This window comes from Edaphovirga cremea (assembly GCF_003332275.1).
Lineage (GTDB): Bacteria > Pseudomonadota > Gammaproteobacteria > Enterobacterales > Enterobacteriaceae > Edaphovirga > Edaphovirga cremea.
Genome location: NZ_QOVA01000010.1, coordinates 57,672 through 115,342 on the forward strand (window position 1 = coordinate 57,672; position 57,671 = coordinate 115,342).

A 57,671-nucleotide genomic window follows, 5' to 3' on the forward strand; every position below is an offset into this window, starting at 1 on the left:
TCGGTGGCATTGATGATGTCGTCACCCGCCACCGTATGGATGGTCACGGTCGGTATCGTGATATCGACCAGAACGTCACGTACAGCCTGGCTGGTATTGCCCGCATTATCACTGACGCTGGCGCTGACGGTAACGTTGTCATCCGTCAGGCTCGCCAGATCGGCGGCCGGTACCGTGGTGCTCCAGTTGCCGTCGGCACCGACGGTAGCTGTGTATTGCTGACCATTAAAGGTCACCGTCACCGTCTGGCCTGCTTCCGCCGTGCTGGTGCCGCTCAGTTGCAGATCGCTGCCCACCTCTGCCGCATTCAGCACGTTGTCGCTGGTGACGCTGTCGATAGTCAGCGCCGGGGCGCTTAGATCCACATGCACGCCCTGTGCCGCGCTGGCACCGTTACCGGCCGCGTTCACCACGCTGATCTGTACCTGCACGTCGCCGTCGGTCAGGGTACGCAAGTCCGCAGACGGTACCGTGACGCTCCAACTGCCATTGGCCTGCACCGTGGCAATGTAGCTCTGGCCGGCAAACAGCACGTTCACCGTCTGGCCCGCCTCCACGTTCTGACTGCTGCCGCTCAACAGCAGGTCGCTGCCTTTCTCCAGCGCATTGATCACGTTGTCGCCGGTCACCGCAGCGATGGATACCGCCACTGCATTCAGGTCAACCGTCACGTTGTGCTGGATCCCCACCGGGTTGCCTGCCGTACTGGTGCCGCTGGCGGTGATACTCACCACCCCGGAGTTCAGTACCGCCACGTCCGCGGCCGGTACTGCTGCACGCCAGCTGCCGTTGGCAGTGATGGTTGCCACGTAGCTTTGACCATTCAGGGTGACCTGAATACTGCTGCCCGTTTCCAGGTCGCTGCTGGTACCGCTGATGATCAGGTTCTGACCGTGTTCGATGGCGTTGATGATGTCATCGCCCGCCACCGTATCGATACGCAGCCCTGGCAGGTTGGCATCCATCTGGATATCACGGCTGCCATGCCCGGTGTTGCCGTGGCCGTTGGTCACGGAAGCGCTGACGGTCAAGCCGCCATTGCCCAATGCCGTCAGGTCTGCCCTCGCAATGTTCACACTCCAGCTCAGATCGGCATTCACCTGGGTGGTATAGGCTACGCCGCCCAGCATTACAGTGACAGTATCGCCCGCCGCTGCACCCGTCACACGACCGCTCAGTGTCTGCCCACTGTCGATTTCTGCCGCGTTCAGCACGTCGTCGCTGGTCACCGGGTTAATCAGCACGACCGGAAGGGCCGTATCCACTTGCAGCGCCGCGGTATTGCTCGCGCTGTTGCCGATGCCGTTGGTGGCACTCGCCGTCAGGATATAGGTCGCCTCACCCAGCAACGCCACGTCCGCAGCCGGAACCTGCAGGCTCCACACCCCTGCGCTGATCTGCGCAGTGTACGAGGTGCCGTTCAGGGTGATCGTGACGATGGTCCCGTCACTCAGATTGCTGCCGCTGCCACTGACGGTCAGGGCTACGCCCTTCTCTATCGCATTCAGCACATTGTCTACCGCCAGGGTATTGAAGCCCAGCGTCGGGGCGGCGGTGTCGACCACCACATCATGCTGGCCGCTGCCGGTGTTGCCCGCTGCATCGGTGATACTGACGTCGATACGGTAGTTCGCATCGGTAAGCCCACTTACCACGCTGGCTGGCACGCCCACGCTCCAGTTGCCGGACGCATCCAGCACCGTGGTATAGGTATGCCCATCGATCACCAGCATGACCTTGTCGCCCACCGCCGCACCGCTGCTGCCGCCGCTGATGATCAGCGCCACGCCGTGCTCGGTGGCATTGATGATGTTATCGCCCGCCACAGTGTAGATGGTCACGGTAGGCACGGTGATATCGACCAGTACGTCGCGCGCAGCCTGGCTGGTATTGCCCGCTTTATCACTGACCGTAGCACTGACGGTGACGTTGTGGTCTGTCAGGCTCGCCAGATCGGCGGTCGGTACCGTGGTGCTCCAACTGCCATCTGCACCGACGGTAGCCGTGTATTGCTGACCGTTAAAGGTCACGGTCACTGTCTGGCCCACTTGCGCCGTACTGGTACCGCTCAGCAGCAGATCGCTGCCCACCTCCGCCGCATTCAGCACGTTGTCGCTGGTGACAGGATCGATAGTCACCAGAGGTGCAGTGACGTCCACATATACGTTCTGCGCCGCGCTGGCAGAATTACCCGCTGCGTTGGTGACACTCACCTGCACGCTGGTCTCGCCGTCGGTCATGGTCCTCATGTCGGCGGCCGGTACCGTCACCGCCCACTTGCCATCGTTACCCACGATGGCGTTGTAGCTGTGGCCAGCGAATACCACGCTCACCACCTTGCCCGCTTCCACGTTTTGGGTGCTGCCGCTTAAGGTCAGCGCCTGGTTGTGTTCCGCGGCGTTGAGCACGTTATCGCTCGCTACCGGGTTAATGGATACCGCCACTTCACTCAGATCGACCGTCACCACGCGGGTGCTGGAGACCGGGTTGCCGATGGCACTGCTGCCCGCGACGGTGACATTCACCTGGCCGACTGGCCAGGTGCTGACGTCAGCCGCAGACACATTGGTCAGCCAGCTACCGTCTGCCAGCACGCTGGCGTTGTAGGTTTTGCCGTTGACGGTCACTACCAGGGCTGCGCCCGGCGTCATGCCGCTGCTGGTTCCGCTGATGTTCAGGCTCTGGCCGTGTTCGATGGCGTTGACGATGTCATCCCCGGCCACGGTGCTTACACGCAGACCTGGCAGGTTGGCGTCGATCGCAAATTCGCGATTGCCGGTGCCGGTGTTGCCGTGCGTGTTGGTCACGCTGGCGCTGACCGTAATCGCACCGTTACCCAGCGCAGTCAGATCGGTTGAAGTCACTGGAATGGCCCAGGTCAGGTCGCCCTGTACGCTGGTGGTGTAGATCTGGCCGCCCAGAACAACAGTGACGGTATCGCCAGCCGCTGCGCCGATCACCGTACCGCTCAGGGTCTGGCCAGCATTGACTTCGACGATGTTCAGCACGTCGTCGCTGGTCAGTGGATCGATGTTCACCGACGGCAGTTTGGTGTCCACCAGCAGGTCAGCGGTGTTGCTGACGCTATTGCCCACCGCACTGGTGCCGCTCACCGTCACGGTGTAGTTGGCGTCCGCCAGTTTGGACAGATCCACCACCGGTACGCTGACGCTCCAATTGCCGCTGGCATCCACGGTGGTGATGTAGTTCTTGCCGTTCAGATTGACGGTCAGGGTGCTGCCGTCAGCCAGGTCGCTGCTGGTGCCGCTAATCGCCAGCGACTGCCCTTTCTCGACAGCGTTGAGAACGTTATCCACCGAGATGGCATTGAAGCCAAGGCTCGGCAGGCCGGTATCCACTATCACATCCCTGGTGCCGGTACCCACGTTACCTGCGCGGTCGGTGACGGTGACCGTTACGGTCGCCGTGCCGTCATCCAGGCCGCTGATGACGCTGGCTGGAACACCCACGCTCCAGTTACCGCTCGCATCCAGAACGGTCAGATAGCTGCTGCCGTCAAGGGTGACAGTCACGTTGTCGCCTGTCGCCCCACCGGTGCTACTGCCGCTGATGATCTGCGTCTGACCATGTTCGCCCAGGTTGATGACATCATCACCGGCTACCCGGTTGATGGTCACCGTCGGTGCGACCAGATCAACCAGCACGCTGTGGTCAACCCTGGTCGGGTTACCCGCCTTGTCGCTCACGCTAACGCTGACGTTCTGGACACCATGGGTCAAACCGCTCAGGTCGACAACCGGAACTGTTACGCTCCAGCTGCCATCCGTCCCCACGGTGGTACTGTAATTGGTGCCGTTCAGGTTCAAGGTCAGGGTCTGGCCCGCTTGTGCGTTGCTGTGGCCGGTAATGACCAGATCTGCACCCGTTTCTGCCTGGTTGATGACGTTATCGCTGGCGATCGCGTCAACGGTTATGGTCGGCGCGGTGACATCCACCTGGACATTCTGGCTCGCGCTGGCGCTGTTGCCGGTCCTATTGATCACGCTTACCTGCACGCTGGTCTCGCCGTCGGTCATGGCCCTCATGTCGGCCGCCGGTACCGTCACCGCCCACTTGCCATCGTTACCCACGATGGCGTTGTAGTTGTGGCCAGCGAAAGCAATATTGACCATCTGACCTGGTTCAACGTTCAGGGTAGTGCCACTCAGGGTGAGCGCCTGATTGTGCTCTGCCGCATTGAGGACGTTATCGCTGGCAACCGGATTAATGGCGATCGCCACGCTGTTCAGGTCAACGTTCACCACGCGGGTGCTGGAGACCGGGTTGCCGATGGCACTGCTGCCCGCGACGGTGACATTCACCTGGCCGGCTGGCCAGGTGCTGACGTCAGCCGCAGACACATTGGTCAGCCAGCTACCGTCTGCCAGCACGCTGGCGTTGTAGGTTTTGCCGTTGACGGTCACTACCAGGGCTGCGCCCGGCGTCATGCCGCTGCTGGTTCCACTGATGATGACACTTTCGCTGTGCTCAATGGCATTGACGATGTCATCACCCGCCACGATACCCACACGCAGGCCCGGCAGGCTGGCGTCGATCGCAAAGTCGCGATTGCCGGTGCCGGTGTTGCCGTGCGTGTTGGTCACGCTGGCGCTGACCGTAATCGCACCGTTACCCAGCGCAGTCAGATCGGTTGAAGTCACTGGAATGGCCCAGGTCAGGTCGCCCTGTACGCTGGTGGTGTAGATCTGGCCGCCCAGAACAACAGTGACGGTATCGCCAGCCGCTGCGCCAGTCACCGTACCGCTCAGGGTCTGGCCAGCATTGACTTCGGCGATGTTCAACACGTCGTCGCTGGTCAGCGGATCGATGTTCACCGACGGCAGTTTGGTGTCCACCAACAGGTTGGCGGTGTTGCTGACGCTATTGCCCACCGCACTGGTGCCGCTGGCGGTGATGCTGTAGTTGGCTTCGCCCAGTTTCGCCAGATCGACCACCGGAACGTTGACGCTCCAGTGACCACTCGCATCCACACTGGTGATGTAACTGACGCCATTCAGAGCCACAGTCAGGGTGCTGCCGTTAGCCAACTGGCTGCTGCCCCCGCTGAGGATCAGCGGCTGGCCCTTCTCGATGGCGTTGAGGACGTTGTCCACCGCAATCGGATTGAAACTCACGCCTGGCAGGCCGGTATCGACCGTGATGGTTTTACTGCCGCTGCCGACGTTACCCGCCGCATCGGTAATGGTGACGTTGATAGCCACCGTGCCATCGATCAGGGTGCCAATGACGTTAGCCGGTACGCCGACGCTCCAGTTACCGCTGGCGTCAAGCACCGTGGTGTAGCTATTGCCACCGAGGGAGACGGTGACCTTATCGCCCACCGCCGCACCGGTACTGCCGCCGCTAACGATCTGCGCCTGACCATGCTCAAGCAGGTTGATGATGTTATCACCGGCGATGGTATTGATGCTGACCGTTGGTACAGTCAGATCTACCGCAACAGCTTTGGTGGTGCTGGTCGGGTTGCCCGCTTTATCGCTGACGCTGGCGGTGACATTGATAGTGCCGTCGGTCAGGCCGTTTGGCGTAACCTCCACGCTCCACTTGCCGTCGGTGCCGACGGTGGTGGTGTAATTGTCGCCGTTAACGTTGACGTTGACGCTCTGACCCGCTTCGGCGTTGCTGCTGCCGCTGACGGTCAGGGCCGCGCCTGCTTCGCTGGAGTTAATCACGTTGTCGCTGGTGACCGGATCTATGGTCAGACTTGGTGCCGTCAGGTCGACATGGACGTTCTGCGCCGCGCTGGCGCTGTTGCCCGCCTGATTAACCACACTGACCTGCACATCGGTGTCACCGTTGTTCACGCCGTTCATGTCGGCGGCAGGCACGGTAACGGTCCAGTTGCCGCTGGCGTCTACGATGGCGTCATAAGTGTGTCCACCGAAGGACACTTTCACCACCTGGTCCGCTTCCACGTTCTGGGTGCTGCCACTCAGAACCAGATCCTGGCCCTTCTCGGCGGCGTTCATCACGTTGTCGCCCGCCACGGTGTTGATGGATACCGCAACGGTGGTCAGATCGACGGTCACGGTGTGACCAATCTGTACCGGGTTACCGGTGGCGCTGCTGCCCGCGACGGTGATGTTCACCGCGCCAGTTGGCCAACTGGCCACGTCAACCGCAGGTACGCTGGTCAGCCAGGTGCCGTCCGCCAGCACGCTGGCGTTGTAGGTCTGGCCATTGACGGTCACTATCAGGGCTGCGCCCGGCGTCATACCGATGCTGGTACCGCTGATATTCACGCTCTGGTTATGTTCAATGGCGTTGACGATGTCATCACCCGCCACGATACCCACACGCAGACCTGGCAGGTTGGCGTCGACCGCAAAGTCGCGGCTGCCGGTGCCGGTGTTGCCGTGCGTGTTGGTCACGCTGGCGCTGACCGTAATCGCGCCGTTACCCAGCGCGGTCAGGTCATTGGAAGAGACCGGCACCGTCCAGGTCAGGTCGGCCAGCACCGTAGTGGTGTAGGCTTTACCGCCCAGCAGGACGGTAACCATATCGCCTGCCGCTGCGCCGGTCACTTTACCGCTCAGGGTCTGACCGGAAGAGATCTCAGCCAGGTTCAGCACGTTGTCGCTGGTCACCGGATCGAAGGTCACAGACGGCAGCTTGGTGTCCACCAACAGGTTGGCGGTGTTGCTGACGCTGTTGCCGATATCGCTGGTACCGCTGACGGTCACGGTGTAGTTGGCTTCGCCCAGTTTCGCCAGGTCAGCCACCGGAACATTGACGCTCCAGTGACCACTTGCATCCACGGCGGTAGTGTAATTCACGCCGTTCAAGTTGATGCTGACGATACTGCCATCGCTCAACTGGCTACTGCCCCCGCTGAGGATCAGCGGCTGGCCTTTCTCGATGGCGTTGAGGACGTTGTCCACCGCAATCGGATTGAAACTCACGCCTGGCAGGCCGGTATCGACCGTGATGGTTTTACTGCCGCTGCCGACGTTACCCGCCGCATCGGTAATGGTGACGTTGATAGCCACCGGACCATCGGTCAGAGTACCAATGACGTTAGCCGGTACGCCTACGCTCCAGTTACCGCTGGCGTCGAGCACCGTGGTGTAGCTATTGCCACCGAGGGAAACGGTGACCCTATCACCCACCGCCGCACCGGTACTGCCGCCGCTAACGATCTGCGCCTGACCGTGCTCAAGCAGGTTGATGATGTTATCACCGGCGATGGTGTTGATGCTGACCGTTGGTGCAGTCAGATCCACCGCAACAGCTTTGGTGGTGCTGGTCGGGTTGCCCGCTTTATCGCTGACGCTGGCGGTGACATTGATAGTGCCGTCGGTCAGGCCGTTTGGCGTAACCTCCACGCTCCACTTGCCGTCGGTGCCGACGGTGGTGGTGTAGTTGTCGCCGTTAACGTTGACGGTGACGCTCTGGCCCGCTTCGGCGTTGCTGCTGCCGCTGACGGTCAGGGCCGCACCTGCTTCGCTGGCGTTAATCATGTTGTCGCTGGTGACCGGATCTATGATCAGACTTGGTGCCGTCAGGTCGACATGGACGTTCTGTGCCGCGCTGGCGCTGTTGCCCGCCTGATTAACCACGCTCACCTGCACGTGGGTGTCACCGTTGTTCACGCCGTTCATGTCGGCGGAAGGCACGGTAACGCTCCAGTTGCCGCTGGCGTCAACGCTGGCGTCATAAGTGTGACCCGCGAAGGACACTTTCACCACTTGGTCCGCTTCCACGTTCTGGGTGCTGCCACTCAGAACCAGCTCCTGGCCCTTCTCGGCGGCGTTCAGCACGTTATCACCGGCCACGGTATTGATAGATACCGCAACGGTGGTCAGATCGACAGTCACGGTGTGACCAATCTGTACCGGGTTACCGGTGGTGCTGCTGCCCGCGACGGTGATGTTCACCGCGCCAGCTGGCCAGCTGGCCACGTCAACCGCAGGTACGCTGGTCAGCCAGCTACCGTCCGCCAGCACGCTGGCGTTGTAGGTCTGGCCGTTGACGCTGATAGTCAGTTGCACACCCGGTGCCATGCCGGTGCTGGTACCGGTGATGTTCAGGTTCTGGTTGTGCTCAATGACATTGATAATGTCATCGCCCGCCACGGTAGCAATACGCAGCCCCGGAGAGTTTGCATCAATGCTGATGTCGCGCACGTTGGTGCCGGTATTGCCCAAGTTATTGGTCACGCTGGCCGTTACGGCCAGAGCACCATCACCCATGGCAATCATATCCGCAGACGGAACGTTCAGGCTCCAGGTCAGATCGGACTGTACTAGGGTGGTGTAAGTGTTGCCGCCCAGCGTGACGTTCACCTCTGCGCCCGGCAGGGCGTTGGTGACATGGCCGCTGATGGTCTGGTCAACCGAAATCTCCGCCAGATTCAGGATGTCGTCGCTGGTAACCGGGTTGATAACCACGGCTGGCAACAGGGTATCGACAGTCAGAGTACGGGTTTCGCTATTGCTATTGCCGTTAGCATCCGTTGCAGACACGGTGACCTGATAGAACGCATTGGTCAGGTTTAGCAGGTCATTTACCGGAACGTTGACCGTCCAGTTGCCGCTGGCATCCACCCTAGTGCTGTAGTTGACGCCGTTTAGACTCACCACCACCAGCGTATCCGCCGCCAGGCCGGTAGAACTACCGGTGATTGGCATCATGGCCGCTTTCTCGCCGTCGTTCAGCACATCATCACCGGCAATCTGATTGATGGTCAGCGTCGGTGATACGGTGTTAACCGTAACATCACGTGTGCCGGTACCCACGTTGCCCGCTTTATCCGCGATGGTTGCAGTAATGGTGTAGGTGTTGTCCGCCAGCCCATTGATGATGGCAGACGGTACGCCCACGCTCCAGTTGCCGCTGGCGTCCACGGTGGTAGTGTACGGCTGGTCATTGATGGTGACCGTCACCAGATCGCCTGTCGCCGCACCGGTGCTGGTACCGTTGATGATCTGCGCCTGAGCGTGTTCACTGCTGTTGATGACGTCATCACCCGCCACTGGGTTGATGGTGATGACTGGCGCGCTCAGATCAACCAGCACGCTCTTGTCCGCGCTGGCTGGGTTGCCTGCTTTATCGCTGACGCTGGCAGTGACGCTGGTGACCCCATCGGTCAGGCCGCCCGCTGCAACGTCCACGCTCCACTTGCCGTCGGTGCCGACGCTGGCGGTGTACTCGACGCCGTTAACATTGACGGTGACGTTCTGGCCTGCTTCGGCGTTGCTGCTTCCGCTAACCGTCACGGCAGCGCCCGCCTCGGCGGCGTTGATGATGTTGTCCCCGGCGATCGGATCGATAATCAGCGTTGGTGCTGTCAGATCGACATGGACGTTCTGTGCCGCGCTGGCGGAATTGCCCGCCTGATTAACCACACTGACCTGCACATGGGTATCACCGTCGTTCACGCCGTTCATGTCGGCTGCAGGCACAGTAACGGCCCAGTTGCCGCTGGCGTCAACGGTGGTGTCATAAGTGTGTCCACCGAAGGAGACCTTGACGGTCTGGCCCGCTTCCACGTTCTGGCTGCTGCCGCTCAGTACCAGATCCTGGCCCTTCTCGGCGGCGTTCAGCACGTTGTCACCGGCCACGGTATTGATAGATACCGCAACGGTAGTCAGATCGACGGTCACGGTATGGCCGATTTCCACCGGGTTACCGGCAGTGCTTTGACCGGCCACGGTGATATTGACCGGACCTGCCGGCCAGTTGGTCACATCAGCCGCGGGTACGCTGGTCAGCCAGGTACCGTCCGCCAGCACGCTGGCGTTGTAGGTCTGGCCGTTGACGGTCACTAGCAGGGCTGCGCCCGGCGTCATACCGCTGCTGGTGCCGCTGATATTCACGCTCTGGTTGTGTTCGATGGCGTTGATGATGTCATCACCCGCCACGGTAGCCACACGCAGCCCCGGCAGGTCGGCATCGACCATAAAGTCACGGCTGCCAGTGCCGGTGTTGCCATGCACGTTGGTTACGCTGCCGATGATGCTCAGTGCGCCGTTGCCCAGCGCGGTCAGGTCAGTTGCAGAGACCGGAATGCTCCAGCTCAGATCCGCCTGTACCGTGGCGGAATATGACTTGCCGCCCAGGTTGAGGGTGACGGTATCGCCAGAGGCGGCACCGGTCACGCGGCCAGTCAGGATCTGGCCGGAAGAGACTTCGGCCAGGTTCAGGATGTTATCGCTGGTGATCGGGTTGAAGATCACCGACGGCAACGCGGTATCCACCAGCAGGTTGTGGGTCACGTTGATGTTGTTGCCAATACCGTTGGTGGCGCTGGCGGTCACGGTGTAGCTGGCTTCGCCCAGTGTCGCCAGATCGGCCACCGGAACCTCAACGCTCCACGCGCCGCCGCTGACGGTGGTGGTGTAGTTGATGCCGTTAAGATTCACGGTGACAACGGTGTCATTCGCCAGGTTGCTGGTGCCGCTGATTGCCAGCGGCTGGCCTTTTTCAATGGCGTTCAGGACGTTATCAACGGCGATATCGCCGATGGTCAGGCTCGGTACGGCGGTGCTAACCGTGATGTCTTTGGTCGCACTGCCTGCGTTGCCCGCCTTGTCCGTGATGGTGACAGAAACCGTGCTGGTGCCTTCGGTCAGCGAGCTAATCACGCTGGCCGGTACACCGACGCTCCAGTTGCCGCTGGCGTCCAGAGTGGTGGTGTAGCTGTGACCGTCAATGGTCAGCACCACGCTGTCACCGACCGCTCCGCTGCTGCTACCGGTCACAATCTGCGCCTGCAACAACTCGCTGCTGTTGAGGATGTCATCACCGGCAATCAGGTCGATAGTCACGGTTGGCGCGCTCAGATCGACCAGCACGCTCTTGTCCGCGCTGGCTGGGTTGCCTGCTTTATCGCTGACGCTGGCGGTGACGCTGGCGACCCCATCGGTCAGGCCGCCCGCTGCAATGTCCACGCTCCACTTGCCGTCGGTGCCGACGTTGGCGGTGTACTCGACGCCGTTAACATTGACGGTGACGTTCTGGCCCGCTTCGGCGTTGCTGCTTCCGCTAACCGTCACGGCAGCACCCGCCTCGGCGGCGTTGATGATGTTGTCCCCGGCGATCGGATCGATAATCAGCGTTGGTGCCGTCAGATCGACATGGACGTTCTGTGCCGCGCTGGCGCTGTTGCCCGCCTGATTAACCACACTGACCCGCACATGGGTGTCACCGTCGTTCACGGTGGCCATATCGGCGGCAGGCACGGTCACAGTCCAGTTGCCGCTGGCGTCAACGGTGGCGTCATAAGTGTGTCCACCGAAGGAGACCTTGACGGTCTGGCCCGCTTCCACGTTCTGGGTGCTGCCACTCAGTACCAGATCCTGGCCCTTCTCGGCGGCGTTCAGCACGTTGTCACCGGCTACAGTGTTGATAGACACCGCTACGCTGGACAGATCGACGGCCACGGTATGGCCGATTTCCACCGGGTTACCGGCAGTGCTCTGACCGGCTACGGTGATATTGACCGGACCTGCCGGCCAGTTGATCACATCAGCCGCGGGTACGCTGGTCAGCCAGGTACCGTCCGCCAGCACGCTGGCGTTATAGGTCTGGCCGTTGACGGTCACTACCAGGGCTGCGCCCGGCGTCATGCCGCTGCTGGTGCCGCTGATATTCACGCTCTGGTTGTGTTCAATGGCGTTGATGATGTCATCACCCGCCACGGTAGCCACACGCAGCCCCGGCAGGTCGGCATCGACCATAAAGTCACGGCTGCCGGTACCGGTGTTGCCATGCACGTTGGTCACGCTGGCGGTGACGCTCAGCGCGCCATTGCCCAGCGCGGTCAGGTCAGTTGCAGAGACTGGAATGCTCCAGCTCAGATCCGCCTGTACCGTGGCGGAATATGACTTGCCGCCCAGATTGAGGGTGACGGTATCGCCAGAGGCGGCACCGGTCACGCGCCCAGTCAGAGTCTGGCCGGAAGAGACTTCGGCCAGGTTCAGGATGTTATCGCTGGTGATCGGGTTGAAGATCACCGACGGCAACGCGGTATCCACCAGCAGGTTGTGGATCGCGTTGATGTTGTTGCCAATGCCGTTGGTGGCGCTGGCGGTCACGGTATAGCTGGCTTCGCCCAGTGTCGCCAGATCGGCCACCGGAACATTGACGCTCCACGCCCCGCCGCTGACGGTGGCGGTGTAGTTGATGCCGTTCAGATTCACGGTGACAACGGTGTCATCCGCCAGGTTGCTGTTGCTGGTGCCGCTGATTGCCAGCGGCTGGCCTTTCTCAATGGCGTTCAGGACATTATCAACGGCGATATCGCCGATGGTCAGCGTTGGCGCCACGGTGTTAACCGTGACGTCTTTGGTCGCACTGCCTGCGTTGCCCGCCTTATCGGTAATAGTGACAGAAACCGTGCTGGTGCCGTCGGTCAGCGCGCTAATCACGCTGGCCGGTACACCGACGCTCCAGTTGCCGCTGGCGTCCAGAGTGGTGGTGTAGCTATGACCGTCAATGGTCAGCACCACGCTGTCGCCGACCGCACCGCTGCTGGTACCGGTGACGATCTGCGCCTGCAACAACTCGCTGCTGTTGAGGATGTCATCACCGGCAATCAGGTCGATAGTCACGGTTGGGGCGGTCAGATCGACCAGCACGCTCTTGTCGGTGCTGGCTGGGTTGCCTGCTTTATCGCTGACGCTGGCACTCACAATGTGGGTACCCTCGGTCAGCGTTGACAGGTCGGCAGAGGGAACGTTGACGCTCCAGGTACCGTTGCTGCCCACCGTCGCGCTGTAGTCAGTGCCGTTGAAGTTCAAGGTAACGGTCTGACCCACTTGCGCACTACTGGTACCGCTAATGACCAGATCGTCGCCCGCTTCAGCAGCGTTGATGATGTTGTCGTGGGTGATCGCGTCGATCGTCAGGGTCGGTGCGGTGATATCCACATGGACATTCTGCGCCGCGCTGGCGGAATTGCCCGCCTGGTTGATCACGCTCACCTGCACGTTAGTGTCACCGTCGTTCACGCCGCCCATATTGGCCGCAGGCACGGTCACGGTCCAGTTGCCGCTGGCATCCACGCTGGCATTGTAGCTGTGACCTGCGAAGGACACTTTCACCACCTGGCCCGCTTCGACGTTCTGGCTGCTGCCGCTCAGTACCAGATCCTGGCCCTTCTCGGCGGCGTTCAGCACGTTGTCACCGGCTACGGTATTGATGGACACCGCTACGGTAGTCAGATCCACGGCCACGGTATGCCCGATTTCCACCGGATTACCGGCAGTGCTCTGACCGGTCACGGTGATATTGACCGGACCTGCCGGCCAGTGGGTCACATCAGCCGCTGGCACGTTGGTCAGCCAGCTACCGTCCGCCAGCACGCTGGCGTTATAGGTCTGGCCGTTGACGGTCACTACCAGGGCTGCGCCCGGCGTCATACCGCTGCTGGTACCGCCGATATTCACGCTCTGGTCGTGTTCGATGGCGTTGATGATGTCATCACCCGCCACGGTAGCCACACGCAGGCCCGGCAGGTTGGCGTCGACCATAAAGTCGCGGCTGCCGGTACCGGTGTTGCCATGAGTATTGGTCACGCTGGCGGTGACGCTCAGCGCGCCGTTACCCAGCGCTTGCAGTTCCGCAGAGGTAACAGAAATGCTCCAGGTCAGGTCAGACTGCACCGTTGTGGTGAATTCTTTGCCACCCAGATTGAGGGTGACGGTATCGCCCGCCGCCGCACCATTCACGGAGCCGGTCAGGGTCTGCCCGGAAGAGACTTCGGCCAGGTTCAGGAGGTCATCGCTGGTGATCGGGTTGATCGCCACCGTCGGCAGGGCAGTATCCACCAACAGGTTAGCGGTGCGGCTAACGCTGTTGCCAATATCGCTGGTGCCGCTGACGGTCACGGTATAATCCGCCTGCCCCAGTTTGTTCAGATCCAATACCGGTACGCTGACGCTCCAACTGCCATCAGCGTCTACCGTGCTGGTGTAGTTTTTGCCATTCAGATTAACAGTGACCGTTGAACCATTGCTCAGGTGGCTGCTGTCGCCGCTGATAACCAGCGGTTCGCCCTTCTCAACCGCGTTAAGGACGTTGTCCACCGCGATCGGCCTGAAGCTCAGGCCCGGCAGACCGGTGTCTACCGTAATATTTTTGCTGATGGAACCGGTATTGCCCGCCACGTCAGTGATGCTGACGCCCACGGTGACCGTGCCGTCAATCAAGGCAGCGATCGCATTGGCCGGTACACCGACGCTCCAGTTACCACTGGCGTCCACAGTGGTGAGGTAAGTATGACCGTCAATGGTCACCGCCACCTTGTCACCCACAGCGCCGGTGCTGGTGCCGCTAACGATCTGCGCCTGGGCGTGTTCGCTCAGGTTGATCACATTATCGCTGGCGATGGTGTTGATGGTCATGGTCGGCGCGGTCAGATCCACCAGTACGCCCTTATCGGCGCTGGTCAGGTTGCCTGCCTTATCGCTGACGCTGGCCGTGACCGTGATATCGCCGTCGGTCAGGGCTGCCATATCGGCAGCCGGAACGGTGGCGCTCCAGGTGCCATCGCTACCTACCGTTGCAGAATAGTCAGTGCCGTTCACATTGACAGTGACGGTCTGACCCGTTTCGGCATTGCTGGTGCCGGTGATCGTCAGGTCAGCGCCCGCTTCAGCGGCGTTGATCATATTGTCGCTGGCGATCAGTTCGATGCTCAGGGTCGGTGCGGTGATATCCACATGGACGTTCTGCGCCGCGCTGGCACTGTTGCCCGCCTGGTTAACCACACTGACCTGCACGTGGGTGTCGCCGTCTTTCACATTGGCCATATCGGCCGCAGGTACGGTAACGGTCCAGTTTCCGCTGGCGTCAACGGTGGCGTCGTAGCTGTGGGCCGCGAAGGACACTTTCACCACCTGGCCAGCTTCCACGTTCTGGCTGCTGCCGCTCAGTACCAGATCCTGGCCCTTCTCGGCTGCGTTCAGCACGTTGTCACTGGCTACAGTGTTGATAGACACGGCTACGCTGGACAGATCTACGGCCACGGTATGGCCGATTTCCACCGGATTACCGACGCTGCTCTGACCGGCCACGGTGATATTGACCGGACCTGCCGGCCAGTGGCTCACGTCAGCCGCGGGCACGCTGGTCAGCCAGGTGCCATCCGCCAATACGCTGGCGTTATAGGTTTGACCGTTGACGCTGATGATCAATGCAGTGCCCGGTGCCATGCCGCTACTGCTACCGCCGATCATCACGCTCTGGTTGTGTTCGATGGCGTTGATGATGTCATCACCCGCCACGGTAGCCACGCGCAGACCCGGCAGGTTGGCGTCGACCATAAAGTCACGGCTACCGCCGCCGGTATTGCCATGCACGTTGGTCACGCTGGCGGTGACGCTCAGCGCGCCGTTGCCCAGCGCGGTCAGATCCGCAGCAGAGACCGGAATGCTCCAGGTCAGGTCGCCCAGCACCGTGGTGGTATAAGCTTTACCGCCCAGCAGGACGGTAACGGTATCGCCTGCCGCCGCGCCTGCCACTTTACCGCTCAGGGTCTGGCCGGAAGAGATCTCAGCCAGGTTCAGCACGTTGTCGCTGGTCACCGGATTAATGATGGTGGATGGCAGTGCGGTATCCACCAGCAGGTTATGGGTGTCGCTGATGCTGTTGCCAATGCCGTTGGTGGCGCTGGCGGTCACGGTGTAGTTGGCTTCGCCCAGTGTCGCCAGATCGGCTACCGGGACTTCAACGCTCCACGCCCCGTCGTTGACGGTAGCGGTGTAGTTGATACCGTTCAGATTCACTGTAACCGCAGTGTCATTCGCCAGATTGGTGGTGCCGCTGATTGACAGCGGCTGGCCTTTCTCAATGGCGTTCAGTACGTTATCTACGGCGATATCGCCGATGGTCAGCGTCGGTGTCACGGTGTTAACCGTGACGTCTTTGGTCGCACTGCCCGCGTTACCCGCCTTATCGGTAAGGGTGACAGAGACCGTGCTGGTGCCGTCGTTCAGCGCACCGATCACGCTGGCCGTTACACCGACGCTCCAGTTGCCGCTGGCGTCCACCGTGGTGGTGTAAGTATGACCATCAATGGTCAGCACCACGCTGTCACCGGCTACCGCACCGCTGCTGCTACCGGTGACGATCTGCGCCTGCAACAATTCGCTGCTGTTGATGATGTCATCGCCAGCAATAGTGTTGATGGTAACGGTGGGTGCAATCAAATCGACCAGTACACCCTTGTCGGCGCTGGCCGGGTTGCCCGCTTTGTCGTTAACGCCAGCAGTGACGGTGATATTGCCATCGGTCAGGGCTGCCATATCAGCGGCCGGAACGGTGACGCTCCAGGTGCCGTCGGTACCTACCGTTGCAGAATAGTCAGTGCCGTTCACATTGACAGTGACGCTCTGGCCCGCTTCGACGTTGCTGGTCCCAGTGATGTTCAGATCCGCGCCCGCTTCGGCGGCGTTGATCACGTTGTCCCCGGCGATTGGATCGATACTCAGGGTTGGTGCGGTGATGTCCACGTGAACATTCTGCGCGGCGCTGGCGCTGTTACCCGCCTGGTTAGCCACGCTAACCTGCACGTTGGTGTCACCGTCTTTAACATTGGCCATATCGGCCGCAGGCACGGTAACAGTCCAGTTGCCGCTGGCATTCACGGTGGCATCATAGCTGTGGCCCGCGAAGGACACTTTCACTACCTGACCTGCTTCCACGTTCTGGCTGCTGCCGCTCAGTACCAGATCCTGGCCCTTCTCGGCGGCGTTCAGCACATTGTCGTCCGCCACGGTGTTGATAGATACCGCTACGCTGGACAGATCCACGGCCACGGTATGGCCGATTTCTACCGGGTTACCGGCAGTGCTTTGACCGGCCACGGTGATATTGACCGGACCTGCCGGCCAGTGGGTCACATCAGCCGCTGGCACGTTGGTCAGCCAGCTACCGTCTGGCAGCACGCTGGCGTGGTAAGTTTCACCATTGACGCTGATGGTCAGTTGCGCCCCTGGCGTCAGGCCGCTGCTGGTACCGCTGATATTCACACTCTGGTTATGTTCGATGGCGTTGACGACGTCATCACCCGCCACGGTAGCCACACGCAGCCCCGGCAGGTTGGCATCGACCATAAAGTCGCGGCTGCCGGTACCGGTGTTGCCATGCACGTTGGTCACGCTGGCGGTGACGCTCAGCGCGCCATTGCCCAGCGCGATCAGATCGGCAGAAGGAACCGATACGCTCCAGGTGAGATCAGATTGCACCGTCGTGGTGTAGGTCTTACCGCCCAGATTAAAGGTCACGGTATCGCCTTCTGCCGCCGCGATCACTTTACCGCCCAAGGTTTGACCAGCACTCAGTTCAGCCAGGTTCAGGATGTTGTCGCTGGTGATCGGGTTGATGATAATACCCGGCAGCAGGCCATCTACCAGGAAACCGTGGTTGGCGCTGACGCTATTGCCGACACTGTCGGTAGCGCTGGCGGTCACGGTGTAGCTGGCTGCGCCCAGTGTCGCCAGATCTTCGACGGATACGCTGATGCTCCACTCGCCGTCGTTGGCAGTTGTAGTGTAGTTTTTACCATTCAGGTTGACGATAACCGTGGTGTTGTCCGCCAGATTGGTGGTGCCACAGATTTCCAGCGGCGATCCTTTCTCGGTAGCGTTCAGCACGTCGTCGCCAGCGAGGGTATCAATCGTCAGGGTTGGTGCCACAGTGTTAACCGTGATGTTTTTGGTCGCATTGCCCACGTTGCCCGCGGTATCGGTAATGGTGGCAGAGACCGTGGTGGTACCGTCGTTCAGCGCGCTAATCACGCTGGCCGGCACGCCGACGCTCCAGTTGCCGCTGGCGTCCAGAGTGGTGGTGTAAGTATGGCCGTCAATGGTCACCGCCACCTTGTCACCCACGCTGCCGGTGCTGGTACCGTTGATGATTTGCGCCAGCACATGTTCGCTGCTGTTGATCACGTTATCATTGGCGATGGTGCTGATGATGACGGTCGGTGCCGTCAGATCCACGGTAACGTCTTTGCTTGCGTCGCTTGAGTTGCCAGCTTTGTCCGCGACGTTTGCCGTTACGCTGAGGGGACCGTCAGTCAGTCCAGCCAGATTCGACTGAGGTACGGTGGCGCTCCAAACACCGTTGCTGCCCACCGTTGCAGAATAGTCAGTGCCGTTCACATTGATAGTGACAGTCTGGCCCGCTTCGGCATTGCTGGTCCCGGAGATCGTCAGATCCGCGCCCGCTTCGGCGGCGTTGATCACGTTGTCCCCGGCGACCGGATCGATAATCAGCGTCGGTGCTGTCAGATCGACATGGACATTCTGCGCCGCGCTGGCACTGTTGCCCGCCTGGTTAACCACACTGACCTGCACGTTGGTGTCACCGTCGTTCACGCCGTTCATGTCGGCGGCAGGAACCGTCACGGCCCAGTTGCCGCTGGCGTCAACGGTGGCGTCATAAGTGTGTCCACCGAAGGAGACCTTGACGGTCTGGCCCGCTTCCACGTTCTGGGTGCTGCCACTCAGTACCAGATCGTGGCCCTTCTCGGCGGCGTTCAGCACGTTATCACCGGCCACGGTGTTGATGGACACCGCTACGGTAGTCAGATCCACGGCCACGGTATGGCCGATTTCCACCGGATTACCGGCGCTGCTCTGACCGGCCACGGTGATATTGACCGGACCTGCCGGCCACTGGGTCACGTCAGCCGCAGGTACGCTGGTCAGCCAGGTGCCATCTGGCAGTACGCTGGCGCTGTAGCTCTGGCCGTTGACGCTGATAGTCAGTTGCGCGCCTAGCGTCAGGCCGCTGCTGGTACCGCTGATATTCACGCTCTGGTTATGTTCGATGGCGTTGATGATGTCATCACCCGCCACGGTAGCTACGCGCAGGCCCGGCAGGTCGGCGTCGACCATAAAGTCGCGGCTGCCGGTACCGGTGTTGCCATGCACGTTGGTCACGCTGGCGGTGACGCTCAGCGCGCCGTTGCCCAGCGCGATCAGATCGGCAGAAGGAACCGATACACTCCAGCTCAGATCCGCTTGTACCGTGGCGGAATATGACTTGCCGCCCAGGTTTATGGTAACGGTATCGCCAGAGGCGGCACCGGTCACGCGGCCGGTCAGAGTGTAATCAGAGGAAATTTCCGCCATGCTTAACACATCGTCGCTGGTGATCGGGTTGAAGATCACCGATGGCAATGCGGTATCCACCAGCAGGTTATGGGTGTCGCTGATGCTGTTGCCAATGCCGTTGGTGGCGCTGGCGGTCACGGTGTAGTTGGCTTCGCCCAGCTTCGCCAGATCGGCCACCGGGACTTCAACGCTCCACGCACCGCCGCTGACGGTGGCGGTGTAGTTGATGCCATTCAGATTCACGGTGACAACGGTGTCATTCGCCAGGTTGCTGGTGCCGCTGATTTCCAGCGACTGGCCTTTCTCAACGGCGTTCAGGACGTTATCTACGGCGATATCGCCGATGGTCAGCGTCGGTGCCACGGTGTTAACCGTGACGTCTTTGGTCGCACTGCCTGCGTTGCCTGCCTTATCGGTAATAGCGACAGAAACCGTGGTGGTACCGTCGTTCAGCGCGCTAATCACGCTGGCCGGAACACCCACACTCCAGTTGCCGCTGGTGTCCACGGTGGTGGAATAGTTGTGACCATTGATGGTCAGCACCACGCTGTCGCCTGGGACCGCACCGGTGCTGCTGCCGGTCACGATCTGCGCCAGCCCGTGCTCGGTGCTGTTGATGATGTCGTCACCGGCGATGACGTTGATTGCTACGGTCGGTGCCTGGGTATCCAGCAACGCGTCACGGTTGGCGCTGGCAGGGTTACCCGCTTTATCTACCACGCTGGCGCTGATGGTGTAGTTGCCATCGGCCAATGCACCCAGATCGCTGCGCGCAATAGTGGCACTCCAGGTGCCGTCTGCACCTGCGGTGGCTTCATAGGTTTTGCCATCCAGGGTGACGATGATTCTCTGCCCGACTTCGGCATTACAGGTACCGGTCACTGTCAGATGGGTACCTGCTTCCGCAGCATTGATGATGTTATCACTGGTGATCGGATCGATGCTCAGGACTGGCGCAACGCTGTCCACATGCACGTTTTGCGCGGCGCTGGCACTGTTGCCCGCCGCGTTAACCACGCTCACCTGCACGCGGGTGTCGCCGTCAGTCACATTCATCAGGTCAGCGGACAACACGGTAACGGCCCAGTTGCCGTCCACATCGACGGTGGCATCATAAATCTGTCCGCCGAAGGAGACCTTGACGATCTGGCCCGTTTCCACGTTTTGGGTGCTGCCGCTCAGTACCAGATCCTGGCCCTTCTCGACCGCATTGATCACATTGTCAGTGGCCACGGCGTTGATGGACACCGCCACGGTGGTGAGATCTACCGTAACCGGATGAGTCATTTCCACCGGATTACCGGCAGAACTCTGCCCGGCCACGGTGATATCCACCGCACCTGCCGGCCAGTTGGTGACATCGGTAACCGGGACGAGGGTCAGCCAGGTGCCGTCTGGCAGTACGCTGGCGCTGTAGCTCTGGCCGTTGACGCTGATCGTCAGTTGTGCACCCGGCGTCAGGCCGCTGCTGGTACCGCTGACGATCAGATTTTGCTGGTGTTCAATGGCGTTGATGATGTCATCGCCCGCCACGGTATCGATACGCAGACCCGGCAGATCGGCATCGACCGTGATATCACGGCTTCCGTGCCCGGTGTTGCCGTGGCCGTTGGTCACCGACGCGCTGAAGGTCAGCCCGCCGTCGCCCAGCGCCGTCAGATCCGCTGCCGGAACGGTGACGCTCCAGCTCAGATCGGCGTTCACCTGGGTGGTATAGCTTATGCCGCCCAGATTGAGGGTGACGGTGTCGCCCGCCGCCGCCCCGGTCACACGGCCGGAGATCGACTGATTGACGCCCACTTCGGCCAGATTAAGGATGTCATCGCTGGTCACCGCCTGGATACTGACCGTCGGGATCGCACTGTCGACCAGCACCTGATGGTCGACGCTGACGCTGTTGCCCAACCCATCCGTCGCCCTGGCCGTCACGGTGTAATGGGCTTCGCCCAACTGCGCCACATCGGCTGCCGGGACCGTCAGGCTCCACAGACCACCATTGACCTCGGTGGTGTAATTCTTGCCGTTCAGGCTGACGATCACAATGGTGCCGTCGGCCAGGTTACTGCCGCCACTCAGCAGCAGATCGCAGCTCTTCTCCACCGCGTTGATCACGTCGTCCTGAGCCAGGGTATCAATACTCAGTTGCAGTGAAGTGGTGTTAACAGTGATGTCATGGGTGGCGCTGCCGGTGTTGCCCGCCTTGTCGGTCAGGCTGGCCACCAGTGTGACGCTGCCGTTCTCCAGGCCGTTGATCACGCTGGCCGGTACGCCCACGCTCCAGTTGCCTGCCGCGTTCACCGTGGTGGTGTAGGTCTGGCCCGCCACGGTCAGCGTCAGGATATCCCCCGCCGCTGCACCGCTGCTGCTGCCGCTGATCACCTGTGCCTGCATATGTTCGCTGGCGTTGAGCACATTGTCGCCCGCGACCGTATGGATAGTGATGGCCGGTACGGTGATATCCACCAGAACAGTGCGTTCGACCCAACTGGGGTTGCCCGCGGCATCACTGACCCTGGCGCTGAGGGTGTTGTTGCCTTCTGTCAGTCTCGCCACATCGGTGGCTGGTACAGTGGTACTCCAACGGCCATCTGCGTCGACGATCGACGTGTATTGCTGACCGTTGAGGGTCATGGTCACCTGCTGACCCGCCTCTGCGTCGGTTCGCCCGCTAACAACCAGTGCCTGCCCAGATTCGGCTGCATTGATCATATCGTCTGAGCTAACGGGATCAATGCTTAATACCGGCGCATGGGTATCTATGCTCAGCGTATTGGTGCCCGTTATCAGATTGCCAGTAGCATCTCTTCCCGTCACTGTGATGGTGTGTACACCGTCAGCCAACTCAGCAGCGTCCATTGCTGTGACAGTGACTTCCCAGGCACCGTTTTCGCCGACCGTTGTCGGATAATCTTTTCCATTCAAGGTTACGGTGATTTCTGTGCCGGGGTCCAGCGAAGTGGATGAACCGGACACGACAATCGATGTCCTGAGAATGTTGTCATTGGCGGGAGGCTCAACGCTCAGCGTCGCCTGGGCGCTGGTAATGTTAAGTGTGATATCGCCGGCAGAGGTGACTTTATCTCCGCTGATCTGCACCACAGAATAGGTATGCGAGCCGTCAGTCTGAGCCGGTATTTGCACCGTCCAGGTCCCCTCGTTCCCTACCTGAGCACTGGCGATAACAATGCCATTGGCATCTTTGATTTGAATGCTGCTACCTGCCAGCCCGGTTCCGCTGAAGGTTGGCTGGGTGTCGTCGGTGATTGCGTTAGCGCTCAACACCCCCCGGCTATCCCCCTGATTATCAATGACCAGAAACGTTGGGTTGGTAATTTCGACATCTCTGGTGTTATCAATGACGCGGGTCTCAGTCTCACCTTTACTGCTATGTCCCGCTGCGGCGCCCAGAGCTCCTGCACCAAGAACGCCGGCTGCAAGCAGACCCCAGGGAATGTCGCTGGAGGAACCGATCATCAGCGGTTCAAGATTGACCAGAGCAGTTTCTGTTGGATGGAGGATCACCGTTTGTACACCAAGCGTGGCGCCAGTGTCGGTAAACTCGACGTGGGTCAATGCCTGGCTGGCATCGTCTTGAAAGACCAGTTCTCCGTGACGTTTTTCACTGTCCTCAACGAAGTAATCATTGCAGCGGATCACGCTGCCATCTTTCATATAAATCAGCAGGTCATTTCCCGCACGTTCATAACGTGCAACATTTTGTGCAGAAGCATGGACCAGGATCACACTAGGTTCATGCAAGGATACCGATAACAGTTTGCTGTCACTGGCAAACGCTGTTTTTACTGCTGTTTTGCGGGAAATAACATCTACTAATTTATTCACGTCAAACTCCATTAATTATTTTTTGTAACCGGTAGACTTTCCATGTTCCTTGCTACCGTTCATTTATTTTCAACTTCTCGAGTCATTAATTACTGTTCAATTCTGGTAAACGCTGTTGATCACCAAGTGCAATCCCGGCTAATGGCATAAGATTATTTACCGCTGAGGCGTAATTGATGGCTGCAACCCACCCATCAAAATTTGCGGCAATTCTCGAATACTCAGCCTGGAATACCTCCTGTTCAACGCTTAATAAATCATTCAGGCTGCGCGTACTGAGCTTATATTCATTTTTGTAAACATCCCGGGTATTGCGCGCACTCAGATACTGTTGCAGGCTGGCCTCCTCACGGCCACGGGCACCATTCCAATTTGCAAAAGCGACTGAGGCTTTCTGCAAAACATCCAATTTGGATTGGTCGATGGCAGAGGTAGACATTTTTCTCGCCCCTTCAGCCTGCGCGATACGCGAAGAGACCGCCCCCCCTTGATATACCGGTGCCTGTACATTCAGTTGTAATTGGTTATTCCAATAATCATTGTTATTGTTTTCATAACGGGTTCGGTTGCCCTGCAAACTGATGGTGGGCCAATGCTGAGACTTCGCCTTATCCACGGCATATGAGGCAGCCTGCTGTTGAGACTCCGCCATTAATACGGTAGGGATTTGCGAATAATCGATGTGGTCAAGCGCAACGGGCTGTTGCGCCAATGAGTCTGGCAGACTCTGATAATGTGCCGCCTGCACCCCTGTCAACACCGCCAACTGAGACTTGGCCGTTTGCAGTTGAGCCTGGTAATCCTGCTGCGTTGAACGCATGCTGGCAATACGGGTTTCGGCCTGTAACACATCAGAACGGGTGCTTAAACCGGCATCCGCACGCAATTTCGCCATGTCTCGTACGCTGGTCAGTGACGCGATGTTTTCCCGCGCAGCCTTGACCAACTCCTCATAGCGTTTGACTTGAACATAGGTGGCGGCTGTCTGCTCTGCCACCTCGGTCATTGTGGCCATCAATTTATAGCGATAGCTTTCACTGGTAGCCTCTTGCTGCCTGATGTTATTGGTGGTTTTTCCGAAGTCATAAACCAGTTGCGTCAATGAAATCCCATATGAGGCCGAGTTGTTCAGGCTATTGCCGATATCGTTCTGGGTAGAACTGCCGGTATTGCCGCTGAGGCCAATTTGTGGATACCACGCACTTTGCGCTTCGCGGATCTGTGCATCACCAATTCCCATCTGTGCAGCCTGCTGTGAAATGCTGGGGCTACGCCCGAATGCGTAAGAGAGGCTTTCTTTCAGCGTTAAACTCGCTAATTCGTTGACTTTGGGCGCCTTGGCCCATTGCGGCAGTGGAGCCGAATATAAAGAGGGAATAACCAGTAACAAACACAAGAAACAAAATTTACATTTACGAAGCCATATTAATGATATTAACAACATCCTTTTTTTAACTCTCCCTTTTCATAAAAAACTACTTAAACAAATAACTTGCTATGTCATGATTCACATCAGTACATATAAAATTGATGTCCTCCCCCTAACACCTATGCATACGGAATATACTCAGGCAATTTGAAGGCAATTCCTAGACCAATATAAAATAAAAAAATCACCCTTAGCCTTGCCCCTTTTTTGATTGATTAAACTGAGAAATTGAATTTTTTTAGTTTTTAATCCTAAAAAAAAGCATGAAAAAGATAAAAATGATAAAAAATGACAAAAACAAGCCTTTAGATTTAAAATCCGAATAATTTATATATTCGATATAAAATACCAAAAATACACAAATTATTAGATTAAAAAAACAAATTGAAAATTTCGGACTAGGATTTTTCTATAAGAAAAAACCTAACCGTATGTTTTGAGCAAATTTTTATACACAATTTATCAGCCACATTGATAACAATTGCGTTTTTGCTGTTTCTGGAGTGTAAGGTGTGCAATTACTCTGAAACGCGATGCCCCTTCGCCAAGATGATCATCTGCGGACAACCAGCCCTGCAAACGCGTATTGGCACAATGTTTGTGCTCACATACGGTTAAAATTTGCCACAAACTTCTGGATCTGTTCAACACATCAAGATCACCTGTTTTGCTACCAATAACTGGGGGGAAGTTATCGGCTATGCCAAAATTAGGATTTTATTGCATAGAGAATCAGTCAAGGTAAGCCGTAAGTAATCAAGAATCACCTACCATATCAATGGAAGGAGGCTTTTTGATATGTGCAGAAACATAACGTTGTGAGCGATCCGATAACCGCAGTTTTAACGGTATCGGATACGCTTTTATGGCAGGAAAATAGGAGGAATATTTAAATTAACCGGAGATAGTCAAGTAACGGTTTAATACCGCTGTTTTGCTCGATATTTTTAATATAAGAAAGAATATCTTCGGATGCTTTCAGATCAATCGCCTTGGCAGCATCGAGAAATTTCTTTTCAAGCATATTAAAATCTACCACATCACGAGCATCAGCGGCGGAGTCCGTGTATTTCTGACCATTATTCATAGTGACGGTAATTGTGGCCTGACGCTTCGGAAACTGTGCCGTTGCCTGTGTAGATTCAGTCACAAAGATCCTCTCAGCAAATGCCCTGACCTCGGGATTATGCAGAATCTCAGGCTTGAACTGTTGCAGGGTGACATTGCCAAACATAATGGCAACAGCCAGGCAGTACGGTATAGAAAACTTGGCCTCATCTTCATTGTCTGTTTTCAGTTTTGCAGTCAGTGCTACCGCAATCCTATAGGTTTCAACCTCAACTTTTACAATCTTTTTATAGTCCAATGAATAGGCTTTGAGCATATCAAAGATAATATCCAGTGGCGAATTGGTATGTCCACAAGAAGCATATACTTTATAGAATGCCGTATCCGAAAGTAACTCTTTTTCATTAAGCCCCTGCAGAATATCAGTATTTATTTCCAGGCTCGTTGCCTTGATAAACCCTTTTTCGTCAGTAATTGCATTATCAGCGCCGGTGAATCCCTGCTGCGCCAGCGACGCAGCATAAATACCATTCTGACACGCATGGCCAATATTCAATGCCTTGGCATGCGTTCCGAATGACACTAACAGACCGCTGGCAAGTGTTGCCACAATGCCTAAAGCGTTATTCGTCTGTTCAGGTGTTAACTTCATTAATGATGCGGCTGTGGCCGTTGCAGCAAATGCGCCACAGGTTCCCGTTGTGTGCCAAAAAGTATAGTGAGAAGGATTAACCGCTCGCCCTAGTCGAATAAAAATATCATAACCAATAATCAATGCCTGCAGAAATTCCTGACTGCTCACATTAAGTTTATCTCCCAGCGCTAACGCGACCGGCAGCGTCACCGAACCGGGATGGCCTATCGCTTTACGGTGGCCGTCGTCCAGTTCAGAAACATGACCGACCATACCATTCACCATTGCTGCATTGGCGGCGGGGTATTTTCCATCCATACCAATAATAATGGCCTCTTCTTGCCCACCCATTCCGGCGAAAAACTGCCGGCCTGTTTCTATCTGAGGATAATTTGCACCGGTAATAGCACACCCCAACCAGTCAATGACCCGATATTTCATATCTGTCACCAGTTTCTGGTCAATCCGCTCATACCGACAGTGAGCAATAAAGGTTGCCAACTCTTGTTGAATCATCTGTTCCATTATTTCCTCCGTAAAAAGCCTGTCCTGCTATTTGAAATATTCAGGCCAGGCTTATCTTGTTCTTAGCTTTCTGCCACCATCACGGAAGTACAACAGTAAAGGTCAGAATAAAGTTAACGATAGCGCACAAGATCAGTTGAATTGCGTTACGTTTCACAATCTGGAATGGCGAAACACCCGCAATCCCGGCTACAGCAACAATTGCCCCCGTAACCGGCGATATCGTGCGGCCAAAGCCGGTCATCGTCTGCAAAGGTAATAACATCGCTGCCGAAGGAACGCCCAGTTTGGCTGCTATACCTGGAATCAGTGCTGCAAACGAAAAGAAGGGTGCATTACCGGATCCCATCAGGAAGGCAACAGCGCCGATAATCAAGCTCATAACGATAATCATGAAGCCAGCGCCCATTCCAGCACCCTCAACGCCGGATATCAGCGAATTTACGGCACCGATGGCAATAAGCCCTTCCCCGAAAACCTGACCGGCAATAATCAATGCCACAACAATTGTCAGTTGTTTACCTAGCCCTTCGAAGAATGATTTCATGCCGTTGAGGACTTCCAGCGCATCACGACGACGGAGGAAATCAAAGGCCATGGCGATTAAGGTGCTCAATACGATGGCTGTTGGTACATCTACGTTGATATTGATACCAAACTGCCCCAGCACCACCGGGTTAAATGACAACAGAATAATTAACGGAATAACTGGCAAAAGCGCATAGATTTTAGGTACGGCAATTTTTTCATCTACCTGCTCTTTATGAAATTGCTCCTGCAAAATAATATCTTGCGGATCCGGTCCTTCACGGCGCTCCCAATAACGTTGTACAAAATAGTGTGAAACCAACATCACAAGGAGTAGCGGGAAATAGATCTTTAACTGCCAGGTGAAGAAATACTCAGCCCATGTAATACCTGAGGTCTTTGCCGCCAACAAACAGTTGGCAGAACCTGGTCCCAAATCGAAAAACCGACTGGAGCCGATGATGGCAACCGCTGTCAAACGGGAAACTCCGGCACGGATCATAACCGGATAGAGTGTCACCATCAGCATCAGGGCCAGTCCGGAGGCACTGGGAATAGCCATACCGATAATCTGGGAGATAATAAATCCCACACAGGCCAGTATATAAGGTGATTTAATATATTTGAGCGGACCGCCAACCACGGAATAGAGCGCTTGTCCGGCGTGTAGCGTGTCCATGTATTTGGAAAACCCGCCCATCGCCATAATGGAAAGTCCTAATCCGCCCAGATTGGAAGACATAATATTCTGAACGACTTGGAAAATATCAAAAAAACCACTGCCCGTTGACTTCTTAATTACCAAACCAGGCCCCAGGTCCAACAAAACAGACATACCTAACAAGAATACACCTGCAATTAATAACACAGCTGTGGCATAACCTTTTCTCGCAATCATCCATGCAACCCAGGCGATGATGACGAGCGAAATTGTTAATCCCATTGTTCTATCCCCCGCGAAGTAGCACACACATGCTGTCAGCGACTTCGTTTATTATTATTGGCTATCAATGAGCGGGAGGAAGCATCAAAATTTGCTGCCCATCTCCCACGGTCAGAATCGTCGCCTCTTGCTTCCTTTCCTCGCGGAACTGGCAAAGCCGGAGATAAAATAGATACGTATCCAAGAATTTGAAAAATAACGGGTGATTGATTTTGCCTATCACTTATTTTTACCCGCGACATAATCAGTATCGTTCTTCTATTTAGTCACACTTGAATTTGTAACCGACTTTACCAGCAGACAACGTCCCTTTAGCTGTTTAACTCCAATGTCACTTAACGGTCTCTTTAGGTGACTCAGCAATGGATTTATCCGTCAGTTCCTGACCAATTCCAGGCAAATCAGGGATCTCATATTTACCGTCTTTCGGCAGGTAATCGTATTTACAAGTATCTCGGTTACCTTCGAGTAGGGCATAACGGTGTAATTCATGAATACCGAAGTTTGGAATTGCACACTCCAGTTGCAGAGAGGCCGCAGTCATAATCGGGCCACCACAAACATGGATCTGGCAGGTTGTGTCGTAAATATGCCCCATGTCGCAAATCTTCTTCGCTTCACTAAAGCCACCACAGGTGCCCAGATCCGGCTGGATTAAATCGATAATATGATCTTCAAAAAACGGTCGGAATCCCCAACGAGTATAGATGCGTTCACCCGCAGCAATCGGAATATTGATATTATCTTTAACTTGTTTAAGCTGTCCGGGATTGAGCGACATCACCGGTTCTTCATAGGCGGAAATACGTAAATCCTCAATCATCCGACCAAAACGGATGGCAGAGGCGGTATCGGTTAATGCATGGGCCTCAACAATAATATCGACGTCATCACCCACGGCCTCCCTGATGGCCTTTAAGCGTTTGTAACCCACCATCAACGCACGGTCAGCAAACACGCCATACAAGTCACGTTTCTTGGCAACGCCCTGTTCATCAATTTCATTAACATCAACTTTTATCGCATCATAACCGTCCGCTACTGCCTTCTCCGCGGCAGCCGCATATTGCTGCGGTGTAGTTAAAACCTCTTTTTTAGCCGCATCGCCCCAGCCGAATTGTATCTGGCTGGCATAGGTCCGGAGCGTATCGCGGCACTTGCCACCGAACAGTTGATAACAGGGTACGTTCAAGGCTTTCCCTTTAATGTCCCATAACGCGATATCTATGGCGCTCATCCCCGCAGAGACAACCGTTCCACCCCCCTGTCCCCAGAAGGTTTTTTTCTGCATTTTGTCCCAGATTTTTTCGGTTTCCATCGGATCCATACCGATAATAATGCTGGCGAGATCCTTAGCCATCCCGAAACCGGCTGAAGCCCCGATGCCATAAGCCATTCCCACTTCACCAAAACCGGATATCCCTTCATCCGTATTGATACGGACAACAATAGGACGCCACTTGGAAACCGCTGATTGCAAAGGATTTTTCACATCAATAATATCAACGCTGACAATCTTCATTTTTGCTTCCTTTTGAATAAAAAAACACCTTGGGACGGTGATAACTGGCGGGCATAGCTCGACACGCCTACCTTGCTAAATCATATATCATATATCATATATCATATATAATATATCATTGGTTGCAGCAAACCTATTTTGCATAGGAACCGAAGATCTCTGCTTAAATGTGATGAATGTCAGATCTGAGGATTTAAAGAAGAAACGGAAACAACAGGAAATGGGATCGACAGCGCAGTGGTGTTAGCGGCATAGGTTATGTGACGCCCCCTATGCGGTATTCGGCTGAGGATGGAGAATTATGGGTCCAACATGACAAAGTCTTTCAAGCCGCGAAGGCAGCGAACCGAGACGTTGCTCACGGCAGACGCGAAACTGGCAACGGCGGACTACTATTTAGTCCACTTATTTAGTAGAATTGATCGCTAAATCCGTAAGTTTTTCTTCCGTAATTTGAATTTGGTTCTTTATAACAATGATGACGAAAACAAAAGCAAAGATGATTTACGACGATTTGAAGCACAGGATTCTGTCCGGGGAGTTAAAAGCGGATACTCGTCTGGTTATTCATCAATTAGCCATTTCTTATGATAGTAGCGATATTCCCGTTCGTGAGGCGTTGAAGGAACTGGCGGCTGAAGATTTGATTGAAATGAGCCCACATAAAGGTTCTCGCGTTAAGAAACTGTCGATCAAAGAAATGCAAGACATGCTGGAAATCAGAATAAATCTTGAACCTTTGGCGGCACGTCTGGCGGCGGAGAATTCTACACCTGAGCTAATTACTGCGTTGGAAGCGGTGTTGAGAAAAAGTGAGGAAATGGCTAAACACAAGAGCTACTCCGAATATTCCAACGCTAACCGGGAGTTTCACCAGCTTATCGTTGAAGCCAGTGATAATCTTTACCTTAAAAAAATTCTTAGTGAGTTATTAGGCAATGAACGCCGCACAAAGACGATCTTTGATCTTTTCCCGGAAGTGGTGACAATCTCATTAAAAGAACACCGGCAGATGATTCGCCTGATTGAAGAGAAAAAAGGGCAAGAAATAGCAGAGTTAATGTTAATGCATAAAGCGCGTTCTTATGAAAAACTACAAAATTACTTTGCTAAATTAATTAATGAAAGTGGTGAATAACCCCCCTGCTTTTATTGGCTTCCAGCGTGAAAATACCGGCAGATCTGCCGGTATTTGTGGCGATTACTCTCAGGTATTTTTCTCTTCTATGATGTGGGTAGCTATTTCACGAGCATGTTTTTTCACTTCGTCATAGCGGCTGTTACCTTTGCAATCCATGGTGACGATAAAGGGGCCGAACCTTTGAGCCTCCAGAACCCACATCGCTTCCGGCATACCATTTTCCAACCAGTAAACGGCTTTAACCGCTTTAATCCCAGTTGCCAGCACCACGGCGCAACCGGGGGCGGCCTGGAGATAAGCCTGCCTATATTTTCTGAAGGCTTCCAGACTGCCAGTGCTCATCCCACCTTTACCAATGATCAGTTTCACTCCCAGCTTACCAACAAATTCTGCATGGGGCTCCATCCGGATCGATGTAGTCGGACCGATGACGCGTAATTGCCAGTTATCATCGGCATCTTTAACCATGACAGGGCCCGCATGAAAGATCACGCCACCTGCCATCGGTTGCGGCAGATTTTCCCCATTTTCTACCAGCTCCCTCATCTGCAAGTGAGCCATATCCCGGGCTGTGCATACGGTGCCGTTTAAATATATAGCATCACCTATTTCCAGCTGTTCCACGTCATTATCATTTAAAGGCAGGGTCAGTTCATACGTAGCCATTTTTATTCCTCCACCTGAAACAGGGATTCCCGGCGTCCATCGGGGTAGATACGAATACCGAAACGACGTGCCACCCAGCAATGGAAGTTGATGGTGACTGGACAAATGGCAGTATGGGTCGCTGCATAAGCCATTTTTACTGCCAGCGAGGTGGTTCTACCACCAATACCCGCCGGCCCTACTCCCAGCTTATTGATGTCTTCCAGCAGTTCCTGTTCCAGATCGTCTAGCAGGCTATCTGGATTATGATCAAGCCAGTTACGGGTACTGATGGCTTCACGACTGAGTTTAGCGCTGATATCCATCTGCCCCCCAAGACCGATACCAATAGCCGAAGGTGGACAGGGGAAACCACCGGCATTAATGACGGTATCCAACACTAATTGTTTGAGACCACTGTAGTTTTTTCCTAGCGTAGCCGGTGTCAATATTTTAGAGACATTACCTAACTCGGCACCACAGCCTTTGGCACTCATGATTATTTCGACGAATTTCTGATCGGGTACATACCGAAGTTCGATATTGGGTACACCCAACCCTGTACTATCCCCTGGATTAATACGTGTAAGGGGATGAACAATGCTAGGGCGGATTAAACCTTCATGAGTAGCTTGAGTTAACGCCCTGGGCAGATAACTCAATAGTGGCCCCATATCAAAAGATTCACCGAAGCGGATCCAAACCGTTGGAAAACCAGGAGATTGACAGACAGGTTTATCGAGCCGACCAGCCTGAGCAACGTTTTCGATCATCGTTTCCAGCATGACCTTTGCTTCCTGGTGAGTTTCTTGTAGAGCAGCCTTCCTTATCAGATAGAGAGCATCTGGTGAGATGGTAGTACAAGCCTGGTGGAGAAGGTCATAAACATCTTCGTAGGTTATTCCCAAATCTTTCATTTGCTGATCCTTACTATTTTTATTGCGTCCTCGCAAATCATATATAATATATAATATATGAAATTGCAAAGCAAAATTCTATCCATAGCAGGAAGAGTTAACAGCGTGAGATTCAGGGCACTGTTGCAGATAGGTTCCAGCACTGAGTTCCCTCTCAGCAGTCATTCACAGACCGAAGACCTTGATTTGCACCGTTCCCTTTGCACATACTCTGCCTGGAGGCAGGTATTACTTCGTCACGTCAAAGGAAAAGGCGCAAAGGGAAGATGTGCAGGCGTTGAAATGCTGGATTCTGGAGAGCATGGCTCTCCAGTGAATAAGATTTATGCAGTATATGAATTGCCGTTGCCCTGCCACAGATCCACACAAGCCTGTGCCAGCGCCTGCGTCGGGTCGATAGCTATCGACAGAAACGGTGAGTTAACGGCGTTGAGCGCTGGCGGTACTTCGGTGCAGGCCAGCACCAATTTCTCCGCACCGCGCTCGATCAGGGCGGCAGATAACCGCTCTAACAGCGCCCCGCCTTTTTCCAGTTCCCCGCGTTTAACCGCATAGCAGCCCGGCACAAACCAGTCATCCATTTCTGCTTCATTCGGCAACAGCGCGGTAATCCCAAGCGCAGAAAGCCGCTGTTGAAACCAGCCTGCTGCAAGGGTGCCGTGAGTGGCAATCAGACCGATCTTCGCTGGACGGGGTGACGTAGCAACCAGCGGCGCAATTGTGGCATCTGCAATATGCAATAGTCTGGCCTCGCTGGCGGCAGCCAACTGCGGGTACCAGTGATGGGCGGTATTGCAGGGAATGGCAATATGACTGACCGCCAAACAATTCAACTGCGTTATCGCATGCAGGAGCTGTGGCAACGGGGATTCCCCCGTTCCCGCCAGCGCTTTCTGCCGGTCAGGAATCTGCGGCACGTTCCATGTCACGACCGGCAAATGATCCTGATCGCGTGAAGCGGGAGTCAGGCCGATTATTTTTTGCTGCAAATCGACCGTCGCCAGCGGTCCCATTCCCCCCAAAATACCGAGCAGGAAAGTATTACTCATGTTTGGCCTGCTGCTGCAAAAGCTCACGATAGCCAAATAATCCCGCGGAACCGCCGGTATGGATGAAGACAATATTGTCATCTTTGCGAAAGTGCCCCTGACGGATCAGTCCGATGAGCCCGGCCATGCCTTTGCCGGTATAAACCGGGTCAAGTAAAATGCCTTCTAACTGAGCCAATAACGTTAACGCCTCAAGGGTACCTTCCGTTGGCAAGCCGTAACCGGCACCGACATAGCCACTGTTTGCCACCACAGTGGCGCGTGACAACTCCCCATGAATCCCGAGGAGCTCGCGGGTACGCTGGGCCAGCGCATAGACATTTTCTTCCTGCTTTTCTTTTGCGGCGCGCACGCTAATCCCCAAAACAGGAATACCGCTGTTGCTGGCGGTGAGTCCTGCAACCAGACCCGCCTGGGTGCCGGTACTGCCCGTCGCGTGCACCACGTGGTCAATGCGCAGTTGCTGCTGGGTGGACTGATAAAGGAGCTCTTCGGCACAGGCCACATATCCCAATGCGCCAATTGCGTTAGATCCGCCGCCGGGGATCACATAGGGTTTGTGCCCCTTGGCCCGCAATGTCTCGGCCAAATGTTCCATTGCCTGCTGCATATCGGTTCCGGCTGGCAAATGATCGACAATTACGCCGCCCAGCAAGTTATCAAGCAGCACATTCCCCGACCGCTGGTAATCGTCACCAAAGTCGCTGACGCGTTTTTCCAGCAGCACCTGCGTTTTCAGTCCCAATTTGGCCGCACCAGCAATAGTCTGCCGCACATGATTCGACTGGGTCGCACCTTGGGTAATCACGATATCGGCGCCCTGTTGTAGGGCATCAGCCAATAAAAACTCCAGCTTACGCGTCTTGTTGCCGCCGGTTGCCAGCCCGGTGCAATCGTCACGTTTGATATAGAGATTCGGTCCCCCAAGAAAGCGGGAAAGGTTTAACAAGGGCTCAAGCGGTGTGGGGAAATGACCAAGGGAAACGCGTGGAAACCGGGCTAAATGCATGATGATTCCTTATTTAAAATGAAAGGTTTGTTTTCTAATAATGCTTATTGGGAAAGTGCCGTTTCCCGTTAACTCACCGCTGCCGTTTGCAATTCGGATAATTGCCGCCAACTGACGTTATCAATGAAAATACCATCAGCCAGTCGCTGGCGATAATTTTTTTGTTCCCATTCTCCGGGGAGCAATAAATTATGTTCAGGATGAGAACTGCGCACCCAGTCGAGCAGTGCTGGAATTTCCTGCTAATAGTGCTGCGCCCCACCCATTCGTTCAGGATCAATCAATATTGATAACATATTATTGATAATGCGCTGTTTTCCAGGATCACCCTTGCGTTCAGTATTGCCGCCGGTTAATGCGGCACCCAACAGGGAACAGATTATCGCCAGTCCTGAGCCTTTGTGTTCGCCAAACGCCCGCAATGCGCCGAAGGGTTCTTCCATCAGAAAGCGCGGCTCTACCGTGGCATCTCCGCGATCGTCAACCGCACAACCGGGCTCCAGTTGTCGTCCTTCATTCCAGGCGATACGCGCTTTGTTCCCTGCGATCACGCTGGTAGCGAAATCAAGGACGATGGGCTCACCGTGCAATTGCGGGATACCGGCACAGAAAGGATTGGTGCCCAGCCGTGCCGATTGCCCTTGCCAGGGAATGACATTGGCGCGGTTATTCACATTGGCAAAGTGCAGTGAGACCAGCCCTGCCGCCGCGGCCTGCTCTGCCCAGGCACCGATGCGGCCAAGATGATGGGCGTTTGCCAGACTCACTACCGCAACGCCGTATTGCTGCGCTCGCTCAATACCCAACGCCATAGCCTGTTGCCCGAGTATCTGGCCGAAGCCATGCTGACCATCCAGTGAGATCAGGGCGCCAAAGTCTGCGGTGATTTTCACACCTGCCGCGGGGTCCAATCCCCCCTCGCGAATCGCTGAAATATAGCGTGGCAACATGCTGACGCCGTGGGAGTCATGCCCTTTGAGGCTGGCTTCCACCAGATTATTGGCTACCTGGGTTGCTGTTACTGAGTCTACGGATATATCGGCAAGCCGGTCGTGTAAATATTGACGTAGAAACTGATGGCTGAATATAGGCATTGTTTGACTCGAAAACAATTATGGAATAAGCAAAAATATAACGCCAATCGGCTAAATATCTATAGACATAATATTGATAACGATAGAAAGAAAATAGCTATTACATGTTGGTAGTTACGTTAATGTTAATCCATTTAAATATTACTTCCTCTCTATAATACCCGTTATAGCTTATTCCAAAAAATGATTTACCAATATTATCGTTATGCACATAGGATGCCCTGACTTGATGTTTTTTATTTAATTATCCCATCAGAGTAGTGCAATAGAGCAGTACATGATGGGCTTATTCGGTCATGCAAGCATGAGAGAGGCAGAAAAATAATGGATAATTCACTGGGAAATAAGCGTTTAAAAAAATTCGCCACGCTATTTACTGCATTTGCTACAACGACCACAGCTTGCCTTGCCCTGGGTACCGTTAGCGCTCATGCGGAAGGATCTATCAGCATTGCGCAGCAATTTGGCATTGGTTATCTGATCCTCGATGTCGTGCGCGATCAGCATCTGATAGAGAAGCATGGCAAAGAGCAAGGGCTGGATATCAACGTCGAGTGGCGCACAATTTCCGGGGCGACGGCAATGAATGAAGCGCTGCTTTCTGGTGCGCTTGATGTCGCGTCGGCGGGCGTTCCGCCAATGCTTACCGTCTGGGATCGCACCCGTGGACGTCAGAATGTGAAGGCGATTGCCTCACTGGGCTCGATGCCAAATTATCTGCTCAGCAACAATCCTGCGGTAAAAACCGTCAGCGACCTGAGTGAAAAAGATCGTATTGCCGTGCCTGCGGCAGGCGTTGGTTTTCAGTCCCGCACGCTGCAAATTGAAACTGCCAGGCTTTACGGCAACGCCGATTACAAACGCTTCGACACTATTTCTGTCAGTTTGCCCCATCCCGATGCCAGTACCGCCTTAATTGCCGGTGGCTCTGAAATCTCCGCCCATTTCTCCAGCCCACCTTTCCAATATCAGGCACTGGAGCATGCCAATGTGCATAAGATTCTCAGTTCGTATGACGTGCTGGGCGGGCCTGCAACATTCAATGTGCTCTACGCCACGCAAAAATTTCATGACGATAACCCTAAAACCTATCGCGCTTTCTATGATGCGCTGGCCGAAGCCTCGCAAATAGTTAAAGCCAATAAAGCCGCGGCGGCTGAAACCTATATTCGGGTTGAAAAATCCCGCCTGTCGCCCGAGTTGGTGAAGAAAATCGTCGAAGATCCGGAAATCGACTTCACCATCATTCCGCAGCGAACCTTCGTGTACGCCGAAAAATTACAGCAGTTAGGCGTTTTAAAAAACAAAGCAGACTCGTGGCAGGACTATTTCTTCGCTGAAGCCCATACGGATTCCGGTAGCTGATCGACCGTTATCCGATTTTGGCCTGAACCGCGATATTTTCCCCGCTATGCAGGAGAGAGCATGAACCGCATCGTTAATGAAATCTCACCACAACCGCTGTTGCAGGTTGATGGGGTGGGACTGGAGTATCGTACCCGGCAAAAACGGGTACGCGCCACGCATGATGTCAGTTTTGACGTCTATCCTGCCGATCGCTTTGTTCTGCTGGGGCCGTCTGGCTGTGGCAAGTCCAGCCTGCTTAAATCGATTGGCGGTTTTTTGTCGCCGGTTGACGGAGAAATTCGCCTTGAGGGTCAAGCTGTCGTAGAGCCGGGACCGGATCGCATGATGGTGTTTCAGGAATTTGATCAACTGCCGCCGTGGAAAACCGTCTTGGAAAATACGTTATTCCCGCTGGTGGCAAGTCGTCAGGCCACCCGCAAACAAGCGCGCGAACGGGCGCTGCACTATCTCGATAAAGTCGGGCTTGCAGGATTTGCCGATGCCTACCCGCATATGCTGTCCGGCGGAATGAAGCAGCGGGTCGCGATTGCCCGTGCGCTGGCGATGCAGCCCAAAGTGCTGCTGATGGATGAGCCCTTTGCCGCACTCGATGCGCTGACGCGCCGCAAAATGCAAGAGGAACTGCTGGAACTGTGGGAGGAGATCCGTTTTACGTTGCTGTTTGTCACCCATTCCATTGAGGAAGCGCTGGTGGTGGGCAGCCGGATATTGCTGCTGTCGCCCCATCCCGGACGGGTTTGCGCTGAAATGAACAGCCACCAGTTTTCTCTGGCCGACTATGGCAGCGAGGAGTTCCAGATTGCGGCGCAGCGTATCCATCACCAACTGTTCCCCACTGAGCAACCGCAAGCCCCTTTTTCGATTTCGTCTCAAGGTAAACAAAATGAGCATACAGCCCCCCATCCGCTGCGAATATCAGCGTGAATTGACCCCGCTGCAGGACGTGACGCTGACACAACCGCTACCAATAATGACCCGTATGTGGAATCAACAGTGGCTGCGCAAATTGACGATATTGCTGGTGTTACTGATTTTGTGGGAGTTGGCGGCACGCTGGCAAGACAATGATCTGATGCTGCCTGGGTTTTTGCAGACGCTACGGGCGTTTTGCCAGGATATGGCCAGCGGTGAACTACCCGCCAAGGTGGTCATTTCACTCGGCACGCTCCTCAAGGGTTATGCCATTGGCAGTGTGTTGGCGCTTGGGCTGAGTGCCCTGGCGGTTTCGACCCGTTTCGGGCGCGACCTGCTCAACATTCTGACCTCGATGTTTAATCCACTGCCTGCGATCGCCCTGCTGCCTCTGGCGCTGTTGTGGTTCGGGCTGGGGGAAAAGAGTCTGGTTTTCGTGCTGATCCATTCCGTGATGTGGCCGATGGCGCTGAATACCTATGCCGGGTTTTTAGGCGTCTCTGACACATTGCGCATGGCTGGCCGTAACTACGGACTGCGCGGTGGGCGCTATGTGGCCCACATTCTTATCCCGGCGGCGCTGCCGTCGATTCTCTCCGGCCTGAAAATAGGCTGGGCCTTTGCCTGGCGCACCCTGATTGCAGCAGAACTGGTGTTTGGCGCGTCCAGCGGTCAGGGCGGGCTTGGCTGGTATATCTTCCAAAACCGTAACGAGCTGTATACCGATCGGGTATTTGCAGGTCTGGCGACGGTGATCGTTATCGGTTTACTGGTCGAGGGTCTCATTTTCGCCAGTATCGAGAAATTGACCGTCAAACGCTGGGGTATGCAGCGTTGATCGGACAGGCACGTTGATTGAACTTGCACGTTGATCGCAATGGTGCGGATACTCAATAAGAGGAGTTGGTTATGCTGGCGATTAAAACCCCACAAAATTACCTGAATCAGGACGGTGTTATTGAAAAAGTCGGGGAGTTTATTGCCCCACTGGCGCAGAAGGTACTGATTGTCACCAGCCCACGCGCCTGGCAGGCAGTGGGTGAATCTGTGACCACCAGCCTGCAACAACACTCCATCGCGTTTCGCCTGAGCTTTTTACCGGGAGAATGCAGCCGCGATGCGGTCGATACACTTGCGGCACAGGCGCTGCAACAGGAGGCCGAGCTTATTCTCGGGATCGGCGGTGGCCGGGTGTTGGACAGCGCCAAAGCCGTTGGAGAAACACTCGGGCAGTTGCCGGTAATTACTGTCCCGACGATTGCCGCGACCTGTGCCGCCTGGTCACCCATCAGCGTTCTCTACGATGACACCGGAACGCACCTCGGCCCGCTACCCTTGGCTCGCCTGCCGGTCTGGGTGCTGGTCGATAGTGCAGCGATCGCCAAACGCCGTCGCGCTATCTCAATGCAGGTATCGTTGATGCGTTGGCTAAATGGTATGAATTCCTGCCCTACTTGCGTAATGGCGATGATGGATTGGCGCTGCTGTTAAAATCACAAGCTGCAAAGCTGGCACTGGATACTTTTAAGACCTATGGACAACAGGCAATCGCTGACAATCAACGTCAGCAGGTCAGCGTGGCACTGCGCAAGGTGATCGATGCCGTTATTGCTCTGGCCGGGTTGGCGAATAGCATGGCTGACGAGGTACCGCGCATCGGCATCGCCCACGCGATTCATAACAGCATGACCCGTTTGCCGGAACTTCATGACTGGTTGCACGGTGAGAAAGTCGGTTTCGGGCTGGCGGCGCAAACATTTATCGAGCATGAGCGGGCAGCCGATCGCGATGAATTGCTGTCGCTGCTGCGACAATTTAACAGCCCGCTAACGCTGCACGCTCTCGGGATCGCAGATCAACATGAACAGGTGAAAAAGATTGCAGAAGGCGTAAACATTGCGCCGCATATTGCCGCACGGCTTCCGTTTTCGCTCTCTGTGCAACGGATAGAACAGGCGTTGCGGGCTACACAGGGCTTACAGGCAGCCAATGCATAATGGTTTAATGTAAAACGGTTTAATACAAAATAAGGGGATGTTTGAGAAATGAATAACATCGTCACACAGCGATAAATATCTCAATATCAATTCTGACAACTACCCGCCCAAGCACGGGTAGTTGCCAGTTCAGAACGACTAATCAGCAGGTCTATTTGTTCGCACTACTATTTGTTGGCACTAATATATTGCAATGCATTTTCACCCGCGATACGACCTGAGTTCAGCGCAAAACCAAAAGTTCCGCCGCCCAACAGCAAATCATAGGTATCGCCATACATGCCACCGGCGTCATTACCTACAACATATAATCCGGGAACCGGATCGCCAGACTTGTTGATTGCCTGCATTTTCTCATCGATTTTCACTCCGCCGAGCGTACCCAATGCCGCAGGACGCATGCTGACCGCATAGAAAGGCCCCGTTTTCACTGCACGGATGTATTCCATGTTTTTATTGAAAACGTCATCCCGCTTCTGCGTTGCAAAATGATTGTTCTGCTCAATGGTCGCTTTGAGCGTAGCCGGATCCATGCCCATCTCTTTTGCCAATCCATCGATGGTGTCAGATTTAAAGACGAATCCACGATTCTTGGCCTGCTCTTTTTCAAACTCACCGTCGAATTTAGTCAATTTGGTTTGAGCCAGCACCCACTCGCCAATCGGCACATCAATACCCGCATTGATATAATGCTTTTTAGTGTCTTCATCAAAAATGGAGTACATCACTCCCCCTATTTTTGATAAGGCATTACCAGAGTGAGGCCAGATAATAACGTTGGATTCATCAGTAAACCGATGACCCTTATTATCCACCCACAAGTAAGGTTGACGGGCCGCGGCCAGCAGATGAGAGTTGGTGGCATAACCAGGAAGTCCCGGACGGTAAGCCTGCAATACGCCCATGCCGTCTTCACTTGCACCGGCTTTCCAGGCCATTTTTATCCCATCGCCATCTTTACCGACGTTGCCCACCATGATCGTATCCGGGAAAGAGACGTATTTTTCCAACATCTCTTTATTATTCGCATAGCCACCGGTAGCGACAATAACCGCTTTACTTTCATAGGTGATTTCTTTGCCGTCGCTGTCGATAGCCTTAACGCCAACGACCTTGCCGTCTTTCATGACCAGATCTTTACCGGCAACTTTGACATAGGTAGTCACACCCATCGTTTTAAAGTGCTCATGGAACGTTTTGATTAAATGGCGGCCATGCCCAGGTCCATCAATGACGTGCCACGTCAGCATGCCACCCGGTCCACCTGGGCCGATATATTCGAACGCGATCCCTTTTGATTTAACCCACTCAATGGTATCGGCAGACTTATCAACGAATGCGCGAACAACGAAAGGATTCGCCAACCAATGGCTGTAATCCATAATGGTTTTGAATGCCATATCAGGTGTGACAATAATTCCCTGACGTTTTTGCATGGAGCTATTGGCGGCGAAAATGCCCTCGGCAAAATTGCCCGTACCACCAACGATCGGTTGTTTCTCGAGTAAGATAACTTTTGCCCCTTTCTCGGCGGCAGCCATGGTTGCCGCTGTACCTGACGCCCCGGCACCAATAACAATGATGTCAGCGCTGGTGACTTTTTCTTCCGCGGGTGCCGTTGCCGCATGGGACAGAGGTAAATTAATGCATGTCAGACAGGCTATCGTCAGAAGACTGCTTTTAAATTTTTTCACGTATAACTCCTTGTAGTGAATATATTTTCTAAGATGATTATTATTTATTGGGCTTTGGCATCGGAATACGCCTTGTCTGCGGCTTCTAAAATAGCTTCACTGGTCATGGTTGCGCCGCTCCAACCATCCACCACTACGCTTTGTTTCTCGACGATCGTTTTGGCCAGAGCAATTGCCGCCTCACCACCCAGTTCGGGCGTTTCATCTGGAGCGTCAATTTTCGCGGCCTTGATCGCACCGTTTTCATCAATATCCAATGTGACGGTGACATCCCCTCCAAGCCCCTGCCCCACCGCTGAGTAACTTCCTGCTTTGAAGGCCTCTGCATAAGAGGCATTGAAAGAAGAAATGGCAAAAATCAAACCTGCACCTACCACATTTATAAAGCTCGACATTATTCAGTTCCTTTTAAAATCTGTTATCTGATCTATTTATTATCTGAACAAAAGGTAATAGCCACGTCGTTAACTTCCCTGAATTAAATAGCGGCCATCTTTCTGGTTGAGTCGGTTGAAAAAAAAGCAACACGAAGGCAATATCACAGCGACAACCAGGAAAAAAACACCATAATTGCTGACTCCAAGAGGTATTTCATAGGCAGAGAAAAAACGCAGTAGTAAAAAAGAAAGTGACGTACTTACTGCGATAGACATTAACTGCGCGACCGTAATTACGCTATTACCTGAATTATAGGTATCGTCGGTCAAATCGCTAAACGCCAGGATGTTTAGAGAAGAGTAAAGCGTAGAACTACACCAACCGAACATAAAGTTAAGCACGGCAAACGTGAATATTGATTTTTCCGCCATCGAAAGACATAAAAGCATGATAGATATTGCGGTTAAAACGGTAGATAACATCAAAACATAACGGAAACCTAACCCTTGCAATAGTTTTTCCAGCATCAGCTTCGAAAAAACAAACCCCATAGAAAATGATAGCATAATCATACTGACTACCATGGAATCAAAACCAAGTTTTGTCTGTAGCATGGTGGATAAAACAACGGGCGTGCTTGATATCAGTATTCTGGACAGCATACTGCCACTCAGGGCAATAGCGAATGTTTTAACCTTAAGTAACGCGTTCAAAGTCCCATCGGGATTTTTATCGAAAAACCTTACTTTATAGACAAGAATAAGCAGTGCCGCAACAAAGAAAAAACATCAGGTTATACTGCCGTTGAATATAGGGTTTACCCGCCGTCATGACACCAAACAAAAACAGCAACAATGCACCGACGATTAAAAAGTATCCCTTGTGGCTGAAGCTTTGCTTGCATTTGGTCAGGTCAGGAATAATAGTCTGTGCCATGAACAAGCAAGCAAAGGCTATGGGAACGTTGATCATGAAAATCATTCGCCATGAAAAACAAGCAATCAGGAAACCCGCCAATACCGGCCCCAGAATAACGCCCCCTATTCCCATTAATGTCACCCGATTAAGCAGCATCAGTTTCAATGAAGGTATTGTTATTCTTAGTAAAACCGTCTTGATGACGGGCAGCATCAGCGCTCCGCCTATCCCCTGGATGAATCTTGCAGTGACCAACTCAGACAATGAATTGGCGAATGCACACCATAGTGAGCCCGCAATGAATATCGCCAATGAAATTACATAAACCGTTTTCTCATTTAAACAGCCACATAACCAACCGGTTAACGGCGTAAAAATAATAAAGGCAACAATATAAGCGACGATAACGACATCCATATACAGTGCTGAATCCAGTTGCAATGCTGACAAGTGCATAGACAATGATATAGCTGGCAAAGCCATATATAGCATGGTGCTATCCAGCGATTGCATAAAAAAGGTGACTGATGCCAACCAAAACAGGAGCCATTGTCTGTTCATCGTTATGCCACTGTCATTTGCCCAGCATAGAGTATAAATATGCGTAAGGAGAAAACACTGAATAGCCCAACCGCTGCCATAAGTACCACATACTTACGGTTCTGCTTTATATTCTCACTAAAAACCCTATTGGAGAGCAGAGGCAGTATTATTCCCAACCCGACGACACAACTCCAGAAAACTCCGCCCCAAAAACCATTAAGCGTATTCATTGCCGCCACGGTCTTTTGTCCCCCGCCCAGAATCAACCCAACAAAAAATGAGCACAAGAGTAACGCTTCAAGATAAATTAATGGCCGTTCCAGTTTATGGATAAAATGCAGAGAGGCGGTATATTCAAAGCGTTTGTTTGTTAATGAACAATACAGCATGATCATGATGACCCCGGAGGTGACTCCAGAGACAAGAAACAGCAAGGGTAAAACAGGATTATTCAGCAAGGGATAGGATTTTAATGCCGAAAGAAGAAAGCCGGTATAACATCCCAATGCCACAGCCAAAATAAAAAGACTCTTTTCGACCCCGGATTGGCATCTTACTAAAAAATCAAGCACAGCGTTCAACTTAATTAATATTGTCGAATGAGTTGGACTTAAAAAAACCTTCAATCGGTTATGATAAATATTCACTATCCATACTATCAATACCAGCATATAGACCTGGAATAACAACACGCCTAACGACATAATGGAACTGACATTGTAAAACACCATCAAATACCAAAATGTCAGCGGTTTTGTGAGGTGAAAAATAAGAATGCTTAATCCCAAAATCACACTCAATGGCGAAATAATCGTTGTGGCGATGATAACACTGTCTCTGGCGGGGTCGATGTCCGCTCTTTTCCCCTTAAGAAAAATAGCCAGAATAACCATTCCTGACGAAATACCCACTAGCAATAAGTAAATGGCAATTGGCCAATCCCATACGAGCGTGTCGAAGTGAAATGCATTGGTCATTTTTGTATTTCCCCGTATTTCCCTGGAATTCTGTAAACTTTAGGCTCAGTTCCCAAATGAAGTTTTGAGCGGTAAACCGGGTTGGCTTTTATCATTTTGGCGATATCGCTGTCTGGATCATCCAGATTGCCAAAGACCAATGCTTTGGTGGGGCAAGCAGAGACGCATGCAGGTTTTTTGCCTTCGGCCAGATTGCTGTCACGGCAAAAATTGCATTTATCCGCCGTATTTGTCACCGGATTGATAAACCTCACCTGATAGGGACAGGCAGCGATACAATAACGACAACCCACACACCGCTTATCGTTGATATCAACAATGCCGGTCTGGCTATCTTTATAGGAGGCTCCCGTTGGGCAAACGCTGACGCAGGGCGGATTCTCGCAGTGTTGACAGGATTTACGAAAAAATTGCCTGATGGCTTTTACGCCTTCTGATGCCGGGACATCAACGGTACGGATTATTTCAAGGCGACTCACGCCATCTGGAACAACGTTGGTTTTCTTGCAGGCTGTCACGCACGCATTGCAGCCAATGCAACGCAGCTCGTAATGCAACATGCCATATCGGGTCGTATTGCTCTTCTGAGCGACGTGAATATCTTCAGAGCGAGCGTCACTCCCTGTGATAAAAATAGCACTTCCCATATAGGCGATAAAATGTCTGCGCGAACAATTGCCCATAATTCACCCTTACTTTTTATAATGTCCATTTTATCGTTATTATTACCAGCAAAAATTAACTTGGTAAGTGAGCACAACGTCTCAACGCTGACATTGGTAATTAACGTGATACTTTACGGAAATACAGGCTTTTTTGCTGCTGAATTTCCAGGAACGACAAGGCAACTATTTTTCTATTTCTATTAGTACGTCTCTCATTAGCTGCTTTTGATTTTTATCATATTATTCCCAGAGTTGATCATACAACTGTGAGATTGATCACGTTTAATTTTTCACATTTCAATATATAAGTTATAATAGATTGCTATAAATGGAGGAAGCATGCTCAATTTGAAAAGGATAATATATTTTTACGAGCTTAAAATTGCTGGGGGTTTTACAAAAGCCGCCAGCAGGCTTAACATATCTCAACCACATCTATCACAGGAAATAAACAAGCTAGAGATAGACTTGGGAAAACCGCTAATAAAAAGGACCACCCGGTCTTTTGCTGTCACGGAATTTGGTGAGGCTTTTTTCAAGAAAATAGAAAATCTGGTGAATGAGCATAGCGAAATCGAGAAGTTCATTACCGGCTATAAGAGCAGTAATGAGTGCTCATTGACTGTGGGTGTCATCCCCATTTTCAATCGATTTAAATATTATGAGATATTCAGCCTTTTTAAATGCCAACATCCTGAAATAAACACCTCTTTTATTGATGGTTTTAGTTCTCAACTTTTTGAAAAAATTAAAAAAATGGAGATCCACCTGGCATTCTTGACACCCATTGATGAGTATTTTCAAGATCCAGGCATTGAAATAATTGAACTCTTTGAAGAAGAGATATCTTTAATTATGTCAGATACGCATCCACTGGCCCATGCTGACTCACTGACATTACGTGGTCTTATCAGCGAACAACTTATTGTTCCACAGAGAGGCACGGGGGAATTCCAGGCAGTGACGAAAGCCTTTACTGAAATCAATACTGCCCCTACCAGTTTATTTGAGTGCAGTAATATGGAGATCATCATCGATCTGGTGAAGAGCCAATCTTGCATTGTTTTCCTGACGCGCTCAGTGGTTGAGAAATTGGATATGAACGGACTGGTAAATGTTCGTCTTGATAATAATTTAAAACGAAAGGTTGCGGTTAGCTTTTTAAAAAACCAGTCCAGGAATCCTTTTATTAAATTGTTTATCAGTTTCCTGCACCAATATAATAAGGATAACCTTCCTCTGGCGGCAACCGCGTTAAAAAATTCATAGCGGACACACTTACGTTCGCTTGGTGCATCTACTCTCAGGGCAAGGTCTTGAAACGAGTATGTTCTCCTTCACAATAAAAATGTGCGTTATCACAATGACCCCTGTGCAATAATGGTTTATATTCAGCAGCATAATACTCGTTTTATGTAATATGCAGATATCAGCTACAGTGTATTGTGATGATAATAATTCCTATTACTATTTTCCATTTATGAGAATGTCTCACACCAGGATTTACCGGGGTTTCTATGCGTAGCCTGAAGATACCGCTTAAACTAAGCACATCAGTGATTCTGATGGTTTCCGGAGTAATTATTTCGGTATTACTCGCGGTGCATTCCCTTTTCTTCAATCAAATTAGTCAATTGGCTGAAAATAGCTTTCGTGAGAAAGCTTTCGCCATCTCGCGCACCCTGGCGATTACACCAGAAATCGTGCAGGGTCTGAGCGACAAACGCAAGGCCGCCGCCATCCAACCCTTCGCAGAACGTGTAAAAGAGCAAAATGGTCTGCTATTTATTACCGTGACCGATATGCAAGGGATACGGTATTCGCATCCCAATGCCAGTTTGCTGGGCAAGCTTTTTGTCGGGGACGATATTTTCCCTGCGCTCAAGGGCAAAGAAAATCAGGCGATAAATCAAGGTACGCTGGAACGTGCGCTACGCGTATTTACCCCGGTCTATAACAGCGAACATCAACAAATTGGGGTTGTCGCGTTGGGTATCTCGCTGGTTAAGGTTCAGAGCATTGTGAATAATAATCGCCAGAACCTGCTGTGGACTGCCCTCTTCGGCTGCATTGTCGGGGGAATTGGCACGTGGCTTCTGGTGAGTGCCTTAAAACGCATCATGCTGGGTTTTGAACCCCACGAAATCGCCAACTTGTTCGAAGAACGCAATGCCATGTTGCAGTCGATGAAGGAAGGCGTAATCGCCGTGGATCAACAGGGGCAAATTACCCTGATTAATGATGAAGCGGAACGGCTGTTCAAGCAACGGGGGCCAAAAGATAATATGGCCGTAAATGCAGCCAGCGAGCAATGGCCTGAATTGTTGCATTTGCAGGAAGTGATGAACACCGGCGTGATGCAGCGCGACAGAGAAAGTCACATCAACGGCAATATCCTGCTCAGCAATACGGTTCCCGTGCGGGTCAACGGCGAAATTGTAGGGGCAATCGCTACGTTCAGAGACAAAACCGAGGTCAGCCAATTACTTGAGCGTTTGAGTGGCATGTCGACGTATGCCGACGCGTTGCGTACCCAGGCCCATGAGTTCAAAAACAAACTCCATGTCATTCTTGGGATGTTGCATCTCAAGCATTATCAGGAGTTAGAGCGTTATATTTTGAATACGGCGCAAAATTACCAGGATGCGATTGGCTCGTTGATTCGGATGATTAAATCACCGGAAATTGCCGGTTTTCTGCTGGGGAAGATGAATCGCGCGCGCGATTTGGGGATCACCTTGCAGTTAACTGAAGAGAGCTTTTTACCTTATACCGATGATGTTGAGACGACCAATGTTATCATCACTGCGTTAGGGAATGTGCTGGAAAATGCTTTTGATGCGCTCTCCGGCTACAGTGCCCGAACCATTACCGTCAGCTTTGATTTTCTTGACGGGATGTTACATTGCACCGTCAGCGATGATGGCCCAGGGATTGAGCCGGATATCATTGACAAGATTTTCCAGCGTGGATTTTCGACCAAAGGAAACGGCCGTGGCATTGGTCTCCACCTGGCAAAACTAAGCATTCAAGCGCATGGAGGAAATATTGATGTCAAGTCTGAACGCGGTATATATACTCGTTTTTATCTTACCCTGCCCTACCTTACAGACGAGGTGAATCATGATTAATGTGATGATCGTTGATGATGACGCCATGGTCGCGGAACTCAATAAATGTTATCTGAGTCAGATCAGTGGGTTTCATTGCAGTGCCATCGCCTCGACATTACAGCAGGCCAGGGAGTTGCTTGCCGATCCTGATAATCAGATCGATCTGATTCTGTTGGATATCTTTATGCAACAGGAAAACGGGTTGGATCTGCTGCCCACCGTCCGTGAACTCAGTGAACAAACTGACGTGGTCATCATCTCCTCCGCCAGCGATGTCAATACCGTTAAAAAAGCACTTAAATATGGCGTGGTGGATTACCTGATCAAGCCATTCCAATTCTCCCGTTTTGAGCAGGCGCTGACGGATTACCGTGAAGAGGTGAGTCTCACCGAAAACCGGGAGAACTTCGCACAATCGGATATCGATTACCTGCTTTATAATAAGGGCGGGCACGGTCAGGGAGCAGGGAAAGAGAGGAAAAAGCTGCCAAAGGGACTCACGGCCATCACATTGCGGACGATCTGCGAGTGGATAGCTAAAAATCAGGACGTAGAATTTTCTACCGACATGCTGGCTAATGCCATTGACGTATCACGGGTATCTTGTAGAAAATACCTCACTTATTTGTCTGATATTGGTATTCTTAATACGTCTATATTTTATGGCTCATTAGGCAGACCGGTCTTTCAATATCGGTTAATGCCGGATAAACTGGTTCTGCTTAACCAATGTTATCTATGATCTTGACGAGCGGGCAGGATATTTCCTACTATTTTGCCTGGCACACTCTTTTAGGTAAAAACCCTTTTTACTTAGCAAAGGAATAGTCACGCATTAAACTATCGGCAGGCCGGTCGCCCCTTAGTTTCCGGCCTCGGTCAGCCTATTTGCCCACTTATTAGAATAGTGACCTACCGCAATTCACAACCAGATTTAATATCTATTACTCATAATGGCAACATTATAATAACTGCAATTAAACAAACAAAGTTTAATATAATATTTAAATCTTTTATTAACTAAAAAAAACTGCAATGTGTGATCCCTCTCCCTCAATAGAAATGAAAAGAAGATAACTATTAACCTCATAAAAATTAAATGTATTTACTCGATAAGAAAGAGGTGCGCATGTTATTTACTATTCAACTCATCGTCATCCTAATCTGTCTCTTTTACGGAGCCAGAAAAGGTGGGATTGCACTGGGGTTACTGGGCGGTATTGGATTAATAATACTGGTTTTCGTTTTTCATCTGCAACCCGGCAAACCACCGGTTGACGTAATGCTGGTTATTATCGCCGTGGTGGCCGCTTCTGCGACACTTCAGGCATCAGGCGGCCTCGATGTGATGCTGCAAATTGCAGAGCGCTTGTTACGTCGCAACCCTAAATATGTCTCCATCGTCGCTCCGTTCGTTACCTGTATATTGACCATCCTTTGCGGTACAGGGCATGTGGTATATACAATTCTGCCCATTATCTATGATGTGGCAATCAAAAATAACATTCGCCCAGAAAGACCCATGGCTGCCAGCTCCATTGGGGCACAAATGGGGATTATTGCCAGCCCGGTGTCCGTTGCGGTAGTGTCACTGGTTGCGATGCTGGGTAACTTTACCTTTAATGGCAAGCATCTGGAATTCCTGGATCTGCTGGCTATCACCATTCCTTCCACCCTTTGCGGTATTTTGGCAATTGGTATCTTCAGTTGGTTCCGTGGAAAGGATTTGGATAAAGACGAAAAATTCCAGGAATTCATTGCTGATCCAGAAAACTACAAATATGTTTACGGTGACACAGCAACATTATTGGACAAAAAATTGCCTACCAGTAACTGGGTGGCAATGTGGATCTTCCTGGGTACCATCGCTATCGTTGCGCTGTTAGGTGCATTTTCCGAACTGCGTCCAGTATTCGACGGCAAACCGCTGTCCATGGTGCTGGTTATCCAGATGTTTATGTTGTGTGCGGGCGCGATCATTATTATCGCCACCAAAACCAATCCGGCCAATATCTCTAAAAACGAAGTTTTCCGTTCAGGCATGATCGCCATCGTGGCGGTTTATGGTATCGCCTGGATGGCTGAAACCATGTTTGGTGCCCACCTGAGTGAGATCAAATCCGCGCTGGGAACTCTCGTTAAAGAATATCCCTGGGCCTACGCCATCGTCTTGCTGATCGTCTCCAAGTTTGTTAACTCACAGGCTGCGGCACTTGCAGCGATTGTGCCTGTCGCGCTGGCTATCGGCGTCGATCCGGCTTATATCATCGCCTCTGCACCGGCCTGTTATGGCTATTATATTTTACCAACCTACCCAAGCGATCTGGCAGCGATTCAGTTTGACCGCTCTGGAACCACGAATATCGGACGGTTTGTTATCAACCACAGCTTTATTATGGTCGGTTTAATCGGGGTTTCCGTGTCGTGCGTGATGGGTTGGGTATTGGCCGCCGCGTACGGATTCCTATAAGCGCTGTGGGTATTACGTAATCTTCTGTTTAGACATTATCATCACGAAAAAAAATACTGCGTCAGGTCATTCCTGGCGCAGTATTTTACTTTGAAGACTCTTTAAGAACGCTATTTCGGGTAAAACGCGATCTATCTTCTGCCTAACTATTTATATTCTAAATAATCCCAATCACTGTCACTACACTGAGAATCATCGCCAATCCATAAAAAACCCATTTACCCGCCGGGATATGGATTTTCAAATCGTGCATGGCGTGATGCATGCGGTGCAGGCCACACCAGATTGGCAAGACGATCATCAGTAACAAGAAGATGCGGCCAATGAAAGTCTGACTGAATGCAGCAATGCGCTCATAACTGAGTGCATCACCGGGGTAGGCGCCCAGTGGCAATAAAATCCCCACCAACAGGATCACCGCTGGCGCTATAATCGCCGTCCACATACCACCCGCACCGAATAGCCCCCAAAAAACGGGTTCATCTGAACGTTTTGGTGTCTGCTTCATGATGTTCTCCTGTCAGTTAAAGTAATACGACGCCAAGGATGATCGCCGTGGCCACAACCATGACCGCCCAGAGTGCTTTGATGATCAACTCCGGTCCCATCTTTTCATCTTTCACAATCACGATGGAGGCTTTGGGAGCCAGCTCAAACCAGGTTTTGGTATGAAGTAACGCGGCCGCCAGTGCAATCGCGTTGATCAGTAGCACCACGGGATTCTGCAGGAAGTGGAGAAAGCTTTCCCATCCGGCGGCACCGCCTTTCAGTGAAAATACACCGTATAGCAGCACAATACTGAACCAGACCGCGGGAACTGCCGTCCCTTCCCGCAGCATGTAGAACCGATAGAAGCCCAATTTCTGCCACCAATTCGGTGCCATTCCCCGGACATAAGGTTTACGTTTTGTGATTGAATTCATTTCCCACTCCCTTATTGCGGCCTAAGCATGGCGATCATGAAGTCTTTCGAACTTTCCACTTTCCCTTGCTGGATTGCGGCAGCGGGATCGACATGTTTTGGACACACTTCTGAACAGTAACCGACAAAAGTACAGGACCAGACGCCATTCTCACCGTTGAGTTGTGGCATGCGCTCTTTCTTGCCGTGGTCACGGTTATCGAGGTTATAACGATGCGCCAGCGTGATCGCCGCAGGGCCGATAAACTCAGGATTCAATCCAAATTGCGGACATGCGGCATAACACAGACCACAGTTGATGCATCCTGAGAACTGATGGTATTTCGCCATCTGCGCCGGGGTTTGCAGGTTGGTTCCCTCTTCCGGGCGGCGGTTGTTGCCAATAATGTAAGGTTTGACCGCTTCCAGACTTTCGATGAAATGGGTCATGTCGACCACCAGATCGCGCTCGATCGGGAAGTTCCCCAATGCCTCAACCCGCATACCTTTGGTGTATTCGCGCAAGAACGTTTTACACGCCAGTTTAGGTACCTGATTGACCATCATGCCGCAGGAGCCGCAGATAGCCATTCGGCACGACCAGCGGTAACTGAGGTCGGGTGCCAGGTTATCTTTGATATAACCCAGCGCATCCAGCAATGAGGTCTGCTCATCGTAAGGCACTTCAAACATCTCAAGATGGGGAGCGCTATCGCTTTCCGGGTTATAGCGCAACACCTCCATTTTGAGGGTTTTCATCTCAGCCATTTGCTTGCTCCTTATCCTTTTTGTCCTGAGCATCGGCTTCGCCGCCATAGATCCGTTTTGCCGGTGGCAGCGTAGTGATTTTCACGTCGCCATATTCAAGACGTGGTGCGCCATCGGGAGTCTGGAAAGCCAGGGTGTGCTTGAGGAAATTGACGTCATCACGCTCTGTACAACCCTCATCCAAACGCTGGTGGGCTCCGCGTGATTCCCTGCGGTTGAAGGCCGAATGCGCCATGCACTCTGCCACATTCAAGCCATGACCCAGTTCGATGGTGTAGAGCAGATCGGTATTGAAAACGCTTGAGGTATCGGTGATTTTTACGCGTTTGAAGCGGTCTTTCAGTTCCGCCAGTTTATCTATGGTTTTTTGCATCAATTCTGGCGTGCGGTAGATACCGCAACCTTCTTCCATAGACAGCCCCATTTCGTCGCGAATGGCTCCCCAGTTTTCGTCGCCTTCCTGTTTCATCAGCGTCTGCAGGCGGTTTTCTACGTCACGCGCCTGTGCGTCCAACGCCGCCGCATTGGCCGGCTTCGCGGATTGCGCACGCAAGACTGCCTGTTCACCCGCCAGACGACCGAAGACCACCAGCTCTGCCAGAGAGTTGGAGCCCAGGCGATTCGCACCATGCAAACCGACAGATGAACACTCGCCCACGGCAAACAGTCCCGCAATTCGGGTTTCAGTCTCTGAATTGGTTTCGATGCCGCCCATGGTGTAGTGCGCCGTCGGGCGTACCGGAATCGGTTCTTTCACCGGGTCAACGCCGACATAGGCTTTCGCCAGTTCACAGATAAACGGCAGACGTTCGAGCAGTTTTTTCTCACCCAGATGACGCAAGTCGAGATACACCACATCCCCACGTGGCGTAGGGACAGTGCGACCAGCGCGCCATTCGTGCCAGAATGCCTGGGATACTTTGTCTCGCGGACCCAGCTCCATGTATTTGTTTTTCGGCTCACCCAGTGGGGTTTCTGGCCCCATGCCGTAATCCTGCAGATAACGGTAGCCATCTTTGTTGACCATGATTCCGCCTTCACCGCGGCAACCTTCGGTCATGAGTATGCCTGAACCCGGCAGACCGGTCGGGTGATACTGGACAAACTCCATATCACGCAGAGGCAAACCGTGCTGCAACGCGATGCCCATGCCGTCACCCGTCACAATACCGCCGTTGGTGTTGTAACGGTAAACACGGCCCGCACCGCCAGTGGCCATAACCACGGCATTGGCACGGATCTGGATGCGGCGGCCTTCCATCATATTTATAGCGACCACGCCACGCACTTGTCCATCATCGACCAGGATATCCAGGACGAAGTGTTCATCGAAACGCTGTATCTGGGGATATTTGAGGGACGTTTGGAATAACGTGTGCAGAATATGGAAACCCGTTTTATCGGCGGCGAACCAGGTGCGTTCAATTTTCATTCCACCAAAGCGACGGACGTTGACCCGCCCATCGGGTTTGCGGCTCCAGGGGCATCCCCACTGTTCAAGCTGGATCATCTCCTCGGGACAGTGACGCACGAAGTGGTCGACGACATCCTGTTCACATAACCAGTCGCCACCAGAAACGGTATCGTGGAAATGGGAAGAGAAGGAGTCATTATCCTGGGTTACTGCGGCGGATCCGCCCTCGGCAGCAACGGTATGACTGCGCATGGGATAGACTTTCGAGATTAGCGCGATCTTAAGCTGGGGATTGGCTTCTGCGGCGGCAATCGCCGCACGTAAACCCGCGCCTCCGGCCCCAACGATGGCGATATCGGCATTAAAAATTTGCACTGCATTTCTCCTGTGTCAAATTTATAAAATTGCTCATTGTTTATAGTTCTGAACAAACAGTGATGTACAGATGAACAATGGAGGGATTGATACCGATATCATGGACATTGCAGTTATTGTGATCACCGGCGCCCTTGCCATTGCTTCCATTTAAACAACTAAAGTAACTAAAATAATTAAAAAAACTAAAATAACAAAAAGCAGTAATTCCGCTTTACGCGTACCCGAGTAAAATAATCCTTCAGGGAATAATCAACAGTGAAGCAGATCAACTTTGATCGGCCTTTGCTGAATTAATTGTTGGTATTCCAACATGGCGCACTATAAAAATGAACGCGGATGCAATTAGGTAACAGCAGACCTATAAGTTGCCAACATTTCAAGGGAGGTAGCGGGAACGATTATCCCGCAGAACTGACAATAACCTGATGTTCTTTACGATATTTCAGCGGGGTTTTGCCCATCGTATTTTTAAATGAGCTGATAAAGTAAGTCGAAACAGAAAATCCTACTGCGCGAGCGATATCATGAATCGCCATTTCATTTTTCCGTAACAATTCACAAGCGTATCTAATGCGATAAGTCAGTAAATAATCGTGAATCATTTCTCCGGTTTCCTGGTGGAAACGACGGGATATATAACTCTTCGATAAATTCAAATGTTCTGCCAATGCATCGAGACTGAATTTTTCCGCGTAGTGCTCCTCGATCCATTGCATGACTTTACCCGAGAGCCGATCATCGGCAACCTCATGATTAGCGTTACTTTCTGGCAGGAAGGTCAGTAGGTTCAAGATCAGGCACGCTATATTCTCAAGGCTATAGAGCCCCGAGGAGAAGATCTGTCCATAATGGGTAAAAACCGGATCGATGACATGGTGTATATCACTGAGATCATAAACATAAGCTGGACTGTCACGATGACTTAACCGTTGGAGTTGGGCTTTGTGCTGGGGAAAATCACGCAGATAGGCCGCCACTGCCTTGTTGTCCAGATGGATGATGGTTCGCCGATAGATCTCACTCTGGCTATCCTCGACCATGACCTTGTGCAATTTAAAAGGCGGGAAAATGAAAAGCCGACCGGGTCTCATCGTATACTGCTGATTATCAACAATAATAACACCGTAACCGACTTCGACGTACAACATTTCCAGACACTGGTGCCAGTGATGATAACGCACTGAATTGGCAAACAGCCGACTAAAGGAGATCGCACTCTCTTGCAGGGAAACCAATTCCAAAAATTCGTTGGTAGGTGAGTTTGCCATAGGACAACAGAATTAAGTTTTTTATGATTTAATCACTAAATTAAACCACCATTTTATATTTTTGCAAACGGGGTTTCCTTAAAATAAGCGTAATGTGACGCAGTTAACATTTGAACATCTGCCCGTAAAGATAACCTTTTGCCTAGCGAGATAGTGACATTTGATTTACCGAGCCTGACGTTGAGAATTTTCCCCCATGCAGCGGTGATTAAATACTTTCTGAATCAGAGGGATGTTATGTTCCATGAAAAAATAATAAAAGAAAATCCTTTGTCCAGCCGCCAGGATATGGTCGATTGCCTGAATACCCTACTTTCAGCGCTGGATGAACAGTTTACGGAAAACCAATCCGGTATTCTGCTTGGTCAGACCTGCGCCCATTACGGCCCTGATATTGCGCGAATGGAGGGCTTATCACGCGTGCTGTGGGGAATATTTCCTCTGCTTGCCTCTGGTGATAAAACACCCTACAGCGATAAATATCTCAATGCGATTCGTCAGGGTACCAATCCGGAACATCCTGAGTTTTGGGGAAATACCGGTCCCTATGACCAGCGCCTGGTAGAGATGGCGGTTTATGGTTTGGGACTGGCGCTCATGAAGGAGTCGCTGACCGAGTATTTCACGCCCGAAGAACTGCAGAATCTCTATCTTTGGCTCAATCAGATTACTGATGCTGAAATGCCAGACAGTAACTGGAACTATTTTGCCATAATTGTACAACTGGGATTTAAACAGGCGGGTTTGCCCTGGGATCCTGAGGCCATTGAAAAAAGATTCGCCAAAATGGAAGCCTATTATCTGGATAATGGCTGGTATTCCGACGGCCCAGGTCGCCCAAAGGATTACTATATTTCCATGGCCTTCCACTATTATGGCTTAATCTACGCGACATTAATGGCCGAAGACGATCCACAGCGGTCGGGCGTATTACGCCAACGCGCAATCGAATTTGCCGACAGTTTTATCCATATGTTTTCCGCAGATGGTGCGGCAATGCCTTTCGGTCGCAGCCTCATTTATCGCTTTGCCGAAGCCGCGTTCTGGAGCGCTGTCGCCTTTTCAGGTCTGGATATATTTTCGCAAGACGATTTTCCTACACAAGGTGACTTTCCTACACGAGGAGAAATCAAGGGCATTATTTTACGGCACCTGCGTTGGTGGTTCAAACACCCTATTTTGGATCGTGATGGGATCCTGACAATTGGTTACACCTATCCCAATCTGGTTATGGCAGAGGATTACAATTCACCCGGCTCCCCCTATTGGGCGTTTAAATTATTCCTTATTCTGGCGTTGCCAGAAAGTCATCCGTTCTGGCAATCAGAGGAAAAATCACTGCCTCGCCTGCCTAAAAAAAGGGTGATTCCGCAAGCGGCACAGATATTGGTGCGGGACAGTGAATCAAAACATGTTTATATGCTCACCTCCGGCCAATTGGAATTGAATAACTACGTTAATACCGAGGCAAAATATACAAAATTTGCGTACTCCAGCCTTTTCGGTTTTACCGTTGAGCGTGGCCGATTTGGTTTGAAACATGCGGCCTGCGATTCCATGCTGTTGCTTGCCGAACAGGATAATTATTACCGCGGTCGCCGGGAATGTACTGACGTACTGACTACTGACGAGTTTATCCGTTCCCATTGGTCACCCTGGTATGACGTGCATATTGTGACCTGGCTTATTCCCTGTGGGGATTGGCACATTCGCGTTCATCACATTGATACAGCACGGGTATTGGATGCCGTAGAAGGCGGGTTTGCCGTCAAATATATCCCGGCAACCACCTTGTCTGCAATCAAACCGGCAGCAGTCACGTTCAGGCTGAAAATGGCTACTGCAAAATAGTGAACAGCGATATGGGGATCAGCCGGCAAGCGGACACGCTTATCACACCGCCCAACAGCAGTATTATGTTTGCTGAATGTGCTGCTATTCCGGTACTAACTACCCCCCTTGGGATTGGGGAGCATTGGCTATGCTGTGCGGTCTCAGCATCAGGGCCCGATCAACGAGATATTACCGATCCCCCTGAAATCACTTTGCAGGACAACATCCTGTCTCTTTTCCATCGGGAACAGATGAAAAACATTACCCTCTCCATAGATTTATTATTTTAACGCTTATAAGAATCTTTCTCGGGGCCTATATGAAAAATATCACTGCTGCAAACAAGCTTAATTATTACAAAATCAGTACCTTTATATTTCTCTACTTTTTTACCTGGTCTGCCAGTATTGGTTTACTGGCAATCTGGCTGGGGCAGAAAACGGGCCTCAGCGGTGCCGTCATTGGTACCGTATTTGCAGTAAACGGGATTTTTTCGGTAATTCTTAAACCAATTTACGGTTACATCATGGATAAAAGCGGAATGAGCAAAAACCTGCTCTATTTCGTGGTCGCGATGTCCGCATTAATGGCGCCTTTCTTTATTTATGTTTATCAACCCTTATTGCTCAGCAATACGTT

Annotated in this window: 29 protein-coding genes and 3 pseudogenes (2 of these 32 cut by a window edge); 11 read left to right on the plus strand and 21 right to left on the minus strand. The window is 52.6% G+C overall.

Annotation, left to right across the window (positions count from 1 at the left end):
- The 5 genes from DRI82_RS14815 to DRI82_RS14835 form a co-directional block, all read right to left on the minus strand.
- Positions 1-22,931: the 5' portion of an Ig-like domain-containing protein gene (locus tag DRI82_RS14815; protein ID WP_170138716.1), read on the minus strand. 11,029 nt of this gene lie to the left of the window's left edge; the window shows 22,931 of its 33,960 coding nt (coding positions 1-22,931); it begins with the start codon at positions 22,929-22,931; its stop codon lies off the left edge, out of view.
- 85 nt (positions 22,932-23,016) lie between these two features.
- The gene (locus DRI82_RS14820; RefSeq protein ID WP_114194687.1) at positions 23,017-24,375 is read right to left on the minus strand and encodes a TolC family outer membrane protein; all 1,359 of its coding nucleotides are present in this window, start codon (positions 24,373-24,375) and stop codon (positions 23,017-23,019) included.
- Positions 24,376-25,249: 874 nt separating this feature from the next.
- A complete protein-coding gene (locus DRI82_RS14825; protein ID WP_114194688.1) occupies positions 25,250-26,587 on the minus strand; it encodes an MmgE/PrpD family protein in 1,338 nt (445 codons plus the stop codon).
- Positions 26,588-26,666: 79 nt separating this feature from the next.
- Positions 26,667-28,058, minus strand: coding sequence for a C4-dicarboxylate transporter DcuC (gene dcuC / locus DRI82_RS14830; protein ID WP_114194689.1), 1,392 nt, complete (start codon positions 28,056-28,058; stop codon positions 26,667-26,669).
- Between the two features lie 331 nt (positions 28,059-28,389).
- Complete coding sequence (locus DRI82_RS14835) at positions 28,390-29,580, minus strand: mandelate racemase/muconate lactonizing enzyme family protein (RefSeq protein ID WP_114194690.1); 1,191 nt, start codon at positions 29,578-29,580, stop codon at positions 28,390-28,392.
- Positions 29,581-30,055: 475 nt separating this feature from the next.
- Between DRI82_RS14835 and DRI82_RS14840 the strand changes: the two genes are divergently transcribed.
- Positions 30,056-30,718: a GntR family transcriptional regulator gene (locus tag DRI82_RS14840; RefSeq protein WP_114194691.1), complete on the plus strand. Its 663-nt coding sequence runs from the start codon at positions 30,056-30,058 to the stop codon at positions 30,716-30,718.
- Between the two features lie 69 nt (positions 30,719-30,787).
- Here the strand turns inward: DRI82_RS14840 and DRI82_RS14845 are convergent, their stop codons facing one another.
- From DRI82_RS14845 to DRI82_RS14870, 5 genes and pseudogenes are all read right to left on the minus strand, one after another.
- Entirely contained in the window at positions 30,788-31,387 is a 600-nt protein-coding gene (locus tag DRI82_RS14845; RefSeq protein ID WP_114194692.1) for a FumA C-terminus/TtdB family hydratase beta subunit, read from the minus strand.
- Positions 31,388-31,389: 2 nt separating this feature from the next.
- Positions 31,390-32,283, minus strand: a complete 894-nt coding sequence (locus tag DRI82_RS14850; protein ID WP_114194693.1) for a fumarate hydratase — start codon at positions 32,281-32,283, stop codon at positions 31,390-31,392.
- Between the two features lie 323 nt (positions 32,284-32,606).
- Positions 32,607-33,332 (minus strand): cysteate racemase, encoded by a 726-nt coding sequence (gene cuyB / locus DRI82_RS14860; protein ID WP_114194694.1) that lies wholly within the window; start codon positions 33,330-33,332, stop codon positions 32,607-32,609.
- Complete coding sequence (cuyA, locus tag DRI82_RS14865) at positions 33,325-34,341, minus strand: D-cysteate sulfo-lyase (protein ID WP_114194695.1); 1,017 nt, start codon at positions 34,339-34,341, stop codon at positions 33,325-33,327. Before cuyA ends, cuyB begins: the two co-directional genes overlap by 8 nt.
- Before the next feature lie 68 nt (positions 34,342-34,409).
- Positions 34,410-35,435 (minus strand): annotated as a pseudogene (locus DRI82_RS14870) (malate/lactate/ureidoglycolate dehydrogenase).
- 324 nt (positions 35,436-35,759) lie between these two features.
- Between DRI82_RS14870 and DRI82_RS14875 the strand changes: the two are divergent.
- The 4 genes and pseudogenes from DRI82_RS14875 to DRI82_RS14890 all read left to right on the plus strand — a co-directional run bounded on the left by DRI82_RS14875 (position 35,760) and on the right by DRI82_RS14890 (position 39,712).
- Positions 35,760-36,800, plus strand: coding sequence for an ABC transporter substrate-binding protein (locus tag DRI82_RS14875; RefSeq protein ID WP_114194696.1), 1,041 nt, complete (start codon positions 35,760-35,762; stop codon positions 36,798-36,800).
- A 60-nt stretch (positions 36,801-36,860) separates the two neighbouring features.
- Complete coding sequence (locus DRI82_RS14880; protein WP_114194697.1) at positions 36,861-37,727, plus strand: ABC transporter ATP-binding protein; 867 nt, start codon at positions 36,861-36,863, stop codon at positions 37,725-37,727.
- Positions 37,687-38,553, plus strand: a complete 867-nt coding sequence (locus tag DRI82_RS14885; protein WP_114194698.1) for an ABC transporter permease — start codon at positions 37,687-37,689, stop codon at positions 38,551-38,553. Before DRI82_RS14880 ends, DRI82_RS14885 begins: the two co-directional genes overlap by 41 nt.
- Before the next feature lie 71 nt (positions 38,554-38,624).
- Positions 38,625-39,712, plus strand: a pseudogene (locus DRI82_RS14890) (iron-containing alcohol dehydrogenase family protein).
- 167 nt (positions 39,713-39,879) lie between these two features.
- Here the strand turns inward: DRI82_RS14890 and DRI82_RS14895 are convergent.
- The 6 genes from DRI82_RS14895 to DRI82_RS14920 all read right to left on the minus strand — a co-directional run bounded on the left by DRI82_RS14895 (position 39,880) and on the right by DRI82_RS14920 (position 44,905).
- The gene (locus DRI82_RS14895) at positions 39,880-41,358 is read right to left on the minus strand and encodes an FAD-dependent oxidoreductase (protein WP_411704108.1); all 1,479 of its coding nucleotides are present in this window, start codon (positions 41,356-41,358) and stop codon (positions 39,880-39,882) included.
- 92 nt (positions 41,359-41,450) lie between these two features.
- Positions 41,451-41,801, minus strand: a complete 351-nt coding sequence (locus DRI82_RS14900; protein ID WP_114194700.1) for an FMN-binding protein — start codon at positions 41,799-41,801, stop codon at positions 41,451-41,453.
- A gap of 69 nt (positions 41,802-41,870) precedes the next feature.
- Positions 41,871-42,497: an MFS transporter gene (locus DRI82_RS14905; RefSeq protein ID WP_157968081.1), complete on the minus strand. Its 627-nt coding sequence runs from the start codon at positions 42,495-42,497 to the stop codon at positions 41,871-41,873.
- 34 nt (positions 42,498-42,531) lie between these two features.
- Positions 42,532-43,263: an MFS transporter gene (locus DRI82_RS14910; protein ID WP_114194702.1), complete on the minus strand. Its 732-nt coding sequence runs from the start codon at positions 43,261-43,263 to the stop codon at positions 42,532-42,534.
- Positions 43,264-43,265: 2 nt separating this feature from the next.
- Positions 43,266-44,222, minus strand: coding sequence for a cytochrome c nitrite reductase subunit NrfD (gene nrfD, locus DRI82_RS14915; protein WP_114194703.1), 957 nt, complete (start codon positions 44,220-44,222; stop codon positions 43,266-43,268).
- Entirely contained in the window at positions 44,219-44,905 is a 687-nt protein-coding gene (locus tag DRI82_RS14920; RefSeq protein ID WP_114194704.1) for a 4Fe-4S dicluster domain-containing protein, read from the minus strand. Before DRI82_RS14920 ends, nrfD begins: the two co-directional genes overlap by 4 nt.
- Before the next feature lie 321 nt (positions 44,906-45,226).
- Between DRI82_RS14920 and DRI82_RS14925 the strand changes: the two genes are divergently transcribed.
- The 4 genes from DRI82_RS14925 (at position 45,227) to DRI82_RS14940 (ending at position 50,470) form a co-directional block, all read left to right on the plus strand.
- The gene (locus DRI82_RS14925) at positions 45,227-46,156 is read left to right on the plus strand and encodes a LysR family transcriptional regulator (protein ID WP_114194705.1); all 930 of its coding nucleotides are present in this window, start codon (positions 45,227-45,229) and stop codon (positions 46,154-46,156) included.
- Between the two features lie 248 nt (positions 46,157-46,404).
- Entirely contained in the window at positions 46,405-48,018 is a 1,614-nt protein-coding gene (locus DRI82_RS14930) for a sensor histidine kinase (protein ID WP_114194706.1), read from the plus strand.
- Positions 48,011-48,742, plus strand: coding sequence for a two-component system response regulator DcuR (dcuR, locus tag DRI82_RS14935; protein WP_114194707.1), 732 nt, complete (start codon positions 48,011-48,013; stop codon positions 48,740-48,742). Before DRI82_RS14930 ends, dcuR begins: the two co-directional genes overlap by 8 nt.
- Before the next feature lie 387 nt (positions 48,743-49,129).
- Complete coding sequence (locus tag DRI82_RS14940; protein ID WP_114194708.1) at positions 49,130-50,470, plus strand: anaerobic C4-dicarboxylate transporter; 1,341 nt, start codon at positions 49,130-49,132, stop codon at positions 50,468-50,470.
- A 157-nt stretch (positions 50,471-50,627) separates the two neighbouring features.
- Here DRI82_RS14940 and frdD read toward each other — a convergent pair whose 3' ends face one another.
- From frdD to DRI82_RS14965, 5 genes are all read right to left on the minus strand, one after another.
- Positions 50,628-50,978, minus strand: coding sequence for a fumarate reductase subunit FrdD (frdD, locus tag DRI82_RS14945; protein ID WP_114194709.1), 351 nt, complete (start codon positions 50,976-50,978; stop codon positions 50,628-50,630).
- Between the two features lie 16 nt (positions 50,979-50,994).
- Entirely contained in the window at positions 50,995-51,393 is a 399-nt protein-coding gene (frdC, locus tag DRI82_RS14950; RefSeq protein ID WP_114194710.1) for a fumarate reductase subunit FrdC, read from the minus strand.
- An 11-nt stretch (positions 51,394-51,404) separates the two neighbouring features.
- Positions 51,405-52,139: a succinate dehydrogenase/fumarate reductase iron-sulfur subunit gene (locus DRI82_RS14955; RefSeq protein WP_114194711.1), complete on the minus strand. Its 735-nt coding sequence runs from the start codon at positions 52,137-52,139 to the stop codon at positions 51,405-51,407.
- Positions 52,132-53,928 (minus strand): fumarate reductase (quinol) flavoprotein subunit, encoded by a 1,797-nt coding sequence (frdA, locus tag DRI82_RS14960; protein ID WP_114194712.1) that lies wholly within the window; start codon positions 53,926-53,928, stop codon positions 52,132-52,134. Before frdA ends, DRI82_RS14955 begins: the two co-directional genes overlap by 8 nt.
- A 401-nt stretch (positions 53,929-54,329) precedes the next feature.
- Positions 54,330-55,199: an AraC family transcriptional regulator gene (locus DRI82_RS14965; protein WP_114194713.1), complete on the minus strand. Its 870-nt coding sequence runs from the start codon at positions 55,197-55,199 to the stop codon at positions 54,330-54,332.
- 237 nt (positions 55,200-55,436) lie between these two features.
- Between DRI82_RS14965 and DRI82_RS14970 the strand changes: the two are divergent.
- Both DRI82_RS14970 and DRI82_RS14975 read left to right on the plus strand, forming a co-directional pair.
- Positions 55,437-57,322: pseudogene (locus tag DRI82_RS14970) on the plus strand (DUF2264 domain-containing protein).
- Positions 57,323-57,351: 29 nt separating this feature from the next.
- Positions 57,352-57,671: the beginning of an oligosaccharide MFS transporter gene (locus DRI82_RS14975; RefSeq protein WP_114194714.1), read on the plus strand. It continues 952 nt past the right edge of the window; only the first 320 of its 1,272 coding nucleotides appear in the window; it begins with the start codon at positions 57,352-57,354; its stop codon lies off the right edge, out of view.

What these genes read in the sequence shown, in the direction of transcription:
- DRI82_RS14930 (WP_114194706.1), top strand. Translation starts at nt 46,405, where the DNA reads ATGCGTAGCCTGAAGATACCGCTTAAACTAAGCACATCAGTGATTCTG.
- DRI82_RS14850 (WP_114194693.1), bottom strand. Translation starts at nt 32,283, where the DNA reads ATGAAAGATTTGGGAATAACCTACGAAGATGTTTATGACCTTCTCCAC.
- cuyB (WP_114194694.1), bottom strand. Translation starts at nt 33,332, where the DNA reads ATGAGTAATACTTTCCTGCTCGGTATTTTGGGGGGAATGGGACCGCTG.
- DRI82_RS14920 (WP_114194704.1), bottom strand. Translation starts at nt 44,905, where the DNA reads ATGGGCAATTGTTCGCGCAGACATTTTATCGCCTATATGGGAAGTGCT.
- DRI82_RS14900 (WP_114194700.1), bottom strand. Translation starts at nt 41,801, where the DNA reads ATGTCGAGCTTTATAAATGTGGTAGGTGCAGGTTTGATTTTTGCCATT.
- DRI82_RS14880 (WP_114194697.1), top strand. Translation starts at nt 36,861, where the DNA reads ATGAACCGCATCGTTAATGAAATCTCACCACAACCGCTGTTGCAGGTT.
- DRI82_RS14835 (WP_114194690.1), bottom strand. Translation starts at nt 29,580, where the DNA reads ATGAAGATTGTCAGCGTTGATATTATTGATGTGAAAAATCCTTTGCAA.
- DRI82_RS14845 (WP_114194692.1), bottom strand. Translation starts at nt 31,387, where the DNA reads ATGGCTACGTATGAACTGACCCTGCCTTTAAATGATAATGACGTGGAA.
- DRI82_RS14940 (WP_114194708.1), top strand. Translation starts at nt 49,130, where the DNA reads ATGTTATTTACTATTCAACTCATCGTCATCCTAATCTGTCTCTTTTAC.
- nrfD (WP_114194703.1), bottom strand. Translation starts at nt 44,222, where the DNA reads ATGACCAATGCATTTCACTTCGACACGCTCGTATGGGATTGGCCAATT.
- frdC (WP_114194710.1), bottom strand. Translation starts at nt 51,393, where the DNA reads ATGAATTCAATCACAAAACGTAAACCTTATGTCCGGGGAATGGCACCG.
- DRI82_RS14825 (WP_114194688.1), bottom strand. Translation starts at nt 26,587, where the DNA reads ATGGAACAGATGATTCAACAAGAGTTGGCAACCTTTATTGCTCACTGT.
- frdD (WP_114194709.1), bottom strand. Translation starts at nt 50,978, where the DNA reads ATGAAGCAGACACCAAAACGTTCAGATGAACCCGTTTTTTGGGGGCTA.
- DRI82_RS14910 (WP_114194702.1), bottom strand. Translation starts at nt 43,263, where the DNA reads ATGAACAGACAATGGCTCCTGTTTTGGTTGGCATCAGTCACCTTTTTT.
- DRI82_RS14820 (WP_114194687.1), bottom strand. Translation starts at nt 24,375, where the DNA reads ATGTTGTTAATATCATTAATATGGCTTCGTAAATGTAAATTTTGTTTC.
- DRI82_RS14965 (WP_114194713.1), bottom strand. Translation starts at nt 55,199, where the DNA reads ATGGCAAACTCACCTACCAACGAATTTTTGGAATTGGTTTCCCTGCAA.
- DRI82_RS14925 (WP_114194705.1), top strand. Translation starts at nt 45,227, where the DNA reads ATGCTCAATTTGAAAAGGATAATATATTTTTACGAGCTTAAAATTGCT.
- cuyA (WP_114194695.1), bottom strand. Translation starts at nt 34,341, where the DNA reads ATGCATTTAGCCCGGTTTCCACGCGTTTCCCTTGGTCATTTCCCCACA.
- DRI82_RS14840 (WP_114194691.1), top strand. Translation starts at nt 30,056, where the DNA reads ATGATGACGAAAACAAAAGCAAAGATGATTTACGACGATTTGAAGCAC.
- DRI82_RS14875 (WP_114194696.1), top strand. Translation starts at nt 35,760, where the DNA reads ATGGATAATTCACTGGGAAATAAGCGTTTAAAAAAATTCGCCACGCTA.
- DRI82_RS14955 (WP_114194711.1), bottom strand. Translation starts at nt 52,139, where the DNA reads ATGGCTGAGATGAAAACCCTCAAAATGGAGGTGTTGCGCTATAACCCG.
- DRI82_RS14885 (WP_114194698.1), top strand. Translation starts at nt 37,687, where the DNA reads ATGAGCATACAGCCCCCCATCCGCTGCGAATATCAGCGTGAATTGACC.
- dcuR (WP_114194707.1), top strand. Translation starts at nt 48,011, where the DNA reads ATGATTAATGTGATGATCGTTGATGATGACGCCATGGTCGCGGAACTC.
- dcuC (WP_114194689.1), bottom strand. Translation starts at nt 28,058, where the DNA reads ATGGGATTAACAATTTCGCTCGTCATCATCGCCTGGGTTGCATGGATG.